The sequence below is a fragment of the Methanobrevibacter sp. genome (genome assembly GCF_017409525.1).
Classification (GTDB): domain Archaea; phylum Methanobacteriota; class Methanobacteria; order Methanobacteriales; family Methanobacteriaceae; genus Methanocatella.
The window spans coordinates 1-56573 of sequence record NZ_JAFQSO010000014.1 but is presented as its reverse complement, the minus strand read 5'-3'; the positions used below and the strand labels follow the sequence as shown (position 1 = coordinate 56573).

Here is a 56573-nt window from a genome sequence, read left to right as displayed (position 1 = left end):
CTTACACTGCAATTATTACCATACAGATTGTAGATAGCACCGCCACTATCATCAACGAAACAGTTTGTAAAATTAGAAAAACTTAAACTACAACCATCACCATAATTGCAGATAGCTCCACCACTACCATCAGCAAAACAGTCTGCAAAATTACAAAAACTTACACTACAACCCTCACCATTATTGTAGATAGCACCACCACCCAATTCAACGGATGAGCAGTTAATAAAAATACAAGAACATACACTACAACCATCACCTGAATTGCCGATAGCACAACCACCCAATTCATCAGCTGAGTAGTTAATAAAAATACAAGAACATACACTGCAACCATCACCAGAATTGTCGATAGCACCACCATAATTTGCTGAGCAGTCAATAAATTCACAAGAACTTATACTGCAATTAGCACCCCCATTATTGTAGATAGCGCCAATATAGTTTGCTGAGCAGTTAATAAACTCACAAGAGCCTACACTACAATTATCACGGCCAAAATTGTAGATAGCACCACCATACTCTGCTGAGCAGTTAATAAAATCACAAGAGCCTACACTACAATTATCACCATAATTGTAGATAACAGCACGATCGCCCGCTGAACAGTTAATAAAATCACAAGAACTTACATTAAAATTAGCGCCACCCGCATTGTAGATAGCAGCACCAGACCAAATAGCTGAGCAGTTAATAAAATCACAAGAACTTATACTGCAATTATCACCACCCTCATTGTAGATAGCACCACCATCAAACCACAAACAGTCTTTGAAGTTTATATTTTTAAGAACAATAATATTGCTTTTCAAAAGGAATATTCTCGAATTTAATTTTCCACCTATAGATTTTCCATCTATAGTATGATTATTCCCATCAATTATCAAAGATTTAGAAATAGCAATTCCAGTATAATTACTGAATCCTTCATCATAGGCATAATCGTTTTCAAGTATTATTGTTGAGCCTTCATCTGCATCATCAATCTTTTTCTGCAAATCTGTGAAAGTCCCATTGTCTTTTTCACTTAAAATATCTTCCTGTGCTGATGAAACAGCACCATCCCCATTTAATCCTATTTCATCTGAAGAAGCATCATGCAATACTTCTGTGGCGTCTGTCAGATTGTCTGCTGCACTGACAGCACCTACTGTTAAAACTGCAAGTAACATCAGCGTTACCAGCATTGCGCATTTTATCTTCATAATATACATCCTTAATACTTATTTCAAGTTTAAAATATCATAAGACGTTGCTTAATATTACGTCTCCTATATAATATAAAAGTCAGGTGTTTCTCACCAGAATCTTGGATAGGTATCCGGTTTCATGAATACTTTAGAGACATTGATGGCAAAACCAGAATCCGCTTCCAAAATCTCATTTGAAGTTAAAAGGCTATGGCCCGCACCGACCAATTCTCCTTTCAATGTTTCAATTGCTACAATGTCATTTTTTTGAATGTTGTCTGCCAATTGAGAAATTCCGCCACATGCAAGGTCCGCACCATGGCAAACCGCATCCACTGCAGAGTCCTTAATAACGATTTTTGGCAAGTAATCTGCAGCCCTCTCCATCGGCATGATAGCCTGACGCAAGAATGATTCATCCCCATCCTCTTTCCAGAAATGATATGCATCAGTTACATCCTGAAGAGTGACTAGATTATTTTTCTCTGTAAACGAACCTACCTGAGTCCTTCTAAGCTCGGCCATATGGGCTCCAACACCTAAAGCCTCACCGATATTGTGGCAATAGGTTCTCACATAGGTTCCTGCTTCACAACCTATTCTGAAAAGCACATCCCTGCCTTCAATTTCATAGATTGTGGAATAATAAATGTTACGTGTCCTCATTTCACGCTTTACGGCAGATTTGACTGGAGGCAATTGGAATATCTTGCCTGTAAACTCAGCAAATACCTCACGAATCCTGTCTTCATCCACATCCTGATGGAAAGTCAAAAGACAAACGTATTCTTTTGGAGCTGTTAAAAGTAGTTGTATTGCACGGGTAGCGTCATCAAGACCTACCGGTAGGATTCCGGTTACCTTCGGATCCAGAGTTCCGCCATGCCCTGATTTTTCTAAATGTAAAATACGTTTAATCCAGGAGTCAATTTCATGAGAAGTTGGGCCTGATGGTTTATCGAGATTGATAACAGCCTTAGAAATGTATTCTTCAATCTCACGGTCTTCAGGTTTACATCCGAATTCAGGATTTGTAAAGCTGCCAGATTTTGTAACCATGTCAAATTTCATGAAAAAAACCTTAAAAAAATATTAAAAAATAGTAAAATAATGAATAAGTTAATTATTCATTTATAAGTCAGCTAAAGCTGCTTTGATAGATTCAATATCGCCTGAAACATCGATTGAATCTTCGGTTGGTTCTAAGTGAGCAATATTACATCTTCTGTTTTTAACTGCTTCACCAACAACTTCCACAAAGTTTTCGTCGATAATTTCAACGATAGCGCATTTTTCGCCTGCTTCTCTACCCGCAATTTTAACACATACTCTACCTACTTCAATTGATGCCATTTATATCACCTTTAATGTTTGAATAATGATTTCTGATATGCTTTGAGGATCAAAACTATCAGTATTTATAATTAAATCATAGATATCCATATTACTGATGTCAATATTATGGATCTCTTTATATCTTAAAGCCTCACTTTGTTCACGAGTTATAATCTCGTTTTTGGCTACATCAACAGATTTTTCTTCCCTTTGAGCAATTCTTTTTGAACGCACATCAAATGGAGTCATTAACCAAAGTTTTAAATCAGCATTATCAACAAAGAATGCTGACAATCTTCCTTCGACAATGAGATTTTCTGCAGATTTGGCCTTTTCGGCTTGTCTTTTGTCAATTTCTTTATCGATATCATCATTACCTTCAGCAAACTCGCTGAATTCAAGAACACTCATTCCATGTTCCGCAGCCATTTCTCTGAAAATGAATCCTGCAGAGATATATGGAATATCCAATTTTTCACTAAGCACTTCTGCTAAAGTGGTTGTTCCTGTTCCAGCTAATCCGCCAATAGTAATTATCATTATTTTCTAGCCTCGTTTTTGAAAAGTTTACGAGCACAACTTGAGCATAAGTACCCACCATATGGACGGTTAGGCCTTTTAGCTGTTTTTGACAATTTTCCAATTTCATATGGACGTCCGCGAGGAACTCCATGCAATACTGCACCACACTCAGCACAAACGTGCTTTGATGGTTTTTTCTTTTTGTATCTTAAAACATTATCTCCGCCAGGAGTGTTTTTATGAACTCTTTTATATGATCTTGATCTAAACCTATTAGCAGGCATTTAATCACCTATAAATTTAATTTAATAAAATATTTAATAATTGTGTAATAGCGTATTCAATATAGAATATTATAATATATTTTTTTCATCATTAATAAATGTATAGTTTTTTGGCTTATTTAGAACCCTTGTTTGAATCCTAAGAATTTTCTTAAGATTTGGCTCATTCCAAAAGTACAAATCATATACCATAATAACCAACCGATACCATATGGAATAGTGGCCTTACCACCATACACCACGCTACCTATAGCATGCCATAAAGGTGTTAAAGTAACCCAATATACGGTTTTCGGCAATATTATTACTAAATCATGAATTGCAGATGCCCTCATCCAGAAAAATATCAAGATAATAGGGACAAATGTTACAATCATCGGCTTGAATTGATTGGTCATCATTGCTGTCTGGTCGCCCATCAACTCAGTCTGTTCAGCCTGAAGTCTAGCAACCTCTTTTCCATCCCCTTTCTTTTGAGCTTCTCTTAATTTCTTATTGAATTCTTTCATTTTAGCTTGTTGTTCATTTAAAGCATCTTGGTCTACCAAATACTTATTAGCAATAGTGGTAATTAATGAAACAATAAATGCAATAATTAAAACTGTTAAAGCTGGATTTGACGGATTAGGATCCATGGAAAGAATTGGATTGAAAACTGTATTCAAAGCATTATAAACCATTCCCATTATATCAAAAGGCATTATATTACCTCACTATAAATTTAATACGTTTACCAATTTTGCAATTGTAGAATTTAAATGATTATCATGGTTTCCTATAATTTTAACAGTAGCTCCAGTTAATGTAGCATAAGCCATGGAGGTAGCTCTGTTCATTTCTTGATGTAATTGAATATCCTTTGCTTTCTGTACATCACGAGAACGTGATTCATCATTTAATCTTCTGTAAATAATTTCATCAGGATTAGCTTCGACTAAAATGAAAAGATCCGGTTGCAATTGTTCTAAAACCCATATTGGGAGACCCGGTAAAAAACCAGATGGAGTATTGATAGTACAATGAGTATCTACGATAACATTGTCCTTTTCAGATCTTTGTTTAATCTCTTTAGCTGCCTTTGCTTGAATTTCTTTTTGTGTTTCAGGTGGTAATTTCCTTAATTCATCTCTATCCTGAACAATATCTTCCTTAATAGCAATTTCAGTCATTATGTCACCATAGTTTAAATGCACATAATCAACTTCATCAAGAGCTTTGTTGAGCACAGTTGTACTTCCAGAACCTGGAATACCAGTTAATACTACTAATTTCATTTTAATCCCTCTAATTTGGAAAAGAATAATAATTAGGAGAATTTAATCTCCTAAGAATTTTCTAAGAAGTGGATTTGAGGACATAAGTTGTTCCTCTGCCATTTCTTCATAAAGTTTATGAATAATACCTACAGTAAGCAATACACCAGTACCTCCACCTAAAGCACCGGTTAAATCTGCAAGGAAAGCAATAAGACCTACATATATACCACTTATAATGGTAAGTGCAGGAATATATTTTTTCAAAATTTTATATAACTGTCGTTTACTACTTCTAAACCCTGGTATTTGAATACCTGAGTTGTAAAGTTGTTCAGAAATCTTTTTAGCATTTAATCCGCTGATTTCTACCCATAAATATGAGAATAACATACAACATACAATAAAGAATACTGCATATACAAGAACATGTATCGGCTCGGTAATAAACATGTTTAAGCTAGGAGTTGACAATAGCCATGCGATTCCATCAACAGCCTTACCATCTTTGATTGTACCTAAGATTGGAATGCCTATCTTTTGGAAAATATTAGCAAAAAGTGTTACGTTTACAAGCAATGCACTTGTTAAAATAACTGGCATGTTACTTGAGTATACAAATTTTAACGGATATTTACCAACAGAACCTCTGATTCTTCCGTGACCTCTTACACTACCGTGGGAAATAGGAATTTCAACCCGCATGGATTCACCATAAAGAACAACTAAAAATACAATAATAGTTGCTATTAATGGAATTAAAATTGAGAAATCATATACTCCCTGTGTTGCTTGTTGAATGAATTTTGGAATAATTCCAGCAAATAAACCATCAGTTCCGCCCAATATACTAAATGAACCAACTACAATAGCTTGACATACACCAGCAGCAATGAATAAACCGATTCCACTACCGAATCCCCATTTGGATACAACTTCATCAAGGTAAATGATAACTAATGCACCAATAACAAGTTGTAAAATTAATATTCCTGTGTAAGAACCATCAATAGGCACTAAATTACCGGTTAATACTAAAACTGAAGCTTCAAATAAAGTAAAAACAATAGATAATACTTTTTGAGTAGCTTGAAAATGAGATTTATCCTTATGAGATGACAAATCTAAATCCAAAAGATTAGAACCTACTAACAATTGCAATACAATTGAAGCAGTAACAATAGGACCAATTCCTAAAGTAAGAATTGAACCAAAACTCCCCGCCATAACAGCTCTTAATTGAGCGAATTGATCTATAGCTCCTGGAGCTAAACCATATAATGGAATTTGAGTTAAGATGTAATATAATACTAAAACCACAGCAGTCCATTTAAGTTTTTCATTGAAATCTTCCCTATGAACTGGAGATTTAACTTCAGGAATAATTCTAAATATTGGCTCTAATACTTCTAGTGATGACATTTTCTTCCTCTAATAATAAATTTTTAAGAAGCTATAATTCTATAGCTTCCCCTCCTAATTCTTCAATTTTTTCAATTGCACCAGCGGAAAATTGAGGTGCGGATATTTTGAAAGTTTTAGTAATATTACCTTTAGCTAAAACTTTATCGTAACCTAATTCGGTTACATCAATAACGATTGCATCTCCATCTTTAGATGCTTTTCCACTTGCAATCAAATTTTCAGCTTGTTCTTCTAAGTAAATTAAATTAACTGAATTGACTTTTTTAATCATTTTTTGAGGTCTTTTGAAACCATGTTTACCAAAGTGGTCAGGGTCGTGGATTACAGTCCAGGTCCAGTGTTGTTTGCCCATACCTGCTTTTCCTTTACCACCTTTGTTACCTGCACCTCTACGTTTTTTAGTACAGCCACCTCCGTTGGATCTAGAACCTCTTTGTTTGTTAATTTTACGTTTTGTTCTAATCATAATACACACCTGAGTTTAAAGCATTCTTTTTGCAAGATCTTTAATTTCTTCTCCCCTGTAACCTAAAGATCCACCTTCTTTTACAGATAAACGGATGTCTTCATATCCTTTTCTTGGAGGGTGTAAACGGAATACAGGTTTAATACCTACATCTGCCAATTTAACATCAGATTTAATTAAAGCTTCAGCTAACTCTTGAATGTTACTGTAATCTGAATTTTCAGCAACGTATTCATCAGTAACTTTAACATTACCTGGAAGTCTACCTCTTTTAGCAATAATAGCTGCTAAAGTTTCAGCATCAATTTCTCCCCAAGTGATGTAATCCTTAGCTTTTTGAAGCATGCCTTCATAACTAGGATTTTCTTCAACTAAAACTGCATGGCTGATTCTGTTAAGTCTTAACATGTCTAAAGTGTCAGCGATATTTTTAATGACACCAGTAGTTCCTCTAACTCTAATAACTAAAAACATATAATCACCATTTAGTAGTTAACTCCCATTTTTTTGAGGTCTTCTTTACTAGCTTTAACATTACTTAATTCTTTTAAAGCATCAAAAACTGCATTTGCAAAGTTAACAGTGGTTTGAGTTTGTCCGAAAGTTTGGGACCATACATCGTGAATACCAGCAAGTTTTAAGATTGTTTTACCAACATCTCCAACTACTAATCCAACACCTGCAGGAGCTGGCATTAATGTAACGCTTACACTACTGGTTTTACCGGTTACTTTGAAAGGTACTGTATGTTCTCTTCCACAAACACAACCCCAATCTCCACAACCTCTTCTTACTTTAATAAGGTTGTATTTAGCATTATCAACAGCTTTTCTAATAGCTGGACCAACTTCTTTAGCTTTACCTTGGCCTAATCCTACATATCCATCTTTGTTACCTACAGCAACAATTACTCTGAAATTAACTTTTCTACCAGATTTGTGCATCCTTTGAACTAAGTTAACATCCATTACTTCTTCTTCTAAATCTGGAATTAAGGCATCAACTATTTCTAATTCCATAATTGGAAGACCTTTTTCAAAGATTTCATCGATATCAGTAATGGTTCCATCTTTAACTAATCTACCCATTTTAGTTTTAGGTTCCCATTCATCAATATTAAAACTCATAGTTATACCTCTGCCTCATCAATATTTTTAATAGTTTCATCAAAGTTTTCAGGTAAATCTGCTGGATTGAGACCTCTTTCCAAATACTTTGAGAATTTTGCTGCAACTTCTTCAGCATCTAAGGATTCAGCATAATTTGCAACATGTTCTCCTCTGATACGTTCATCTTCAGGGAAAATGAAATCACCGTGAGGAACATCTAAACCCGCATCAACAGCACCTTTAAGAGCTGCAAATACTTTAGACCCTTTGATAGGAGATTTTAAACCAATATCTAATATTGCATTTTCAACACCATTAGCTAAAGCTCTTTTAGCGCAAAGGTATCCGGTTAAATAAAATGCAGAGATGTTGTTAGTGTGTCCTTTGTATCCAAATCCAGCTAATTGTTTACTAACTGCAGAAGCAAGAGTGATGTCTCCTTCTGGAGCATAATCAATTACTTGAACAGTTGCATGAGCGTTAGAAACTCTAACAACTAAACGAGATTTTTCATAATCAACTAATTTTAATCTAGCTGCATAATCAGTTTTTCCTTCTCTTCTTCTTCTGAAAGCAACTTTATAGTTAGTTCCTTGTGCCATGTTTAGTCATCTCCTTTAATCAAATCATGGTCACGGGCGTAGTTTCTCATGTAAGATTTACTTCTAAATGCGCCACCCTTAGCCATTTTATATAATTTACGATAGGTAGTTGCATCAATTACTTCTTCTTCACGCATTTCTTTAAGATCTTTTCTTAAAGCTCTGATAGTAGTCATCCATGCTTTTTTCTTAGGTGTACGTGCTTTTTTAGCCCCTTTAATACTACCTCTACCTTTTCTTTTACCTTTTGCTTTTTGTTCTTTAATTTTTTTAGATCTGTAGCTACTATTACCTTTTTTAGGTTTTGCTTTAATAGCTCCATCATTTATTAACTGCTTTACTCCTTCTCTAGTAATCGCCATGGATACTTCTTCTAACCTTTCAGGATCAATCCATACACGATTAAGCCCTACTTTGAGTATACTAGCAGCCAATCTTTTTTGAGTTGTAAGATTCATGTATATAATCCTCCATTTCAGCATAGCTGATAAATTTAGACAATATCTAAATTCCCTTTTTATTTTTAATTTAAATAGTCAAATCAATTCATTAAAAACCCCGGAATTGACCCGACTTATAAATATGAATAATTTATTTGTTTAAAACCTTAATTCCGAGTTCTGATGCTTTTTCTAACATCAAAGCTTTTTTCCTTTTACCGATAGAAGCGCTTATTCTTGCAGCATCAGTTGCTGGGTCTAAGTCTTCTAATTCTTTTAAATTATGAACAAGAACATCGTTGTACCCTGAAGGGTGTAAGTCCCTTATAGCTCTAGGGGTTCTGTAACCAATAGCTGGCATGTCAGGTTTTCCTGCTTCATATCTTCTCATTTTACTGGTTTTACCTCTAGGGCGTCTCCATTTGATTCCTAGTTTTTTATAACGAGCATATTCTTGTCTTTTAAATCTTTTGTTAGCCATTTAAATCACCAAATTTATTCCTTGCTAGTTAAATATATTCCGTCTTGGAATACTCTAGGATCTCTTCCTTTAATTTTAGTCGCTTGTTCTAAGTTAGCCATAGTCTGACCAACATGTTCCTTATTGATACCTGTAATTGTTACCTCATCACCTTTTACTGCCACTTGAGCAGAACCTACTATTTTAGCAGTTCTTGGGTGTCTTTCCCCGAGGAAGTTGTCGATTAAAACAGTATCTTTTTGAACTTTCACATTCATTGGAAAGTGAGCGTATACAATTTTCATATGATATTCAAAACCATCGGTTACACCGGTAATCATATTGTTAATGTGTGCTCTGGTTGTTCCAATCATTGCTTTATCTTTCTTTTTAGGAAATGCAGTTTCTAAAACAACTACATCATTTTCTTCTTTAATACTTACATTAGGATAAGTAAATTTTCTGGAGTCTTCTCCATTAGGTCCTTTTACAGAAACCTCATTATTTTCAATTATAACTTCAACGCCTTCAGGGATTTCGATTTCTTCCCTTATAGCTGCAGCTACTACCATTTTATCACCTAATACATGTAAGCCAACAAACGTCCGCCAATTCCTCTTTCCTTAGCCTCATAGTGAGTCATAATTCCTTCAGGAGTTGTGACAATTAAAATACCAAAGTTTTTTGCTGGCAAATATCTTTTTTCAAATTTCTCAAATTCATCTTTCTTAACAGCATGACGAGGTTTGATTACACCACATTTGTTAATATTACCTATTAACTCAACAGTGAATTTACCTGCTCTGTTGTCATCAATATATTCAAAATTACCAATATAATTCTCTTTTTGCATAGTGCTTAAAACTTGCCCAATTAATTTGGAAGCAGGAGAAATAACACAAGAGTCATTTACTTGTAATTCGTTATTTCTGATATTAGTTAAAGCATCAGCAAGAGGATCCATAAGACTCATATTTAAAACCTCTAATTATATTTTTTAAATCCAATTTTAGGGGCAATTTCCCTAAAACATTGTCTGCATAAGTTTAATCCATATCTACTAATCATAGCAGAATGGTCTCCGCAACGACTACATTTTTTTGCAGCTTTTCCGTATTTTCTTGGCAAAATATCACCTTATTCAGTTACATAATTAACTTTGAAGTTTTCTTCCATAAATTTCATAGTTTCTTCTTTAGAAATTCTATGTTTTTGAGGAACTTTCTTTTGTCTGATTTTTCTTTTAGCAATCCTGTAACCTGGTTTTTCAAAAGTAACAGAAACGTTCATACCGAAGATACCGATATCAGGGTTATATCTCATACCAGGGATATCAATATGTTCTCTGATACCAAAAGAAAGGTTTCCTTGTGCATCAAATTGAGTAGGTCTAATATTTCTACTAATACCTTCTAAAACCATATCAATAGCTTTATCAGCTTTTTCACCACGTAAAGTTAATTTACATGCAATTGGTTGTTTTTTCCTAATACCCCATTCAGGATTAGTTACTTTAGAGAAAGTTTTCACAGGAGTTTGGTCAAACATTTCTTCTAAAAGAGTGATTGCACGGGATAATTTTTCACCAGCTTCACCAACACCAATGCTGATTGTAGCTTTTTCGATACGTACTTCGTTCATTGGGTTCATTTATTAACCTCCAATAAAGATATTGCTGGAGCATCGCTACCAACTACAAATGCATAATCTTTTAAAGTTAAAAATTCATCTTTTGAACTATTTTCAATAATAATAGTATTTGGATTAGAAGATTTATTTTCAATAATTTCACTTACGGTACCTAATTCACCGGTGTGTTTACCACCAGTAACAAGAACAGTAGCTCCTTCTTGTAAAGGATAAACTTCAGCAATTTCTTGTTCAGGCACTTTTAAAGAAATAACATCTCCAACAGAGTAATCGTCTTCATCAAGGATTACGTTTTTACCATCGTGAAGGTTTAATTGAGTTTTTCCACCTTTAATGGTAGATTTATCAACAATTTTGGATAGTTTTGCACTATTATCATCGATTAAATCTAATTGCAATCTGCCTTTTCTATCTAAAAGAACTCTATAAGATTCCTCAGTTTTTGGAATTTCAATAATGTCCATAAAACCAATTGGGAATTTATAATCTTTTACTACTCTTCCATCAACTAAAACATTACCAGAGTTAATGATTCTTTTTGCTTCTCTAGAATTATCAGCTAATTTTAATACATCTCTAATAACTAAAGTTAATGGAATTGAATCATTAATGGAATGAGAACCTGCAGAAGGTTTTACAGTCCAGGTGTCTTCTTTAGGATGAATAGGCCAAGATTTTGGTGCTTTATATCTTTTAAGATGTTTTCTAGATCCCATTTTAGCCATATTAATTGTCTCCTTTATTTTTAATTCTTCTATCGTCTTTTAAATCTGCATCAATAATCACTAAGTTAGATGGGTCAACTGGGAGAAATGTAGCAGTTCCATCAGGTTTTGATAAAGTAACTTCATCAATGGTTACTTTGTAAGAACCATAATCAACAGTAAGAACTTCTCCTTCATGTCCTTTGAAATCTCCACGGACAACTCTAACTTTATCTCCTGTTCTTACAGGCAAAGATCTTTTGCCCACTTTTTCTCTTAAATCTTCACTTAAAGAAGCACTTAGATATTTTCCACGTGCATGAGCAGGAGCATTATAAAGAGCTTTTCTTTGTTTTCTTGGTTGTTTTGACATTTTTTCACCTATACTAAAATACTTGCTGCACTACCAACACTAGGCCATCTGTCAGCTGCTTCTTTAGCAACAGGACCTCTAATTTCGGATCCTTTTAAAATTCCTTCAGGAGTAATAATAACAGCCGCATTATCTTCAAATTTAACACGAAGACCATCAGCACGTCTATATTCCTTTTTTTGTCTAATTACAACTGCGTTTACAACTTCTCTTCTCATATCAGCAGTTCCTTTTTTAACAGAAGCAACAACTAAATCTCCAACACCAGCAACGTCGAGTCTTCTTCTTACACCTTTAAATCCTTTTACGGAAATAATTTCGATTTCACGTGCACCGGTATTGTCTACACATTGGAGGGTTGCTCCAATTGGTAATGCTTTAGATACACTTGAGGTTAATGGTTTCATTTAATTACTCTCCTTTAACTTCTACTAAAACAAAATGTTTAGTTTTACTTAATGGTCTGCATTCTGCAACTTTTACAGAATCACCAACATTCACATTTAAACAATCTGGCTTGTGAACATTGATTTTAGATTTTCTCTTTTCATATCTTTCATATTTTTTAATGAATTTATAGTAACTACGTTCAACAGTAATAGTCCTTTCTGCCTTGTTACTTACAACAACACCTTCAAGAACTTGACCCCTTACAGGTAAAGTTCCATGGAAAGGGCAGTTAGGATCATCACATGTAGTTTCAGGTTCTTGAACATTAAGCCCAACCATATTATCACCATATTTAAATTTTTTTAAATCTTTTTTTTATTCTATCTTCAGGACGAATAGACAAAATATCCCCATTAATTTCAACTTTTTCCCCGTTTGGAAGTTCAAACAAAAACATTGAACCTCTCTTTGGAATAATTTTTTCGCAATTATTCTCATCTTCTATTTTAATGGTATTTTTTGTCTCATCAATGATAGTTCCGTTCAAATTAAGAGACTTATTCTTCACATTAGTAGCATGAACATTCAAACCAATGAATTCATGATGAACTAAATTATTTGAAGTAATCATAATCCCAATCTCTTAACATAACATTTACAATAAATCATGCAGAAAAATTACAAAATTTTATTGAATATATATCGAATAGATGAGTTTATCTCCTTTTTTTATTGTTCTTCTTGGATTCACGAATTTCGATAGTATCAGATGAAAAACCCAATTCGGACAAAACTTCTTTGACCCTTACTTTATGGTCACCTTGAAGTTCTATTTGTCCGTTTTTAGCAGTTCCTCCGCAAGCACATTTTGCTTTAAGAGTTTTTGTGAGTTCTTTGATATCGATATCGTGTTCATCTATACCTTCGATAATAGTCATGAGTTTTCCGAATCTTCTTCTAACTGTAAAAACTTTTAGAGTTTGAACTTCACGTGCAATTTCTTCACAAACACAAAGTTCTTCAGGAAGCCCACATACATCACAGATTTTTGACATTTAATTCTCCTTCTGTTTTTCATTCAATATTGTAAGAACACGAGCAATTGTTCTTTTTAATTCTCTAATTTTTCCAGGGTTTTCAACAACCCCGGCAGCTGCACTTTTAGAAACATTTTTGGATAATTCAGTTCTGAGTTCAACTAATTTATCTTGAATCTCATCAACTTCCATGTCCCAAATTTCTTTACTTCTTAAAATCGCCATTGTTCCAACTCTTTTAGATAATTAAATTTCATATTTAACTATCATCTTCTTCTACTTCTTCAGTAGATTCTTCTTCAACAACTTCTTCTAATTCTTCGAGATCTTCAACTTCCTCGATGATTTCCTCTTCGATGATTTCTTCAGTTTCAACATCGATTTCTTCATCTTCTACAATTTCACCATCTTCTTCAATGGTTACTTTTGGAGGAAGGATTTCGACTGAATCAGGCAATACAGTTTCTGGAGGCATAATTCTTACATAGATACCTAAAACACCAGGTTTTAATTGAACTGTAGCAAATCCTTCTTCTACTAATCTGATTGAAGGTTCACCACATTTTTTAATGTATCCTTCAACGAATTTAGCTACAGCAGATCTAGAACCTCTGATTTTACCAGAAATAGTTACTTCTACACCTTGAGCACCAGCGCCCATAATTCTACGAATAGTGGAATAAGCAACTCTTCTGAAATGCATACCTCTTTGTAACATGTTAGCTATTTTATAAGCCATGATTTTTGGATTAAGTTCAGGAACTTCAACCTCTTTAACTTCAATTTGAGGATTGTCTAAACCAAATTCGTTTTTAAGAGTGTTGGTAATAGTTCTTACGTTTTTTCCACCTCTACCAATAACCATACCAGGTCTTTCTGCATAAACAACGACCATGGTACCTAAAGGTGTAATTTGAACTTCCATACCACCGTATCCAGCTCTTTCGAGTTCTTTTTCTAAATATTCGTCAATTCTGGTTCTTCTAAGGCCCTCTGTGACAAAATCTTTTTCTATCATTAGTTAGCCTCCTGTAATACAATTTGAATATGAGTAGTAGGTGTGTTAAACGGAGTCATTCTACCGAATGCCCTTGGGATGTAACCCGGAATAACAATACCTCTGTGACTTGAAATATGTTCAATGAATAATTTTTCAGTGTCTAATCCTTTGTATTCTGCATTAGCTTCAGCATTTTCTAAAACTTTTAAAATTTGTTCTGCAGCTTTAACAGGATATCTTCCGGAAGGCCATCCTTCTTGTCCTTTTCTGTGACCAACTTTCTTGTTGTGTCTTTTGAAAGGAACAGCTTTTTTCATATCAATAACATCTTCTAAGTAAGCTTTAGCTTTTCCTACTTCCATTCCTCTAATTGCTCTGCAAATCTCAACACTGTGTTTTGGAGAAATCTTAAGAGATTTTGCCATAGCACGTGCAGTTTTTGCTTCATCTACATCATTATTATAAGCATATTTGTTAGCCATGTTCTAATCTCCTTATTTAAGTGGTACAAACATGGATGATCTTGTAGCACCCATACCTGGGTCTCCGTGTTGAACTTTTTTCCTAGTTGGTGCATATTCACCAAAGTAATGACCAATCATTTCTGGTGCAATAGTTACTTCAACAAAGTTTTGACCATCATAAATACCGAAAGTGGTTCCAACCATTTCAGGTATAACAATCATGTCTCTACAATGGGTCCTAATTACAACAGGACGACCATCTTTAGTTCCTTCTTTATTCAATTTTCTCATTTTATCCAAAACAATTTGTTGTCTTGGTAAGAATCCTCTCTTTAAAGATCTTCTTTGTCTTGCAGGGAATAATTCCATTACTTCCTCTAAAGACATTGCTTGTAATTCTTCAAGAGTATAACCTTTATATTTAAATACTTTTCTTGCCAATGAAACACCCTCTATCTATCTTTTTAAACCTGTTCTCTTAGCTGCAATTGAACCAACTTTTCTTCCTGGTGGTGCATGTCTTGAAACAGTGGTTGGACGACCAGGATGTTGTCTGTTACCTCCCCCGTGAGGGTGATCTACAGCGTTCATCGCTACTCCTCTTACAGTCATGAATTTCTTACCTTTAGCTTTATAAGCATGCCATTTTTTACCAGCTTTAAGGAATGGTTTATCTTTTCTTCCTCCACCAGCTACTACACCAATACTAGCACGGCAGTTAGGATTTAAGTATTTTAATTCCCCTGATGGTAATTCAACAACAGTTTGGTTAGCATCATGAGTAACAACATTAGCATAAGTTCCAGAAGATCTTACAAAACGACCTCCATCTCCAGGAGTGTTTTCAATATCATAGATTGGAGTACCTTCAGGAATTTCAGCAAGCGGTAATGTGTTACCGAATTTGATAGGTGCAGAAATACCACATTCAATTTCATCATCAATTTGAATGCTTTCAGGTGCTAAGATAAATTTCTTTTCACCATTTTCGAATTTTACTTCTGCAATAGGAGCGGTTCTTGCTGGGTCATGTACAATGTCAATGACTTTACCTTTAATACTACCTTCTTTTTCTAATGCATCGTAAGATCTGTATCTAATTTTATCTTTAAAACGATGAGAAGCAACACGGTGTGCAGGAGTTCCTCTACCTCTTCTTTGATGAATTAATCGTTTTCCCATTCAAATTCCTCCTTAGAATACTCCTATTCTGACAGCGAGTTCTTCTGCCATTTCTTCTTCGACAAGTTTAATGTATGCTACTTTTTCACCACGAGGAGAAATATGAGTATTGACTTTTGCTACTTTTTCACCATATAAGTCTTCAAAAGCTCTTTTGATTTGAGTTTTGTTAGCTTTACGATTAACGACAAAAGTAATTTCATTATTCAAATCGATTAAATTCATGGTTTTTTCAGTAACATGAGGTTTAATAATAATTGAGTATGAATCCATAATAATCACCTATTTTTCCAAATTATTGGAATAAACCTCCTAACTTTTCAACAGCTGATTTAGTGTAAACAGTGAGTCTTCCTGCATGAGTACCTGGTGCTAATAATTCAGCATTTAAGTTTTCAACAACCACAACATCTACACCAGCGTGGTTTCTTGCACCTAAAGAAATACCCTTATCCTCACCAACTACAACAAGAGGTCCTTTTACTTTTTTGTATTTTCTTCCTCTAGTTTTACCTCTACCAGCTCTGATTCTTTTTCCTTCTTTAGCACGGATGACATCATCATAAACTCCTAAATTCTCAAATATTTCACGAGATTGTTTAGCAGTTTTTACAGCTTCGATTTCATCTTCAACAATAATAGGAACTTGTTCTAAATCGTCCACTATGTGTCCTCTGTTTTCAACAATTTCCTTATTGGTAGTTGCTGCAACAGCAGACCTGATAGCGAATCTCCTTTCTTTTATGTTGATTTTTTCATGATGATTTTTCTCAGCTCTAGTAGGATGTGCTTGTCTACCACCAATAGCCATTGGTACGAAAGCTGCTTTAGAACCATTTTTAATCCTAGGTACTCTTGCAGTACCTCTACCTGAACCCCATCCTTTAGCGGAAGTTCTTTTACCTGCCATCGGGTCGTTACCCCATGGTTGTACTCTAGCGGATTGTGCTGAAAGTACAGCTCTTTTGATTAAATCTGGCCTATATACTTCATCAAAAATAGCTGGAAGTTCAATTTCTTCTTTTACTTCCCCATTAATAGAATAAACGTTTACCTTCATGATTATACCCCTTGTTTAGATTTTGTACTTATGTAATTAATTTGAGGTATATCCTCAGCTTTATTATTAGGTCTGATAGGTTGTCTTAAAATTACTAATCTTTTAGAAGGACCTGGAAGAGAACCTTTCACTAAGACATAATCGTTTTTAACAACACCATATTTTACAAATCCACCATCTGGGTTGATTTGATCAACTTCATCAGCTGATGCAATTTTTAGAATTCTTTTGTTGAATTCAGTTCTTTTATGGTAACCCATTTGACCTGCTTGTGCAACAGTCCACATGGTTCTTCTTGGTGTCCAAGGTCCAATAGAACCTACGTGTCTACCTTTACCTGCTCTAACAGCTTTACCATATTGAATTCTAATTCCCCATCTTTTAACTACACCTTGGAATCCTTTTCCTTTTGTAGTTGCAATAGCATCAACAAATTCTCCTTCATTGAAGATTTCACTAGCTTTTACTTCATTACCTAATAATTCTAATGCGGTATTCAATTTCTCTTCAGGATTTGCTCCTCCAATTCCACATTCAAATATGTCAGGTTTTTTCTTAGGTACGCTAGTTACTTTTGGATTGGTGTGTACTAAAACCCTAATTTCTTCTGTGTTTTCTAATGCACCTTGTATTCTTGCAATAGCTTCAGATTTATTGTATTCTTTAGGAAGGGAAATCTTCCTTGAGAGTTCTTGATCTAAATTGTCTGCAAGTACTTCGGTGATTACTTTCAAACCACGAGAAGTTTTTTCATAAGCTCTAATTCCCATCACTACGACCGGAGGCACTTCCAATACGGTAACTGGAGTGAAAACATCCATACCATTAGTTGGAGAGTTTTTATCATTATCGGTGACTAAAGCATGAGTCATACCGACTTTGTAACCTGCGAGGCCGAGTAATTTTGGTTCATCAATTTGAGGCCAAGATTTTACTCTAGGGGTTTCTTTAGCTGCTCTTTTCCTTGGACTAAAAGCAACAGACCCTTTTCTTGGCTGGTGATGTCTTACCATTTAATTTAACCTCCTTATTAATATTTTTTTCCTTATTTTTTAGTTATATTCAATTTTTTTAATCTAATAGCTAAACAAATAGCTATCATACAAGTTGATAAGAATTATACAAAGCATAATCTCATCGAAATAATAAATAGCTGTAAAAACAATTACAACTAGATAAATATTAAATTTCAATATATCCTATTGAGTTTTTGTCAATTGAAGCACAATAAAGAATATATCCAATGTATAAATCATTCTGCGCTAAGTTTATTTTTAGGTGAGTCCTAAAAACATTAATGTATAAAAAGTTGAGCAAGTTATCTATTAGCGTGATAAGACTAATAAATCAAAGAGAATTAAAATCTCATAAAGTTAAATAAAGAAAGTGTAGCGACAACTGCCTCTTCAGTCCTAACAGTTTCAGTTCCTTGATTTGGAATTGTATTTACTTTAAATAAATCCCAATTCGCATTAGAAACATCTTCTTCGATTGAAGAATAAGGGCCACCAAATAAAATAGCAATACTTTTACATTCATCTACTTTATGTTTTAATTCATCAAAAATAGAATCAATATAATCTCCATATCTTGTAGTTTCAACAACAAGATCAGGTTTAATTAATTTTAAGCTATTTTTAAGACTCTTATTAGAGGACATTACATTATATCCCCAGTAAACGTCATCTGGTTTATCAGGTGTGACTATTACTTCTTTCTTAGCAATCTTAGTTATCTTAAAGTCAAAAATTCTTTTAACAGTAAGTTGCTCTTTACAGAATGCAAGTTTATCCATACCTATATCAACATAAGTCCCTTTCTTATTTCTTTTAACAGTGAATCCTTGCCTATAATCACCGACGTCAGGTTGATCATTGACAGGATGATGAGGAGTCCTAAGTGGTGGAAGAATTCCAACGTGCTTTAATTCCGGCATTATAGGAAATGCTTTCTTCCTCAAATATTGAGGAGTGTTCATATATTCCAAAACTTCAGCAATAAAATCTCCATCAAGTTCTCCATCTTCATTTTTGTCATGATTATCATTATAAATAATCACGTTATCTGCTTGAAAAATAGCTAAAGCTCTTCCTAAAATCCCAACTTTATAAGTACGAATTTTAAGGTCTTTAGACTCAGAAAGAAACGAATTCGGAATAAATATAGATAGCTCATCTTTATACATTACCTTACATTATGTAAACTAAAGTATATAAAGATTACCCTACATTTATATAGCTATCACTAAATAGACTTACACATTTACAAAATATTATATCAGTTATAATATCCGTAGCTCTTTTTATGCTACCAACTTTTTTATACTCAGAGAATATATTAATATAAAATCTGTAATAACCACTATATAAAGGTATTGTTTTATAATATAAAAAAATAAAAAAATAAGATTTATTCAAAATTTAAAAATCTAATAATGCCCTAAACACAATAACATCAACATTTTGAATTTCTTTAGAGTGAAACTCATATATTTTTGGAATTGGAAAATTGTATCTGAAAATATGGGTAATATCCAAACCATTGTCCTTGTAAAAATTAATTAAGAAGTCCTCTGTTGATGCCATATGAAATGAATACAAGACCTTAGGGTCCATTCCAATCGCTTTTGTAACAAAATTCAAGTCTTCACCATGCCTTGCATTTTTTTGAGATCCAAAAGGGGGATTTTGAATAACTGTATCCACATCAAAAGAGTTATCAAATTGATTTATGTCATTTAAACAGAATTTTACATTGGGAAGTTTAAATTCATCTGATGTTTTTTTAGCCAAATCAATAGAATCCCCATCGACATCCACCCCGCAGGATAAATTAGCGCCCATCAATCCACAACCGATTGTAAAAATCCCGCTACCGCAACCCAAATCCAAAATATTCTTATTTTCAATGTCTCCTAATGATGAGGCATTCCAAATCAAATCGGATGCAATATTTGAAGGTGTGGCATACTGTTCAAGACCCACTTTCGGCTTAGGGTGGGGCGGAACAGATTGAAGTCTCATTTCCAAATGTTTTTTCCTTGTAATTTTTTTCATAAAATCAACATATTTAATAATTATCTAAATAAATATAATATTATATATTATAAAAAAATTTACTTTGAGGTTTCACATGTTTGAAAAAGTATTGATTGCAAATAGAGGAGAAATCGCAATAAGAGTCATGCGAGCATGTCGTGAACTTGATATTGAAAGTGTGGCGATTTATTCCGATGCAGATAAAACTTCCCTATATACAAAATATGCTGATGAGAGTTATCCTTTAGGAAATCCATCTCCGGCAAAATCTTATTTGAATATAGAGAAGATAATAGGAATTGCACTCGAATCAGGAGCAGATGCTATACATCCAGGTTATGGATTTTTAGCTGAAAATTCAAAATTTGGAGAAGAATGTGAAAAAAATGGAATAAAACTTATTGGACCTTCTGGAAAAGTAATTAACCAAATGGGAGATAAAATCACTTCAAAAGCTCTCATGAAAAAAGCAGGAGTTCCAGTAATCGAAGGTACACCTGAAGGAGTGACTGATATCGAAGAAGCTAAGGAAATTGCAAACCAAATCGGATATCCTGTGATTGTAAAAGCTTCAGCAGGTGGTGGAGGAATAGGTATGCGTGCAGTTTATGAAGAGGATGAGCTCGTGCGCGCCATTGAATCTACACAATCCGTTGCATCAACCAACTTCGGGGATTCAACCGTTTTCATTGAAAAGTATCTTGAAAAACCACGTCACATTGAATTCCAGCTCTTAGCAGATGAACATGGAAATGTAGTCCATGTTGCAGATAGGGAATGTTCCATTCAAAGGAGACATCAAAAACTTCTTGAAGAGGCTCCTTCTCCAATCATGACTGAGGAACTAAGAGCGGAAATGGGTGGCAGTGCAGTTAAAGCCGCAGAATACATCGGATATACAAGTGCAGGTACTGTAGAGTTCCTATACGACGATGGTAATTACTATTTCCTTGAAATGAATACTCGTATCCAAGTTGAACACCCAATTACAGAACTCATAACCAATACTGATTTGATTAAAGAGCAGATTAAGATAGCTGCAGGTGACGAATTGAGCTATCAACAAAATGATATCCAAGTTTCAGGCCATGCAATCGAATGCCGTATTAATGCTGAAGACCCATTGAATGATTTTGCACCGAATCCTGGAAAAATTACTGGATATAGGTCACCTGGAGGTCCAGGTATACGTTTAGACAGTGGAGTCTATATGAACTATACAATTCCAACCTTCTATGACTCAATGATATCAAAACTGATTACTTACGGCAGAAATAGAAATGATGCAATAAATAGAATGAAAAGGGCATTAAGGGAATATATCATCTTAGGCGTGAAAACAACTATTCCATTCCACAAAGCAATCCTCAGAAATCCGAATTTCATTTCTGGAGATTTGAATACTCATTTTATTGACCAACACAAAAAAGGTATCGATGCTGAAATGGCAAATGTTATTGAAGAAGATGCGGAATACGTAAATAAACTAAAATCAACATTCATGCCAGGAAAGAAAATAGCCGCAATTTCCGCAGCTGTTGGATCATATCAGAATGCTATTAAAAGTCAACAGATGCAAAAATAACTTTTTGGAGATTAATCAATGCAAGATGAAATTGTTAAATTATTAAAAAAAGAAAATAAAATTTCAGATGAAACAATAAATGAAATAAAAAATTTTGATGTAAACGACTTTTCTAATGTTGTAAAGGAACTTGGAAAAGAAGATACTGAGTATATAAAACAATCTGAAATTACAGAAGGCTTGGACACATCTTATATTGGTAAGGAGTTATATATCTACAAGGAGGTTAGTTCAACTAACACCGTAGCCAAATTCTTATCAAGGCATGGCGTTGAAAATGGAACTGTCATTATCTCTGAAAAGCAAACAAAAGCAAAAGGCAGGTCTGGAAAATCATGGGAATCACCATTAGGTGGAGTATGGCTATCCATCATATTGAATCCTAATGTAGACCATTCCAGATTGCCATTAATTACACTATCTACAGGAGTGGCAGTTGCAAAAACACTGGAAAGAATCGGTGTTGATAACCCTGAAATCAAATGGCCTAACGACATAATGATAAACGGCAAAAAAGTTTGCGGAATTCTAACAGAAGCTGTCGCGAAATTCAATACCATCGAAAATGTCATCGTAGGTGTGGGAATTGATGCTAATCTGGAAGTGAATGATTTCCCTAAAGAATTACAGGATGGAACAACAACACTTAAAAAAGAACTCGGAAGGGAGGGCAATGAAAATCTCTTAATTAAAATATTCCTGGAAGAGTTCGAAAAGATTGCTAAGATTTTCTATGAAAAAGATTATGAGCTAATCCTAAAAGAATGGAGAAAACGTTCATATACCATTGGAAAAATTGTAGAAGTTAGAGAACCTTTCAACACATATTACGATGCTTATGTTGTAGGCATCGGTAAAGAAGGGGCTTTAATTGTAGAAAAAATTGATGGAAGCCTAGAAAAAGTTATTTCCGGAGAATGTATTATCAAAAACTAAATACAATCTCCCTACATTTATCTTCATTAATAACTACTTCTTGTAGCTTATTAAATGAAGATTCTATTTTTTTACATAAATCATTTAAATCCATATTAAATGCATCATTGGTGGATAGGTCAAATCTTATTGTTGCTGATGCACCAGGCATTGAAACTGCAGGAATCGTAATAATTCCATACTCTTTTAATAAAATAAATGAGAATACAAAAGCCAAATCATTTTCGGACAGGTTATGATTTAGATTTATTTCATTTGCCAAGCCTTCGGGAGTAATCATGACTCCTGTAGGGGTGGTTTTGAAATTATCAAATTTTGAATTTAACAGTTCAATTAGATCCTCTTTTCTTGAAAAGCTGTTGATTAAATTTTCCTCATTGAAACTTTTAATACCGTTTAGCATTGCAAGAACTAATGGGGGCTGGGCCTCAAGACCAAATTGATTAACTTTTATTTTTATTTTATCAATTAAATCTTCACTCCCTGCCATCAAACCGCCTCTTGGACCCGGCATTAATTTATCAGTGCTTGTAATGGCAATATCCACACCCAAATCACATGCTTTTGGTTGATTGAAAACAACTGTTCTAAGTCTTGCTCCTGATGCGTCATCAACCATGACAGGTATGCCCTTTTCATGAGCCATGTCAATAACCTGCCTAAATTCATCCTCATCAATTACTTTATGATCCATTGTAGAACCTGTCACTATAACCAATGAAGTGTTTTCAGGTATTGAAAACTCTTTAAAAACATCAGTTTCAGAATAATTAGCGCCAACTAACTTGCAACTTCTTGGAATTGATGGATGTGCAGGCAATTGTGCAAGATAATGTACAACATTTGAATCTTTACTAACGAGAGCTAAAATTGTAGCTAATATTCCGGAAGAAGTTCTGTTTAAAGGTAGAATTTTCTCCCCACCCATATGCTGCCTACCAACCTCCTGCAATTCTTCTTCAAAAATAGCTGGACCAACATATGTTTCTAAAAGGCTAATTTCAGAAGGCGATGCAATAAAACCTCCTGACAATCCAGTTAAGTCAAAAAGGGAATTTCTACCACTATCTTCAACTATCTCTTTAATAATTGAAAGAGCATTCTCTCTTTTTTTAACTTCATCTAAGGAATTATTAATAATCATATAATCATTATTCAGAAAATTCGAATTTGAAATCTTCTAAAGATATTAAAATCGCTTTTAAATCTTTTTCAGAAACAGGAATAGAAGTATATTCTTCATTTTCAGGAATCTCATAAGAATATTCAGCATCAATTACTTTTCCTTCAGGAGTTGTCCAAATGATTAAGCTGTCACTGAGCTCTTCAGGTTTTTTATTTGGGAAAAATATTTCGAATGAAGTTCCTAATTGGTCAAAAAATTTCTGTTTTTCAGTTTCGTCTTTATTGCATTTTTTAATTTTTCTGATTCTTGATTTCAATTTTTTTTCTGCTAACTCATTAATATCAGCCATAATTACACTTCCAAAAAAATATTTTTACAATTTATGTATAAATTAAAATATACTATAAATGAAATTATATATAAGCATTAGGTTTTAATTTTAAAATCAGTCATATAAACTATTTCCATGACTGTCCATTGCAACAATGAGAGGGCCGAAATCTTTTACTTTTAAATTCCACATCGCTTCAGGCATTCCCAAGTCTAACCAGGCAACACTTTCAATTTTTTCAACGGCATCGACATATAATGCGGCGCATCCTCCAGTAGCCACTACATAAATTGCCTCGTTTCGAACCAATGCTTCGCGAACACTATCGTCCATTCCACCTTTTCCAATGACGATTTTAGGACCCATATCCAAAACATCACTTTGATAAGGATTCATTCTCATGGATGTTGTAGGACCTACAGCCACCATTTCATATTCCTCATCATTTTTAGAGATAATTGGTCCGGCATGGAATAAAACAGCCCCATCAATATCTAAAGGAGCACCCTCTTCAAGCAATCGTTTATGAGCCTGATCTCTAGCAGTGATGATGTTTCCAGTTAAATAAACCACATCACCAGCATTTAGCTCACATAAATTTTCGTCTTTAATCGGAACATTCAATTTTCTTTCCATTTCCCCACCTTAATTTATCATGATTAAAAAAAATAATATCTAACAATATATAAAATTTTTTGATTAAATAAAGTTAATGGCTAAAAATATATTGGGAAAAAATTGCTCAATAATCTGAGAACATCCCAACAATCTATTATTTTTCAAAATTCGTATGCGGCCAATTTGATAGCAAAAATTAGATTTAAAAAAAAAAATAAAATATTATAGAGAATTTAAAAAGATTCCCTATATTATTTTTAGTTTTTTAGCTGTGCTTTCATCTACTTTTCCAGTTACTTTCAATCCCTTATCTTTTTGGAATTGCTTTACTGCCTTTTCTGTTAATTTTTCATAGACACCATCAATCTTTAAGTAGCTACCTTTATAGATGCGGGAATAGCCATTCTTTTTTAGAGCTACTTGTATTTTTTTAACCATAGCCTTATCCTTACTGCCTTTGGAAACTGTTTTGAATTTAACTGTAACTTTAGCACTCACCTGAGATTTTTGATATACCTTATCTCCATCGAACGAGATTCTTACATTGTAATTGCCCACTTTATTGTTTATAGCAAAAGTAGCTATTCCGTTACTATTAGTTGTACAATAGTAGTTTTTGCCTGTGATAGTGAGTTTAACCTTTTTAGAGGCTAATGGTTTTTTATTATTGTCTATCAATTTTACAGTTAATTTCTTGCCGTCATTATAGAATTTTACAAGATCTTTTGCAAATATAGATGTATTGTTTTTTAGAATGTTTACATTAATATCTTTAATTTGATTTTTGTAATCCTCATCAATGAAACTTATTTCAGCATTATAGGTTCCAGGATATGAATCAATTGCAAAATTCGCTATTCCGGATTGATTTGTCCTTGCACTATAAGTTTTTCCGGATATTGTTAAATTAACGGTTTTGTTGAAAAGGCCATTATCATCAGCATCTGTCAATTTCACTTCTAACTTTTCGTTTGATTTATAGTAACCTGTGAAATCATTAACTGTGATTTTAGAGTCATTTTTAGATTTTACTGGAATTTCCAAAATTTGATTGTTTAATTGAGCGTAAACGGCCCTTACATTTGGCTCTGGAGAATAACTAATTGTAGCAGTTCCATTATTGAGTACGACATTCTTTATTGTTTTTCCAGTGCCTGTATAAAATTTAACAGTCAAAGGCAAGTTAATATACGTATCATAATCATATATCTCTTTTGTTTCATTATCAAAGTATTGATGCAAGCTGACAGTTAATATGTTGTTTTCGTGTTGATACACTATTCCATTATCTGATGTGAAAGTCATTATTAGCCATCTTGATGCATTTATTTTCCATGGTTCAATATCACCGCTATGTGGGGAATAATAATTGCCCACCTCATTTTTGCCCCACCAGCAATATAATACGGAAGCATTGTCATCCAATGCAATATCTCCATATGCAGGGCCACTCTTAAGAAGGATGTAATTATCAACAATAGCGCAGTTTTCCATTTTAAGTTCAGTGTCTTTGAAGTTGTTGGATACTGCTGCATGATTTGTCACATAGTTTCCTTCAATAATGGTATTGTATACTTCAGTCACAACATGCTGCCCACTTGGAGGTGCGAGAATTGCAGCCGCATAATATCTTGCATATCCACCAATAAATTGACTGTTATTGATTATTAAGTGATTATGATTGCTGATTGCTCCTGCAGTATAATTAGTATATTGATTGATAAAACTACAATTATTAATTGTCGCATTTGCTAAATTAAGTATTGCTCCCGCAGAGTATATCGCATAATTCTTTAAGAACAAATTATTGTTAAAAGATGCAGTCCCTCCACATGCAATAGCTCCCCCAACTCCTTCCATATATAGAACGTGATTTTCTGTAAAGAATGAGTTTTCGATTTTTGTAATGCCTAAGGAATATATGGCCCCTCCATATTTAGATGCGGAGTTATTAATGATATTTGAGTTTATTATGGTTAATGCTCCTTTATCATTGTATATTGCACCCCCATTAAGGCCAGCATTAGAGTCCTTTATTGTACAATCTATTAAAGTAAGTTCCCCTCCATTATTATAAATGGTTCCTCCGATGCCGTTTTTTCCTCCATCATACCCATTAATTAAAGTCAGTCCAATTAATGTTAATTTTACGCCGGAACCCATTTGAAATATTCTGGATATCTTTTTTCCATCTACAACAGTCTTGTCCTTTACCCCTACAATAGTCAAATCTTTATCAACAGTGAGGTTAAATTCATCGAATGTTCCCTCTGACAAATAGATAGTTGATCCTTCATCACTGTTATTTATTCCTTTATTAATTGTTTTATATGGATTATTTTTGCTTCCATCCGCAATTGAATCATTACCATCTGTAGAAACATAAATCATACCTGAATTTTCTTCCACTTCAGTTTCTTCAATCATTCCTAAATAATCAGTCGAATCATCGTTTGAATTTTCAGCATATGCATTTTGATTACCATATTCGATATTATCAGTTATATTATCCCCAATATTTTGACCCATATCACTCTCAGAGAGTTCTACTGCACTTGAAGAACTTATAAAACAAAATATTATCGCTATTAGTAGAAATAAACTTAAAATGTTTATTATATTCTTATTTTTGCTAATATTTTAGCCCCCCATTTTATAAATTTTTAATCAAAAATAAATTATATTCATTTCGTAATATTAATTTTAAAAATTAGATATTATATATTTTTTCTTTATGGTTTTGTTTAAAACATTATTTTTCAGATGATATCGTAGGATAGAAATTAATTAATTATTAATCACATGCGCCAAGTTGATAAGTGAAATACATTATTTGATAAATTTAATATATTTGTTATGACCAATTTATATATGAGTATTTAATAAAAAATAGTAGGATAAAATCATATGTCAAGCATGAGTAGTGTTGCAGGACTATCAAAGTTTATTACAACTTTGCCAAAAACCAGATATTCTGCAATGGGAATTATAATTCTAAGCTTTTTATTGGGAAGCACCATTTTTTTAATTGATTTGACACCCAACCAATGGATTGTAGAAGAATTAATTTACGGAGGATTATATGGAATATTAGTTTTCGGAATCACCTCCATGATGAGTGGTTTTCTTAATCAACAAATTATCAGCATGCTTCATGGAATAAACCTGAAAATCAAACATTCAATGTTCTTATCATGTCTTTCCATGACCTTTTTAGGCATAGTCATAATTTTAGGATGCATTGTATCATGGTTAATTAACACAGACATATTTTTAAATTCCATGCTATTCGGTTGTGTTTTAATATATGGATTCAATACATTAGTATTCTGGGCAACATCCAAAGTTCGCTTTACAGTAGCCGCAATAACCGGCTTGATTCAACCTATACTTATACTTACAATGTATACTTTAATCACATTCTTGTTTATTGACACTAGCTTCATAGGCCCAGTTATTTTACAAATCACTATTAAAGCAATTGTTGCAGCAATAATCTTTGTTTTAGCCATTTATGCATTCATCACAATTATTGCATCACCATTTCAAAAGAATTTGGGCATTGGAGTTTTGGATTTATTAAGTTTATTCATTGCCCATATGAACGAAGGATCAAATTCCCTTGAAGGCCTATTTGAAACAATGGGCGAAGCTATTGATACCGTAGTTACTTTCGTTAGTTTTAAAAATGAAAATGGAATAAAAGCATTATTCATCTCCCCATCAGTTCATCCAGGACCATTGGGTGATTTGGGAGGGTCCAATATGCCAACACTCCTTGCAAACAAGTTCGACCATTTCACAATGGTTGCACATGGCCCTTCAACACATGATTTTAATCCAATTGCAGTTTCTGAAATCGATAAAATCGAAAACACTGTAAAAGAAGGTTTAAAAAAGGTCGAATATTCACCAAATGCAAGCAAATTTGTAAGGTACAATGCTGAAAAGGCCAATATTGGAGTTCAATTCTTCAATGAAGGAATGGTAATCTTATCAACTTTTGCTCCGGAAGCGGTTGACGATATTGAATTTGGTGTTGGGCTTACAATGATGGCCCAAAGTAGAAGCAAATGTAACGTTGAAGATTCAATCATTGTCGATTGCCATAATTCATTCGAACCCGAAAGTGGCGAAGTCCTTCCTGGAAATTCAGAAGTGTTCCATCTAATTGAAGTCATTGAAAAAATTGATGCCAACCAGGATAAGGAATCAATCAAAATAGGTTGCTACGAAAATTCCATGGAGACCATGGACAAGCAGGAGGGAATAGGTGAAAGTGGAATTAAGACAATGGTAATTGAAGTCGATGGTCAAAGGACTGCATACGTTTTATTTGATTCAAACAACATGGAAATTGGATTCAGGCAGGAAATCATAGATGCTGTGAAAGATTTAGAAATAGATGAAATTGAAGTAATGACAACAGATACTCATACAGTAAATACGCTTTCCAGAGGATATAATCCAATTGGAATTGCAAAAAGACCCGAAATAATTGAATATGTGAAAACAAGTATTGTTGAAGCGATAAAAGATTTAGAAAAAGTAGAAGTTGGAACTGGAACTGAAAAAATCAAGAATTTGAAAACTTTCGGACCAAAAAATTCAACAGAATTAATATCAACAATTAGTTCTGTTGTAGCCGTCAGCAAAATCATAGCTCCAGTCTTACTGATTACAGCATTATTAATAGTATTTATATGGATTTTCTTTGGTGGATTATAAATACATTACAAATAAAGTGTATGAAATAACCCAAGTGAAGAAAAACGGTGCGATTCCATCCCATAACCATTGGGAAAATCCGGAAATCTCATCTTCAAACTTCTTTTGACAGAATTGGCCTACGAAATATAAGATGATTAATGCAACGAAACCTGCAAAAAGATCATTTTTAAATCCGACCCAACCTACAGTCAAAGCGGTTGAAATTAAAGCTGCAATAAGTGCAAAAATAATATGAATACTTGTAACTTTAATAGTTGTGTCCATTGATATCCTCCATAATTAAATATATTAATATAATTTTAGTGATTATAATATATTAAGGTATTGATTAAACAAGGTGGTTTTATGAAATCCATGTCAAATGTGGATATATATACAATAAGTGATGAATTGAATAAATTATTAAGTGGTGCAAGAGTAGACAAATCATTCCAGCCAACCTCAGATATAGTGATAATAAGATTTCATGTTCCTGGAACCGGCAGGGTTGATTTAGTGATGCAATGTGGCTCTAGAATACACACAAGCCAATATCCTCTTGAAAATCCAACCACACCACCGACCTTTCCTATGCTTTTGAGAAAAAGAATTAAAGGCGCACATGTTGAAAGCATTAAACAACACAACTTTGACCGTGTGGTCGAAATAAAAGTGAAAAAAGATAAATATTATACAATCATCGTGGAATTATTCGATAAAGGAAACATCATTCTTTTAGATGATGAAAACAATATCATTTTACCTCTTAAAAGAAAACTGATGAGCGATAGAGACATAAGCTCAAAAAGAGAATATAAATTCCCTGAAGAAAGGGGAATTAATCCAATCACAGCAACAGAAGAGGAATTTAAAGAAATATTTAAAAAGAACAGTGATGTTGTAAGAACACTTGCAAGAAATGGTCTTGGCAGCCTCTATGCAGAGGAAGTCATACAAAGGACAAATGAAACCATTGAACTTGACAAAAACACATCCAATAGTGAACTTAGCGAAGAACAGTTAAACGTATTGTTTGAGAGCTTTAAAAATTTATTTGATAATTTGAAAAATGAATCAACCAAACCGCAAATTGTGAAAAGCGAAACCAGCGAGGACGTCGTCCCGCTTGATTTAGTCAAATATGATGATTTCAAAAAAACATACTACAGCAATTTCAACGAAGCATGCGATGAATTCTACTCCAAAAAAATAAATTCCGCAATAAAAGATGTGAAAGAGGCTGCCTGGAATAAGAAAGTAAACAAATATGAAAAAAGATTACGTTTACAGCAAGAAACACTTGATAATTTTAATACAACTATCGAAGAAAGCCAACATAAGGGAGAGGTAATCTACTCTAATTACACAAGCATTGAAAATATTGTAAATGTTGTAAACTCAGCAAGGGATAAAGACTACTCCTTTAAAGAAATTGGAAAAACACTGAAAAAAGCAAAAAAAGATGGGATGGATGAAGCTCAAATATATGAATCTATCGACAAGCTAGGCGTTTTAACCTTGGATATTGACAACACTAAAATAAATATCGATCCAAAGCTAACAATTCCTGAAAATGCAGAGATTTATTATGAAAAAGCTAAAAAGGCAAAACGTAAAACTAAAGGTGCCCTCATAGCTATAGAAAATACTAAAAAACAACTTGAAAAAGTTAAAGCTAAAAAAGACGTAGCCATGGAACACATATCCACACCTAAAAAAAGAGTCAAGAAAAACCTCAAATGGTATGAGAAACTGAGATGGTTCTTAAGCTCTGAGGGGATTCTGGTTGTCGGCGGCCGTGATGCGAATACAAATGAGAATATCGTGAAGAAATATTTAGAGCCAAATGACATTTATTTGCATGCAGATATACATGGTGCATCATCACTAGCAATAAAATTAAATGGTGCTGAATTAAATGACAATATCCTTAAAGAATCTGGGGAGTTTGCAGCATCATTTTCATCTGCTTGGTCGAAAGGTTTCACATCCCAAGACGTGTTTTGGGTCCATCCAGACCAAGTTTCAAAAACACCTGAAGCGGGGGAATTTTTAGCTAAAGGGTCATTTGTAATAAGAGGCCACCGCAATTATATACGAGGTGCAAGAGTAAAGATAGCTATTGGAATCGTCGATTATGAAGGAAAAAGAATAATGGTCGGTCCAATCGATGCCCTGGAAGCGCATTGTGAAAATTTTGTTGTTTTAAAACCGGGATTTACTAAAAAAGAAGCAATTGCCAAAAAAATAATTCATAAGATAAATGAAGATGATTTGCTTACCCTTGATGATATCATAAGGGTGCTGCCTTCAGGAAAATGTGACATTGACGAGGAATATCATCAAAGAAAAAAATATGAAAAAAAATATGAAAGTTAATCCCGATTATTCTTCAGGATTATACTCAAAATATTCATCAGGATTCATAACCACTACATCAATGTTTGGGTTAAACTGATTTACAAAATTAGCAAAGATTGCCGGATCCTGCTCTATAGGCGGGAAAGTATTATAATGCATAGGTATTACCACTTTTGGATTTAACCACATTGAAGCAAGGGCTGCCTCGAATGGACCCATCGTAAATTTATCACCTATTGGAATTAATACAATATCCGGCTTGTATATTTCACCTATAATCTCTTTCATATCACCGAATAAACCAGTGTCGCCAGCATGGAAAACCTTAGTTCCATCTTCGAATGTTATTAAAAAACTGGCTGCACTACCGCCGGGAACGGTTTCCTCAACAATGTCAATGTCTGAGGAATGTTTAGCATCGAGCATGGTAAATTTGATATTTCTAAATATAAATGATCCACCTATATTAACACTAATATTTCTTATTCCCTGTTTAGCTAAAAAGAGTGAAATTTCATGTATGCAAGCTATTGGGGCATTGGTGCTGTTGGAGATTTCCAATGCATCTCCAAAATGATCAGAGTGACCATGAGTGAGCAAAATTATATCAGGGTTTAATTCCTCAACCGGAACTTGGCATGAAGGGTTATTGCTAATAAAGGGATCAATTAAAATTTTTACATCATCATCGCTAATGATTTCAAATGCAGAATGACCTAACCATCTAATTTCCATTATGCAGTCCCTCCCATCGCAGAAATAATGGCATTTTCATCCAAATTTGATGCAATATCCCAAGTTTTTTCAAAGTCAGCCCTAATATTTGAAATGGAGTTCCTATCTTCATAAATTGCTCCATATTCAAAATCATTTTGACCTTCAGAAATAATCATCGCATGGGAATCATCAGTAATCAAGTTAACTGTATGAACTTTAGGAACTGTCCTAATGTGAACCCCTTGTTTAATTAAAGATGAAATTAAAAACATGTAAGACATGTCGGATACATCAAACTCATCAATGATTACTCTGGAATAAATGGTTGGAACATGTGACAAAAACCTGTCTGACAAATCATTCAATGAAGGGATTTCCAACATTATCTCCTTATTGACATTAATTGCCAGTTGATCAAAAGCTTCCTGAGAAGTTACAAGGCCATTATCAGAAATTACATAACTTTTAAGTAATTTTGGAACAGGCAAACTTTCAGGATTGTTAATGTCAATTTTAATATCTCTAGCTTCTGCAACTTCCGGAGCGACTTGAGTTTGAGTGTCAACAGGAGGAATGATTTCCTCTATTGGTTGTTCCTCTGATAACATGCGAATAATTTCATCAGATTTATCATTTTCCATTACAAATTCAGGGATTTCTTCTTCAAAATAATCAGCTTCACGTCTTTTAGGAGCTCTAGTGACTTTTAATGGTTTTTCATAATGAGGAGTGAAATTTAGTTGTTTATTAAAATCAAAATCAGTCTCTTCTTGAGGAACTACATTTAAAACCGCTTTTGGATTTTCTTCATATCCTCCATCTAAAAATGGACTTGAATCATACTCTTCATAATCATCCAATACCAAATCTTGATAATCCTCATCACCATAGTCATTAAAATCAGGCCTAACCCTTAAAGGACCGTTATTATTACTTGATTTCTTATCAAATGAACGATTATTAACTTCATTTGAACTTAAAAATTCTTTAATCTTATTTGTAGTCCTATCAGAATTATATTCAACGAAATAACCAATAATCAATATTATTCCAACAATAGAAATGATAATTCCTACTATCAATAAAATATCCAATAAATTATATACACTTGTCTCATATGTTATGAGAATACCAATTACAAATAAAATAAAACCGGAAACTAATTTTATTGTATTCCCCATGATTTCACCCTTACTATTTATTAATCACTCTATATTTTAACTAATATAGAATATCTACAACACCATTAATAAATTTAATGGAAAAAAGCACTAAAAAAACGAGAAAAAAAATAATGAGTAATACTTTTTTATAAAATAGTAATATTAATATAGAAAAAAATTCAATATTAAACTGGTGAAAACTATGAAAAAAATGAAAGCATTAATCAATGAAAATTCGGGGCAAGGGGCAGCAGAATACATTCTCCTTTTTGGAGGAGTAATCGTTATTGCATTACTTGCACTAACAATATATAGAACATATATGGAAACAAGTGACACAAGTTTAAAAGCAAAAGACGACATTATAGATGTTAGGAACACAATTCTTGACAACAGGACCCATGTATAACTTAAAACTAGACAATAAAGGACAGGGAAGTGCTGAATTAATCTTAATAGTCGGAGGGCTATTAGTAATAGTGCTTTTTGTCGGAAGCTACATGTCCAACATTACACAAAACACACAGGAAAATATAAATAGCTTGCTAAAAAAAGAACGAGATAACTTAATAAATAAAATTTGAAAATAGAGATTAATTCTCTATTTTCCACCTAAAAGTGAGTTTAAAATTTCATCCCATGATTCAGAGTTAATATTATCTAATTTCATAGCAGTTCTGTTTAATACTCTAATATTTTGTGGACAAGCTGTTATGCAAGCACCACATAAGTTACAGAAATCTAAATTAGTAACTGCTTTTCCATCAACAATCTCAACTGCATTACATGGACATACATCTTGACATGCGTGGCATGCATCGCCTTTACAGACCTTTTCATCTGCCTCGTTTTCAACAACTTCCAAAGTACCGTCAAACGGTTTTGTAATAGTAATTGCATCAACAGGGCAAATTTCAGAACACCAGCTACAATTTACACAAGATCCTTTTGAAATAAATGTATCACCGACAATTTCTGGAACTTTAATTTCATCTTGCAACATACAAGTTGAACAAATTTCCTTAATTGCATCTTGAGGGCAAACTCTTTTACATACGCCACAAAATACACATTTGTCAAGGTCGACTTCAATAGAATTATTGATTACATCAACGCTAGAAGTAGGAACATTAGTTACTGTAATAGCTTCAGCAGGACATAAGTCTGCACAGAATGAACAGTAGATACATTCATCCTTATCAATTGAAATTTCCCCTCTCACCAGATCTTTTCTTTCAGGAAGAGTCCTTTCAAATATAATTGCATCACGAGGGCAAACTTTATAACATCTGCCACAGTATATACATTCTTCTTCATCGACAACACATTCTGTTTCCCAACTAGGATAGTTGCCCATTTCTTTGATGTCTTCACCATCAATAGACAATGATAATGCATCAAATGGACAAGCTACAGAACATAATCCGCATAGAACGCATGAATCTGCATTACATGAAATCAAATCCAGTTCAATCAAACCACGTGCTATTGGTACGATTGGACCTAGCCTTAAAGAAGAAGTAGGACAAACATCAGTACAAATACCACATCCTACACATTTATCATCTTTATAGACCAACTTACGGGCTTCATTTCCGCTCCTTTCAACATTAAACATGTAAATCCCTCATGCTTTGGAAATAGCTTGATTAGGACAATTTTGGATACAAAGATCGCAGTCATCACATTTTTCAGGGACAATTTTTACATCACCGTCTTCCTCGACGAGTGCTCCTTGTTCGCAAATTTTTACACATAAACCTTGTACAGGACAATTTTCGATGTGTCCACACTTTTCTGAGTCAATATTTACTGCCATATAACCACCTCAAAAAACATATAATCTAATTAAAAAAATAACAAATATGTTATGTTAATGTATTTATCGAAATGTACATATAAACATATCGATTATTTTTTAACTAATATACAATTTCCCCATTTTTATTAATTTCGCCACGCCTAATTCTAGTGGATGAAATAGGAATGCCATCATATGCTAAAACAAAACTAACTACAACAATATCAAGAGGATTCATGCCTTTGGAAATTCTAATCTCATTAATTTCGATTGCTGTAGGTTCTGTTTCTTCACTAACAACAATCGCATCAAAACTACCATCATAAATTGTAGTTCCATAAGGGTCATCCAACGGGACGATAATAAAATTAGACCTATCCTTAAAAAATGATTTAAGATTGCCCATCCTAATTTCACAAGAATCAATATCACCTTTTAAACCACCAAATTCATCTGAAGTAACTCCAATTTCCAGATTTTCAGCAATTTCAAAAGCCGTGGATAATAACTTTTTATGACCGTCATGAAATTTATCAAAAGTTCCGCCAACAGCCACTTTATTATATTTCCTAGAATCCATAATATTGTCCTAAATTAATTTCTAATTAAATTTATATTAGAACTATTATAAATTATTAGCTATTTAAAAAAAAGAAAAAAGAAAAAATAAAAAATGAAATTAGAATGAAATACTTGGGAAATAACCTTTTAAGGTATATGAATTAGCATTCCAATTCGCAACATTTCCAAATGAGTTTCTAGCACTAGTTGCATCTGTAACTATCCAAGTGTCTCCAATCAATACTTGTGTCCATACATGACCATAGGTACCGCTTGAGAATGAACAAACACCATGCACATATCTGGCAGGTATTCCAGCAGTTCTATACATAGCTACAAGCAAGTGTGAATGATCTACACAATTACCTTTTTTAGCGTTTAGAGTACCGACAGCACCATATTTCGTATCATAATAAAAACTATATGATATTGTATCACGTACATAGTTAAATATTGCTGTTGCTTTAGCTTTATCGGAAGTCAGGCCTTCTGTCAACTTATCAACCAATTGTTTGATTTTTGTGTTATTCACTTGGCAATTTGTAGAAGCGGCCAAGTAAGCAGTTAAGTTGGTTATAGTGTTTTTAGTGTTTAAACTTGAAGTTGAACTTGAACTACTTAAAGTTCTGATTACCACATATGCAGGCATTGCATTTTTATCTCCATAAAATGCAACGACACGCGCAAATGCATAAACAAGACCCTTATAACCGATAGTGCCGACAGTGGAATTTACAGAATCAGGCGCTTGTCCTTTTGAATCTGTAGTTTTTATCAAATTTTTTGCAACTGAAACATAACTATATAAATTACCTTGATTAGATGCAGATCCCGGATTTGATGGGTTTTTAACATCTTTTATTGAAATATCTGCTTTATTACTTGAATTTAAATTTACAATAGCTTTAGAAGCTAAATATAAATACTCAGCAGTGGTGAAAGTCAAGCTTCCAATTTTAACTGTTGATGGTAACTTCTCATTTTTCTCTATGTAACTTTTTACATTTTTAGATGCCGCAATGATCTGGCTTAAAGTAACTTTATTGATTACCTTAATTTTTGATGCGCCGTAAGTTGAATCATGCTTGAATTTTATAGTATGATTACCATTGGACAGTTTGCCCAAATAGACTTTTGCAACACCATTTGAATCAGTCTTTTTAGTGTAAGTCTTTCCGCCAATTGTGAATTTGACGACAGCATTCTTTACGGAATTGTTCTTGCCGTCTACAAGTTTAACTGAATAACTTACTGAAGAACCTGATGCAACATACATAGGAGAAGCAACAAATTTTGTTCCGTTTACCAGAATATGTTTAGATACTGTGTTAGAAACATAATATGAATCAGACACGCAAGTTGATATGGAATAATAACCTACAGGCAAAGTAATTTTTAACTTGGCAACCCCTTTCGCGTCAGTTCTCTGACTATAAGTTTTACCATTGAGCGTAAACTTAACTACAGCATTTTTAAGAAGTTTACCTGAGCTATCTTTTACGTATGCCTTGTATAATGAACCGTCCTTATAGTTCATTACTAAATTCCATGCATTGAGTTTGACACTTGCTCTGAATATGGTAATATTTTTATAACCATAATTGTAATCGGCTGAACCTCTGGTGGAGTACATATATTTAATTTGATATGTTCCTGGCTTTAAATCACCAATATCTAATTGAGCAATGCCTTTTGAATTGGTTTTATTGGTATAATACTTATTATTCAAATAAAACTTAATTTGTTTGTTTGCTAAAGCTTTGCCAGAAGTATCTGTAAATTTTACAGTGAATTTAGATCCGTCATTATACTTCATTTTTAAATCTGAAGCAGTGAATTTGCTGGTTGCATTCTTAATACATATTTTTCCAGAGAAAGATGATGAGTAATAATATTCGCTTCCTTTGAATTCGCAGGTAATATTGTAAGCACCTTCCTTAAGAAGGGGAATAACTGTTGAAGCTTTCCCTTTCGAATCGGTTTTTGCAGATACTGTGGTATTTGCATAAGTGAAGAATACTTTACTGTCAGCTACTGGAACTCCATGTGCGGAAGTCAACACAACACTATAAGTGTAATAATTATTTGGAAGAATATATACTCTTGAAGTGCCGTTTAACACTGAACTATCCTTTTTGACAAGGATGCTGTTTGTTATTTTTTCATTTGTTGCAGGATTAGTCGCACTAACAACATATTTTCCAGGACTTAAATCCACTTTAGCCACTGCAACACCATTCTTGTCAGTGGTGAATACATACTTTTTACCATCAATATTAAATGTTACATTAGTATTAGCCAAATATGCTGTTCCTTTCCAGAAAGTCGCAGAATAATACTCGTCAACACCATAATATTTTGTTAAATTTTTTCCACTTACTGAAGATAACACTTTAACTTTCTTTGAAAGTGATGAAGCGGAATAGTTTGAGTTACCGGCATAGTTAACTGATACTGTATAGGTGCCCACAGACAAAGCAGTGGTTTTAACATAAGCTGCACCATTGCTATTGGTATATCCGTAATATGTTTTACCATCCACATTCAAAGATAATTTGCATTTTGTTAAAGCCTTACCGTTTGCATCTTGCAAAGTTACTTTGAATTGGGCTGCTTTACTATCATAATGTGTATTAGACACATCCAAAGTAGTTGTCACTTTATCTGATGATTTGAGTGAAGAACTAGTGGAATAACTACCTAAAACAGCATTATCACTTGAAACAGTTACACAATCGCCAATATCACTATTTGCAAGACCTAATTTTTGATCCCCATTATCCTCATAATAAGACGCTGCACTACCTAAAGCAGAGCCTCCAGGATAATCATTTAAATTATCATCATGAGAATTAACTATATTAGTTTCTGAGATAGAATTGTCGCTAGAAACTTCTAATTTTTCTTGAGATAATGCGTTCACATTATCACTAGTTAAATTTGAATCTTCTGTATTTGAAGCACTAATATCAACTGCACAGGCAGTTCCCAGTAAAACAAAGAACATGAGTGCAAAAGATATGATTAATGCCTTATTTTTTATCGAAATTTTTCCACCTCTTGGTTCTCATTACGAAAATTTTATAGTAAAATATGATTATACTAAAATATAGTATTTCATAATGAGTGGATAAAGATTTATTTTAATATTATATAAATGTTTTTACAAGTTTAAAAATTAAAAAACACATTAAAATCCAATAAATTAGCAAAAAAAGCTTAAAATTATATATAAAATTAAAATAAAAGAATAGTTATATTGAAATAAACTAAGATAAGATTAAATAACTTAAATTTAAGTTAAAAATTTTAATGAATGATGAAAAATAAAATTTTAATGTAATGAGCTTTTACAAGAAAAACAATCAAATTTTCATATTTTATAACAAAATTAAACCAATTATTGTATTGAATAGGAAAAATAAATTAATTGAAAAGAATAATAGAGAGAATAAACTATTTAAATTAAAAAAATAAAAAATAGTGAAAATCACGAAATTAGTTGATTATATGTTATATGAAAAAAATTTATTTATGAAAAACCACAAACAGGTCGATATTCGCTTTGGATTGGCATATCCAAATATCTATCGAACAGCAATGTCATCATTAGGGTTCAATATACTATATAATCAAATCAATGAACGGGAAAATATCTGGTGTGAAAGAATCATTTACCCGAATACGAAATCCATTGAATCAAACACCCCCAGCAGATACTTTGATATAATCAGTTTCACATTACAATTTGAAGAAGACTACTTCAACGTATTGGAAATGCTTAAAAATGCTGAAATTCCACTGAAAAGAGAAAATCGGACTAAAGAAGATCCTTTAATAATTGCAGGAGGCCCCTGTGCAACGGCAAATCCCCTGCCCCTATCAGACTATATCGACATTTTTGTCATAGGGGAGGGAGAAAAAACCATTGAAAAACTGTTAAACAGATATATTGAGACAGATGGTCGTGATTTAAAAAATTACTTGGATATTGAAGGGCTTTACATTTCTGAATTTAACAATAAAGCAAAAATAGCTCTCGTGGATGATATGAATGAAGCATACCATATTACGGAACCGATACTAAGCAAAAGTGATGATGAGGACTACCAGACTATTTTTAACAATTCCATAATGTTGAATGTTTCAAGGGGGTGTACACGAGGCTGCAGATTCTGCATGGCAAGCTATCTCTATCGTCCGATGAGAGAAACTGATTATGATAAGTTGATTGAAGTTGCAATTGAAAACAGAAAAAATACCGGATTAAACAAGGTCACATTAATAGGTGCCGCCGTTTCCGATTACGGCGAACTAACAAATCTAACGGAAGGCCTTGAAAGGGAAGGCTTTCAGATTTCAACACCTTCACTTAGAATCGAATCGATAACAAAAGAAACATTAGAAACCTTAAAACGAAGCGGCTTGAAAACCATCACACTTGCACCAGAATCAATTGAAAAACTTAGAAAAGCAATAAACAAAGATATTTCAGATGAAAAAATTTTCACCGTGATAAAAGATGCAGTTGACCTGAACTTTAAAATCAAATTATATTTTTTAGTTGGAATTCCCGGTGAAAGTGATGAAGATATCGAAAAGTTAGTGGAGTATATGAAAAGAATAGCTAATATGCACACCAGCATAAGAAATGTGAAATTCAGTGTAAATCCACTTATTCCAAAACCCCACACTCCACTACAATGGGAAACTTATAATTTTAAAGATGTTAAGAATAAGATTCGTTACATAAAACGAGAAATGAAGAAATATAACATAAAGTTCGAAAGTCCTAAAAAAGGACTTGTCCAATATATACTCTCTTGTGGAAATAGTGATGTTGGTGCAATAATTGAAAAATCCTTGACAAAAAAACCTACATTAAAGGAATGGAAAGAACTAATCCCGAATTACAATGTTGGTGATGAATTGCCTTGGAGCAATATTGATGTTGGCGTGAATGAAAGATTTCTAAAAATAGAAAATAGACGATTGAAAAATTTAAAGCAAACCCCTTGGTGTGAAACATCACCATGCTATAATTGCGGATCCTGTGAAAAAGGCAATTACTAGAAAAAATAATTTTTACTATAATAATATATAATATATAATAAGTGAGGTAAATTATGATAAATCCTGCAAGTAGAACCAAAACAATCGAATTATCACAAATAAGAAAAATGTTTGAAGTGACAAATCCTGATGCAATAAACTTAGGCATTGGCGAACCTGACTTTGATGTGCCGAAAAACATTAAAAATGCAATGAAGAAATCCCTTGATGAAAATGACACTCATTACACTTCAAATAAAGGAATCATTGAACTAAGAGAGGAAATAGTTAAAAAATTTAAAAATGAAAATGGAATCAATACAAATCCCGAAAACATCATAGTCACTGCAGGAGCAAGTGAAGCGCTATTTATGTGTGCCCAGGCATTCATTGAAAAAGGCGATGAGGTAATCCTTCCAAATCCGAGTTTTCTATCTTATGAAGCATGCATAAATATAGCTGATGGAACTATAGTGCCTGTTGATTGCACAATGGAAAACGAATTTAAACTAAAATCAGATGATGTTTTAGATAAGATAAGCAAAAATACTAAAGCAATAATGCTGAATTCACCATCAAATCCAACCGGAGCAGTAATGGATAAAGAGGATATCAAAGCGATTGCCGATTTATCAATGGACCATGATTTTTTAATTGTTTCTGATGAAATTTATGAAAAGATTATCTATGACAAAAAACATTATTCTCCAGCAAAATATAGTGAAAACGTGATCACTTTAAACGGATTTTCAAAAACTTACGCAATGACCGGACTTAGAATAGGCTATCTGACTGCCAATGAAAATCTTACAGAAGAATTGCTTAAAATACATCAGTACAACATAGCCTGCGCAAGTACAACCTCTCAGAGAGGGGCATATGAAGCATTAACCGGACCGCAGAATGAAGTAGAAAAAATGGTTAATGAATTTAAAAACAGAAGAGACTTGATTGTCACAAGATTAAACGAAATGGGATACGAAACCGTTAATGCAGAAGGGGCATTTTACGTATTTCCAAAAATTGAAGATGAAGACTTCGTGATTAAAGCCGCAAATGCTGGAGTAATCACCGTTCCTGGAGCAGCATTTGGTTCAAACGGGAAAGGGCATGTTCGCATGTCTTATGCGAATTCATATGAAAATATTAAAAAAGCTATGGACATATTAGAAGAGCGTGTTGTTAATGGATGAATTTCGCCAAAAAGGTGGCAAAAAAGCAGCGACAATAGCCATAACTGCAAATTGTTTTTTAACAGCCTTAAACATCATTGTTGGAACACTTTGCGGAAGTTATGCATTAGTTTCCGAAGGGGCACACACCCTATCAGATGTTGTAACCTCCATTATTGCTTATGTCGGCTTTTATATCGGTCAAAAGCCTGCCGATGAAGAACATCCAATCGGACATGGTCGTGCTGAAGCAATAAGCGGATTAATAATCGTGATATTTCTAGCCATTGTCGGATGGGAAATCTTTCAAGGTTCAATTGAAAGGATTCTGAACCCATCATTAATTACAGTCCCTGAAACTCCAGTGGCCCTCATGGCTGTTCTTGGAATAATCATTAATTTATCTGTAAGCAGATACATAATCCGAATAGGCAAAGAAATTAAAAGTCCCGCAATTGTTGCTGACGGAAAACATCAAAGAACAGATATATTCTCATCAATAGCAATATTGATTGGAGTTGTTGTTTCAAATTTGGGTTTCCCCATATTGGATCCCATCATTGCATTAGTAATCGGTTTGTTGATTTTTAAAACAGGATGGGACATCGGAAAAGAAAATATTAACAACATCATGGGAAAAGTTCCTTCAAAAGAGTTCATTGATAGGATAAAAAGAGTTGCAGACAATACTCCAAATGCTCAAAATGCGCATAATATTAAAGTAGATTACTTCGGCTCTTATGCAACCGTAACATTACATGTCCAACTTGATGGAAATCTAACATTGGACGAATCCCATAAAATTGTCCATACCGTTCAAGACAATATAACTAATGAAATTCCTGAAATAAAATATGTGATGGTGCACGCATGCCCACTTGGTTTATCATATGACCATGACCAAAAAATAGATAATTGAAATTAAAAACGCCGGGACCGGGATTTGAACCCGGGTGGTCATAAGACCATCGGATTAGCAGTCCGACGCCGTACCAGGCTGGGCCATCCCGACATGTTAAAAAACAGTATATTAAATTATCTGTAAATACTTATTTATAAACTTAATTATTATTATAAATGGCATGTTCAAAAGTGGACTAATCTCAAAAATATAAGTGATCTAAAAAAGCCAACTCCACCCCGGGATTCTACAAGCATTGAAATGTTAATAGTAAAGCTGCTCCCTTCCGGGCCTGACCCGTTCCTATACTAAAGATGACTAATTTTTACCCTCCAGTAAAAACTTCACCACCACCAATCCTGTAGGACGAGGTTTCTATGTTGTTTTTCTAGGCTTATATTCTCTCAAAAAGCCGCCTTTTGAACTTCGACCGCACCAAAGGGGGTGTGTGCTTACAGAGGACCCCTAACCCTCCAGTCTAGCCACTAATAATATATGATTTTAATCTTATATAAATGTTAGCAAAAAGGCATTACTGGAAAAAGATTTAATTACAGTAATTGAAAAAATAATCAAAAAATTCGATTTTCTAGAAAAAATCAAAATTATAGTAACTTTATAAAAATAGCTAAAAAATAAAAATAGAAAATAGTAATGAGTAAATTTAAAATATTTCTTGAATGATATCTCCATCTGAAATAATACCCATTAATTTTCCATCTTCAACAACAGGGAGTTGATTCAATATGCTTGAAGAAGAATTACCTTCTTTCATGACTTTAATTGCTGTTTCGATACTATCTTCAGGAGAAATAGTAATTACAGATTTTATCATTATTTCATCAACAGTTGTTCCCAATTCATATTTATCCAAAATCAAATTATGACCTACATCGGTTGCAGTTATAATGCCAACTAGTTTATCATCTTCAACAACTGGAAGAGAACTAATCTTATGTTTCATCAATTTTTCAAATGCATATACAACATCAATGTCTGAAGTGGTTGTAATTACATCAGTGGTCATGATTTCCTTAACTTTTTTGTTCAACATTCTCTGTTCCTCCAAATTCTTCAAGAATATCATCAACCATAATATCTATGGTCTTATTAATATCCACATTGTTAATTATGCGAGAATCATGAATTTTTGCTTGTTCAACCAAAAATTGTTGTGTCTTTCGAATTGCTTCAAAATTTTCCATATATCTATCAAGGGACCTTTTTACCCAAGGCTGCCTACATCTTGCATAGAATCTTTGCTTGTGGGATTCTTCGTCATCGACAGTTATCGTGAAAATTATGATATTATTATCGTCCATTAAATCTTTCCTAATGAACCCTGGGACAACATGAACCCCTTCAATGATAGTGCTGATGCCCTCTTTAACAGATCTCTCGATAATAGCTTCAATGCCGACATTTACAACATCAACATGACTAACAAAACCTTCGATAACAGAATCTATCCTAATTGATGGTGTCCTGATACTCTCATAGGCATCGAAACTGGACTTGTGAATGACCGGGCTTAAATCTTTTGAAACGATTTTGCGCATCACTTCACGAATCATGTCCGTACTTATGAGATTCTTTAATCTTAAACGGCTAGCAAGTTCAAAAGCCATTGAAGATGTTCCAACACCAGAAGCGCCTCCAATTAAAATGATAAGAGGCTTTTTAGAATTTCTAAGTAATCTCCAATTTTGATATTTTTTAGCTATATTGGAATCTACACTTTCCAAATGATTTAAAACTACATTGGCCAATTGCGAATTGGAAATTTCACTGACATCATTTCTAATCAACTCATCTTCAATATCACTAGCTATTTCATGAGCTCTTAGAAAACCAATATCTGCAACATTCAGTGAACGAGCAAGAATTCCTTTAGAAAAAGGTTCCTTATACAATTTACCATCCACATCACCAGTAACCCAAATCATATTAAGACTCCATGCAGTTTACATTTACGATACAATATTTATAAGTTAATATTAAATAAAAGTTGTTATTTGATTTTGGGTAAAAAAAAGAAGATTAAGATGAATATCTATTCATCTAAAGAAACTAAGCTTATATCATAATTAGAACCATCTTTAATGTCAATTAAGACAGCTCCATTATCCTTAAGCATTCCAGGATTTGCTACATCTGTAGTTATTCCAATTTTACTAACGGATTTTGCTTCATGAATATGGCCACATACATTAATTTCAGGTTCGAATTCATGAATTGACTTCAAAATTCCTTGACTGCCAACATGTTCCCCATTATCCATCTTATCAGCTTCAGTATTGAAAGGTGGAGCATGTGTAACCAATATTCTCACTTTAGGGACCTTATCATTGTAAACATAGTCATAGTTTGCCAACAATTCAAAGACATCCCCGTAAATCTTGTTGTCCTGGATTTCACCGGGAGTGTTGAATGGAGTTTCATTAGACCCGCCATATCCAAACAGTATCGCATCGCCGTAAGCAATGATATTGTTATGCAAACAGAAAGACACTTCATTAATGGCATTGCAGATACCTTTCGGGTCACAGTTACCTGGAATGGCTATAACATCAACACCACAATCAGCCACCTTTTCTAAAAATGTGGTAGCGAAGTCCAATGGTCCGAAGTCAGTGATATCTCCCAATACCAGAACCAAATCAATGTCATTATTATTTAGATAAGAATATAAATTTTCGTTTTCTTCACCGTGAACATCACTTATTGCTAAAATTTTAGTCATATTATCATCCTTGTTGTTCTAAAAAGAAAGATCCCATCTCCCTTAAGCCTACCTTAAGGTCAGGTTTATCTCCATGCAATTGAATTGTAGTATCATCTTCAAATTCAATGATGAGACCGTTCCATTCCGCTATTTCTTGAACTCTTTCTTCAGCCAATGGGTCAGCCAATGTTATTCTGCCAGTGATTAAGCCAGGAGGAGTGTTGGCTAGGAACTTTGAACGGGATTTAGCGAATTCGAATACTTCTTCACCTTTCATGACCCTTTTCAATAAATCAAGCCAGTGATCAACATATTCATCCCCTTCCTCTTCGGCTATTGTTAAAAGAGTTCCTTGAATATTGTTTAAAGACATTTCAGCTTTAGCCAACTCATTAATCAATTCTGGATGGGAAGGGTCTCTTTTATAAGAACTTATGGACGATCTTATCAATCCCATCTCAGGGTTAATTCCACTAGGAACATCATATCCTTTTTTATTCAAATCAGTAATGAGATGATTGAGAACTAACCAATTCTGTTCTGAGGGCAAGCTCATAAATGTCCACCTATGATTTTTAAGGTAGTGTGATTGATTTTTGCATCTGCGTCTTTTAACTCTTTTTCAATTTCACTAGTATTTTGATATGAATCTAAGAATAAAACATGATGAGTTGAAGTACCTGCAATATTTAAAATTGCAATTTCATCGCTTGGTTTAAGTTCTCTTTTATCAATAGTTGCTTTAAATTGTACATATGGCTCATATTCTTCTGGAAGGTCAGAATATTTGAAAATACCATCTAATGTTGCTACAAACATAATTACACCTCATAGTATGTTAATAGTTTATCTTTTCTTATTAATGATATATAAATGTAATTGCCATTTGTTCGTAAAGATTGAAACTAAAAAAAATAAGATAAAAAAAAGGTTATCATTAGATGATAACTATCCAAAATGTCTTTTCAATGCCTAAAAAATAAAAAATAAAAGGATTAGAAATCCTTAAATTTATTCACCTAATGCTTTTTTGATTGCAGGAGTTGCATCAATTCTTTGAGCATCGAAGGTTAACTCTTCAGCTGATAATCCCATAGCTAATCCATATAATTGAGCTAAGTGGAATACAGGTAATGCAAAGTCTGTTCCGTATTTTTCATTTACTTCAACTTGACCTTGGTCAAATTGTAAGTGACAGAATGGACATACGTTAACGATTGCATCTACACCAGCTTCGGTCATGTGATCGAGTTTTTCTTTAGTGAAGCTAGTAGTTACATCAAGGTCTCTGGATCTTAAACCTCCACCTGCACCGCAGCACATCATTTTGTCTTTGTAGTCAACTGATTTAGCACCAGTGATTTCTACAAGATCATCTAAGATAGCTGGGTTTTCAGCGTTATCTTCAATGCCGATAGTTGCAGTAGGTTTCAAGAAGTGGCAACCGTAGTGAACAGCAACGTTTAAGTCTAAAGGTTTTTCGATTAAGGATGCTAATTTTTCAAATCCTACATCGTCTCTTAAGATTTGAGCGAAGTGTTTTACTTCAACAGTTCCTTTGTATTCTCTGCCGATTTCAGCTAAGTTAGCGTTAATTTCAGCTTTTTTCTCTTCACTTTCTTTCAACATGTGGTTACATTCGAACAATGAACCGAAACATCCGTTACATTCGGTCATGATGTCAGCGCCGATGTCTTCAGCAAGAGTTAAGTTACGAGCTGCAATAGTAGCCCAGGTTTCTTCATCAAAAGAACCGAATACACCAGGAGCAGGACAACAAGATGCTCCTTCCATGTCTTTTAATTCAATATCTAATGCTTCAAATAATTTTCTGGTAGCTTTTTCAACACCAGGATAACGGTTGTTCATAATACAACCTAAGAAGTATGCAATTTCCATATTATAACTCTCCTCATAAATCTATTCTTTTAATCCGCCGGTTGCTTCATCGTAACCGATTAAATCATCGAATCCAGTGATCTTACAGATTTTTTGTACTTCAGCTAATGCTTCTGGATAAGCATGAGTTGTTGGTGGAATTTCTGGAAGGCCAATTTTAGTTCTTAATGCTTTGGTAGCATCGTTGATTGGTACACCATGTCCAGTGTTCATTACAAATACTCCAGTCATTTTGTGAGGTTTTGCCATGTATCCTGCATGAGCTGCAATGTTACGTGCTTTTTTGATAATTTCTACAATTTTAACACTTCTAAGACATCTTTCTTGGCAAGTGTAACAAGTAGTACACATCCATAAAGCATCGTCAGTGATTACTTCTTCTTTTAAACCGAGTAAACATTTTCTGACAATTTGTCTTACTTTGTACGGAGTTCTTCTTCCAGATGGACAACTACCACTGCATGTACCACATTGGAAACAGTGTTTTACAGTTTCAATACCTGCGTCAATGAATTCAGCAGTGAAATCTGGATCACGATTACTATCAGTTAATAATTCTTTATCAGTCAATAAAGTCATAGTATCTCTCTTTGTATCTTTTTTATTTGTATCTTCTTTAACTTCTTCGACATTTTCTTCAGAAGCCTCTTCAACCTCTTCAGGAGCTTCTTCAACAGAAGTTTCTTCAACTTCTTCCACAATTTCTTCAGGAGCTTCTTTAGGAGCTTCTTCTTCTAAAGTTTCGATGTCACTTTTAAAAGTTAAATCTTTATCGCCTTCTGGTTCAGCTGCTGTTTCTCTAGGAACAGTAGTTTTAGTACCAGAAACGATGTCATCTTGTACAGTTTGTGAAGATGTAACTTGGACATCATCAGATGTGTTTGATACATCATTACTGATGTCTTTTTCTTCCTTATCCTTTTCTCCAGTAAATAGAGATTTTAGACGATTTATAATAGACATTGAAAACACACCTCGGAAAATCATCGGATTATTTCCTCAAATCCATAATAATATTCTATTAAAAGACTATATATAAAGGTTACTAAATTTTTCGTAGGTGTAATCTAAAAGATTACATGAAAAAAATAATTTATATTAACCTAAAAATTTAATATTTAACCAACAACAGATAGGAAAGAGAAAATGATTAGAAAATTCGAAATCAAATCACATGACGGACCTGGAAGAATAGGTAAAATTGATGGGAAAACCACACCAAAAATATTCCATAAAAATGAAATGAAAATAGCTCCAAGTGAAGGATCCTCCTATAACATTGACCGTGAAATAGCAGAATTCAACGTTAAAGAAACACTGAAACTTGCAAAAGAAAACGTCGATGAATGCGACATTGCCATCATCCAAGGGTCCAAATACATCGATTTGAGAATCGATTGCTTAAAACGGCTTGAGGAAATCGGATACAACGGATTCATAATAGCCAACGGAGATGCACTCCTGACCAATCCAAGAGAACTTGTTGATGTAATCATATCCCTAAAAAAGGAAGCCAAAAAAAGCAGCTACTTTATCTTTCCATTTGCTGAACTCTCATTCATGCCGATATTAGCGTATATGGGAATTGATGGATTTTTAGCAGATTCTGCAAATTACTACAGTCATCTAAACATACTGCAAACCCCAACAAAGGCATATGAATTGGATACATACCCCATCTATGAGGACATATCTCAAAAGGAGCTGGAAGAAAAGAATCTTGAAAATATGGAATTCGTCATTAAAGAGATCCGTGCACACATGAAAAACAGGTCATTGAGAAACCTTGTTGAGGAGAGGTCCGGAACCACACCCCAAAACATCTCAACCTTAAAGTTCCTTGACAGAACTTCAATGGACTATCTGCTTGAGTTTACGCAATTATTTTAAAAGTATCAATCATGTTCCTGAATTCCCTTTCCGATTCGCCTGAAACGTCAAGGGTCCTAAGCTCAAAAATGTAAATGTCATTATTTTCAATGAAGACATATGTATGAATATCAAAATTAATTTCGGGAGTGTCCATGTTTGCATGAAGCTTAATTGCATCCTTTCCAGCAATCTGTACAAAATCAGAAGCGATAATCACCCCACCATCATCTGAGATTGCATCCTCCATGAAAATCTTGTAGTCATCAAGATTGGTATGGGTCGGAAACATTACCGCATTAATCAGGTTATCCTGGCCTTTGGACAATGTTGCAATGCAGTCAGGGTTGGATAGGATATCCGCTTTCTCCACTTCCCACACGTCAGGATATTCAAATGTGACTTTGCCTGTATTGAACGTTCTCATTGGCTATTCCTCATTTTTAGATGAAACATCGATGGTTTCAGGGGCTTCCTCTAAAGTGTCAATATATTTGGAAAATGGTTCTGGAAGTTTTGGCATTACTTCCTTTAGGATTTCGGAAGCGTCAAGCTCCAATGCCTGTCCTGAAAGCAGCTGCTCCACATCAAAGTCAAAGTCAAAAGGCTTGAGCAAATCGTCAGTCGGTACCCTCAAGTTGATGTTCTTCTTGTTGAGTATCATTTTAAGGGTGCTTGTATTTCTGATCTGCTCATTCATGTCAGCGACAGTTGTCTTTATATCATACGCTATGGCTTTATTCTTTTCGTTTACCTCATGCTTGGATTTTTCAATTGACCTTTCCAAATCTTCAACAAGCATGGCATTCCTTCTGTTGATGTTGTCCCTGGCCTCATCGATTACCACATTAATGGCATTCAAAATGGATTTGTTGAGTTCAACGTTGTAAGCCAGAATCATCTTGTTTTTATAGTCAAGTTCCTTAAAAATAGCTACCCTTTCATCATCGATTTTGGTAATCTTCTTGTTGAGCTCATGAATCTCATCCTTAGCCTTGATTAGCTCTTCCTTATCTGAAATCTGCTCTTTAAGAGAATCGACATCATCGAAAAATGAAGCCTTGAGAGTCTGAATCTGCTCCTGCAAATTGGCAATTTCGCCATCCTTTTTCTGGATTATCTGGTCGAATTCCTCAAGTTTTTCTTCAGAAAATTGGTTTCCCACCAAATTTTCATACTCTTCTTGTGCTAAAACCTTAACCAATTCATTATCTTCAAATGGATCTTCTTTTTTAAGACTGACCTGTTTTTGTTGAGATTCCTTTTCAACCTTATTGCCGTCTTTGTCTTTACTGCTGTATTTTTTAGTATAAACTCTAACAGTTCTAAATTCATCACTTTCCATTATTAACACCCACTCTATATTAATAAATAGTCAAGTTTTATTTAAATAGTTAATGTAAAAAAAGAAAAAAAGAGAAAAAAATTTTACCGATTCTCTTTTTCAATCCATAACAACATCGCCTCTTCAATTGCCTTTGAATACCATCCAGTCTTGAAGAGCATCTTGCTGGAGGCAATCTTTCTAAAATTCAAGTCAATGTCATTATTGATGCTGATTGTAACACGCTTGTTTTTAGACATACAATAAGATTGTACATGCTAGTTAATAAACATTCTAGTGTCTAATTGGGGCATTTTAGGATGAATAAATGAATATTGAAGTTTTTTTGTAGAATGGGAAAAATGAAAAGGTTAATCTGACATGATTTTTCAACAAATCAACAAAATTAGTTCTATTGTAGCAAAATCTTGCGAATGTGAATTTTGCCACTTAAATGTCGTAAAATTGCCTTCCTAGTGTTTTGGTTGGGGGAGGCAAACTTGCTGAATTAGACAGTTTATAATATGCATACAAATAATAATTAACGATTGAAAAAATTATCATCAGATTTTATTTTACCTTCTCTAATCCTATTTCTAATGCGATACAATTTATCTTTAGCATTAGGAGATAGTGCATTCTCGTTTTGGACACGACAAAACCACCATGCTTGGTCATTTTCAGGTAATTGAATGATGATTTTATTGAGCAATTTTGGATTTTCAATTTTTTCAATTGCAGCACTACGCGCAAAATCGTCTTTAGCCCTTATGGCAATATTGAATAAAACAGACTCATCAGAAATCTTATAAACAACACTCTTCGATACAGCACCATAATTACCATTTCTTACACAATTAATTAATACTGATTCATCATTAATCCTTTCCATAGCATCTTTACGAACAATATTCATTTTAGCATTTTTAGCAACATCCGCTAAAACAGACTCATCACTAATTTTTATAACAGCCATTTCACAAACGGAATAATCCTCATCATTCTTAGCAACATCTACTAAAAAAGATTCATCACTAATTTTTCTAACAGCTTCAAAACGAACATACTCATAAGAGTCATTTTTAGCAATAGATTTTAAAACAGATTCATCACTAATTTTTTCAACAGCTTCCCTACGAACATGTTTATCAGAATCATTTTTAGCAATAGATTTTAAAACAGATTCATCACTAACCCCTCTAATGGCTTTTTCACGAATAGTGCTATCTTTAGCATTTTTAGCAACATCTGCTAAAACAGACTCATCACTAATCTTCTCAAGAGCAATAATCTTAATATCATAGTAAAATGCATTTTTAGCAACATCCGCTAAAACAGACTCATCACTAATCTTTTCAATAGCTATTTTTCGAACATCATTGTCACGGCCATTACTAGCAATGTCTGCTAAAATATATTCATCACTAATTTTTTTAACAGCTGCCCTACAAACAATTTTATCCTTAGCGTTTATAGATATGTCTTTCAATAAAGATTCATCATCAATTTCACGTAAATCATTTTTAGTTATCAAGTTAACAGATTTAGGATTTAATTGCTTAAGCCTATTTTTAGCTTCTCTGCAAATATCTTTATCATGGTCCTTTTCAAGAATACGATTCAAATAATACTCATCATTAATCTTTTTAATAGCTTCAATACGTGCCTTCTTATCCTTGCATAAAGTGGTTATGAGTTTTCTGGCTGTTGCAACTTCCGATAAAAAAGATTCATCATTTATTCTTTTAATCGCATCAACACGAACACTACTATAAGAGGTACGTCGTGCGGCAGATATTAACATTGATTCATCACTAATCTTTTTAACTGCTTCAAGACTTGAATCCTCATGTGATTTTTCACAAACAATATCCAGCAAAGCGGATTCATCATCAATCTTTTTAACCGCTTTAATACGAATATTATGGTCACTAAACTTTTTAGCAAGTTCCATTAAAATAAATTCCTCATCAACATCATCAATTCCAATAGCTCCTATTCTTTGTATTGCTTTTGAACGAACGACACGATTCTCATCATTTTTTGCAATTTCCACCAATATTTTGGAATCATCCAATACTTTTACTGCATCACATCTTTTAAGCCAATCACTGTTTTTGTATTTAGGTCTGAATAAATCACCAAGTCCCATCCTAAATCACCTTAGTTATAAAAAAAGTTATCTTTTCCTATGCATAAATAACTACCTATTTAACTGTGCAGTTTAAGTCGCCACTACTTAAAATTTTTATCGTAATTGCCTTGCTGCATACATCTTCCATCATGATTAGTTGCTTTTGTAGCTGCGATTGCAGATTCTGAAGGTCAGCCCCCATCATCTTAATTGCAATCATCAACTATTCATTTAAACAGGACCTTCTTTCAATATTATTGCACCTGATGACAGGTCATTACAACCTTCTGGCAGGAATTGCAACAGACCAGTGATAACGTTCAATTGTAGCGAAACAAAATCTTGCGGAATGGGCTTTTGGTGCTTAAGAGTCGGAGATATCCTCCCAACTATTTGGTTGGGGGAAGGTAACTTCAGAAATGAAATTTGGCCGTTAGGATTTTAATCTTATATTAGGTTTATTGAATAATAATAATGGGCAATTGCAACAGAAGGGAATGAATGACTGCAAGCCGACACGAAACTGGGGAGTTTTGGGATTGCATAGTTAAGATAGAATGTTTTCAATGCAAATATTAACAACAGGAGGCATTAATGTGAATGTGGTATTCTTAAAATGAAAATAATATAATAGGAGGAGTAAATTTAATCTTCTTCCCAACAATATTCCCAATATTTGCCACCTAATTTTTCATTAGCTGCTTTTCGAACAGGATACACTTTTTTATAAGTACTGAAATCATATGAATTTCTTTCTTCAACCCTCTCATGATAAGAATCATGTTTTACAATATACAACAAAGCATCTCTATTTTTTAAACGAGTATTTTTAACGGCCGCCTCACGAACCTTATAATCACTATCGTTTTTAGCAATATCAATTAAAACCTTTTCATCCCTAATTTTTTTGACAGCTGCTTCACGAACCTGCCAATAATCATCATTTTTAGCAATATCTGCTAAAACAGATTCATCATTAATCTTTTTAACCACAGCTTCGCGAACACTAACAGAATGAACATTTTTAGCAATATCAATTAATGTGGATTCATCATCCATGTTTCTAATTAAAATTTTAATCTTCTTTATAGCCTCATCACGAACATATCTGTCAGAATCATTTTCAGCAACATACTCTAAAACAGACTTATCATTAACCTTTTTAACCGCTGCCTTACGAACATCACTAACAGAATCATTCTTAGCAACATAACCTAAAACAGACTCATCCCTAACCTTCTTAACTGCCTCCAAACGAATATTACTATTCGAATCATTTTTAGCCAAATCTATTAAAAATGTATCTTCATTAATTTTTCTAAAGTTAATTCTTTTAATCGCTTTTAAACGAACATCTCCATCACTATCATGCTTAGCTATATCTAATAAAACTGAATCATCATTAATTTTTTCAACAGCACCGGCTCTGACATCACTATTTGAATCATTTTTAGCAAAGTCGATTAAAATAGAAGTGTCATTAATCTTCTCAACAGCTGCAGTCCGGACATCACTATTTGAATCATTTTTAGCAATATCCTCTAAAACAAAATTCTCATCAATCTTTTTAATTCTGATTTTTTTAACTGCATTCAAACGAACATCATCATCTACTGCATTTTTTGCAATATCCATTAAAATAGACCTATCACTAGGGTTATTACCAATATTACTGAGAATATTTAAACCAACAGATGCATTATGAGTGTTCTTAGCGATATCGATTAAAACAGATTCATCACTAATCTTATTACATGCTTTCAAAGCAACATCATCTACAGCGTTTTTGGCAATATCAACTAGAGCAGACTCATCATTGATACGTTTGAAAGCATATTCACGAGTATCTCCATCATGAGCATTCTTAGCAATATCCGCTAAAATAGACTGATTATTAATTTTATTTATTGCTGTTAAACAAATAGATTTCGATTCATCATTACATGCAATATCTCTCAAAATGTATTCATCATTAATTTTATTTATTGCCATTAAACGAATAGATTTCGATTCATCATTACATGCAATATCTCTCAAAATGTATTCATCATTAATCTTTTTAATTGCTTCCTCACGAACATGTGCACAAGAATCATTTTTAGCTATTTCTACCAATATGCCCATTTCATATAATTCTTTAACTGCATCACGCCTTACTTTCCAATCTTTATTTTGCCATTTTGGTGTTTTAAATCTACCAAATAAACCTTTAGAATTCTTCTGTTGAACATTATAGGCAGGTTTTGATTGTGTGGCATTATAAGCATTGAATTGGGACTGGTCTAATTTATTTCCACAGTTTACACAAAAAATAGTGCTCGAAATATTTTGATGCCCGCAATTCGGGCAAAATTTCACTGATTTATTCATGACATTTTTCAAGCTGCTTCCGCAGTTGACACAAAACTTATTATCATCAGAGTTACTTTTTCCACAAGAAGGACATGTAATCATAAAAAACACACCTAAATATTATTCTTGTTACTATGTCTGCCTCCACTACTTAAAATTTTTATCGTAAATGCATTGTTGCATATATACGTGGAAGCATGAATGCAACCATCCACGATTTTGCCTTCGCAAGATTGCAGGAGGCATGAGCATTCGGGGCAGGAGTTAAAAGAATCGATTATTTAAACCGTTACATGCTTTAAATTTATAAAAAAAGTTCCTATCCACACCAATAATTAACGCACAAAAATATTGAAAACCAACCAAAATTAGTAATAATAACTATAAAAAAATGTATTACAATTTTAGATAGTGGTAGGTTTCAAGATAGAATACCATCCAGTCTTGAAGAGCATCTTGCTGGAGGCTATTCTTCTAAAATTCAAGTCAATGTCATTATTGATGCTTATTGTAACACGCTTGTTTTTAGACATACAAATAGATTGTACACACTAGTTAATAAACGTTCTAGTGTCTTTACAGGTCATTTTTATATGTTAAAATGCATTTTAGTGTGATATTTAATAAATTTAAAACAAATATCATATTCGCATATGCATTTTCCGTTAGATGTTAGATGTGAAAGATCAATTTTTAACCTTCCAACAGCGGGCCTACTTTTTCAATTCCTCACAAAGACATGACAATATACTGTTTATCTTGTGCCGAAATTTCAGCCAAAAAGATATTACCTCCTTCTGAATTAGCGCATGATATATGATGGCTTGTAATTGGCGGCAGTTGCAGCTGATGTCGCAGATACTGAAGGTCTTGTATCGTTAGGTTGAATGTAACGCGGAAAATATCATTTTAAATATGCAATGTTTTTAGAAAAGTAGGTTTTGAATAGGTGATGGCTGGCGTAAATGTATTAATGAGTTTAAAATTTTTTTGCACCCAAAATTCTATCACTATATATTTATGTATGCTTTGATAAAATTTTAATTATAGTTTTTCTCGAAAAGTTTATACCATATGAAATACAAAGTTATATTCATGGTTGAACGAAGCAAAAAAAATTGCAGGACATCTTGAATTGGATGAAATTAAAGATGTAATGAAAGAATACAAAGATTCTTATGACATGTATCGTAAATTGCTTGTCATAAGTATGGTATATCAAGGTGAAACGATTTCTCAGGCTTCTGATTAT

69 protein-coding genes, 1 tRNA gene and 1 other RNA gene (1 of these 71 running past the window's edge) are annotated in these 56573 nt (G+C 33.5%); 10 read left to right on the top strand and 61 right to left on the bottom strand.

The genetic code is table 11. The features are described 5' to 3' along the window. From IJE64_RS08510 to IJE64_RS08345, 34 genes are all read right to left on the bottom strand, one after another. Positions 1-1205, bottom strand: the 5' portion of a protein-coding gene (locus tag IJE64_RS08510) for a hypothetical protein (RefSeq protein ID WP_292784752.1). The gene continues 922 nt to the left of window position 1, outside the view; 1205 of the gene's 2127 nt are visible here — the first part of the coding sequence; its start codon is at positions 1203-1205; the stop codon falls past the left edge of the window. Between the two features lie 93 nt (positions 1206-1298). After that, entirely contained in the window at positions 1299-2261 is a 963-nt protein-coding gene (locus IJE64_RS08505; RefSeq protein WP_292784750.1) for an RNA-guided pseudouridylation complex pseudouridine synthase subunit Cbf5, read from the bottom strand. Positions 2262-2321: 60 nt separating this feature from the next. Further along, complete coding sequence (locus IJE64_RS08500) at positions 2322-2543, bottom strand: 50S ribosomal protein L14e (RefSeq protein WP_292784747.1); 222 nt, start codon at positions 2541-2543, stop codon at positions 2322-2324. Continuing rightward, positions 2544-3065, bottom strand: coding sequence for a (d)CMP kinase (cmk, locus tag IJE64_RS08495; protein ID WP_292784744.1), 522 nt, complete (start codon positions 3063-3065; stop codon positions 2544-2546). Beyond that, a complete protein-coding gene (locus tag IJE64_RS08490) occupies positions 3065-3331 on the bottom strand; it encodes a 50S ribosomal protein L34e (RefSeq protein WP_292784741.1) in 267 nt (88 codons plus the stop codon). The genes cmk and IJE64_RS08490 overlap by 1 nt, the downstream gene beginning before the upstream one ends. Before the next feature lie 119 nt (positions 3332-3450). Then, the gene (locus IJE64_RS08485; RefSeq protein ID WP_292784738.1) at positions 3451-4032 is read right to left on the bottom strand and encodes a DUF106 domain-containing protein; all 582 of its coding nucleotides are present in this window, start codon (positions 4030-4032) and stop codon (positions 3451-3453) included. A gap of 12 nt (positions 4033-4044) precedes the next feature. Next, the gene (locus IJE64_RS08480) at positions 4045-4605 is read right to left on the bottom strand and encodes an adenylate kinase (RefSeq protein WP_292784735.1); all 561 of its coding nucleotides are present in this window, start codon (positions 4603-4605) and stop codon (positions 4045-4047) included. Between the two features lie 42 nt (positions 4606-4647). Further along, positions 4648-6006, bottom strand: a complete 1359-nt coding sequence (gene secY, locus IJE64_RS08475) for a preprotein translocase subunit SecY (protein ID WP_292784733.1) — start codon at positions 6004-6006, stop codon at positions 4648-4650. A gap of 31 nt (positions 6007-6037) precedes the next feature. Then, positions 6038-6475 carry an uL15m family ribosomal protein gene (locus tag IJE64_RS08470; protein WP_292784730.1) on the bottom strand — a complete coding sequence of 146 codons (438 nt, stop codon included), beginning with the start codon at positions 6473-6475 and terminating at the stop codon, positions 6038-6040. Between the two features lie 15 nt (positions 6476-6490). Further along, complete coding sequence (locus IJE64_RS08465) at positions 6491-6949, bottom strand: 50S ribosomal protein L30 (protein ID WP_292784727.1); 459 nt, start codon at positions 6947-6949, stop codon at positions 6491-6493. A gap of 11 nt (positions 6950-6960) precedes the next feature. Continuing rightward, complete coding sequence (gene rpsE / locus IJE64_RS08460) at positions 6961-7602, bottom strand: 30S ribosomal protein S5 (RefSeq protein ID WP_292784724.1); 642 nt, start codon at positions 7600-7602, stop codon at positions 6961-6963. Between the two features lie 2 nt (positions 7603-7604). After that, positions 7605-8186 (bottom strand): 50S ribosomal protein L18, encoded by a 582-nt coding sequence (locus tag IJE64_RS08455; protein ID WP_292784721.1) that lies wholly within the window; start codon positions 8184-8186, stop codon positions 7605-7607. Positions 8187-8188: 2 nt separating this feature from the next. Beyond that, positions 8189-8644: a 50S ribosomal protein L19e gene (locus IJE64_RS08450; RefSeq protein ID WP_292784718.1), complete on the bottom strand. Its 456-nt coding sequence runs from the start codon at positions 8642-8644 to the stop codon at positions 8189-8191. Positions 8645-8777: 133 nt separating this feature from the next. Then, entirely contained in the window at positions 8778-9107 is a 330-nt protein-coding gene (locus tag IJE64_RS08445; RefSeq protein ID WP_292784715.1) for a 50S ribosomal protein L32e, read from the bottom strand. 14 nt (positions 9108-9121) lie between these two features. Next, complete coding sequence (locus IJE64_RS08440) at positions 9122-9658, bottom strand: 50S ribosomal protein L6 (protein WP_292784713.1); 537 nt, start codon at positions 9656-9658, stop codon at positions 9122-9124. An 8-nt stretch (positions 9659-9666) separates the two neighbouring features. After that, the gene (locus tag IJE64_RS08435; RefSeq protein ID WP_292784711.1) at positions 9667-10059 is read right to left on the bottom strand and encodes a 30S ribosomal protein S8; all 393 of its coding nucleotides are present in this window, start codon (positions 10057-10059) and stop codon (positions 9667-9669) included. 11 nt (positions 10060-10070) lie between these two features. Beyond that, positions 10071-10214, bottom strand: coding sequence for a 30S ribosomal protein S14 (locus IJE64_RS08430; protein WP_069574686.1), 144 nt, complete (start codon positions 10212-10214; stop codon positions 10071-10073). Between the two features lie 9 nt (positions 10215-10223). Further along, the gene (locus IJE64_RS08425; protein ID WP_292784709.1) at positions 10224-10736 is read right to left on the bottom strand and encodes a 50S ribosomal protein L5; all 513 of its coding nucleotides are present in this window, start codon (positions 10734-10736) and stop codon (positions 10224-10226) included. Then, complete coding sequence (locus IJE64_RS08420) at positions 10733-11461, bottom strand: 30S ribosomal protein S4e (RefSeq protein WP_292784707.1); 729 nt, start codon at positions 11459-11461, stop codon at positions 10733-10735. Before IJE64_RS08420 ends, IJE64_RS08425 begins: the two co-directional genes overlap by 4 nt. Before the next feature lies 1 nt (position 11462). Further along, positions 11463-11813: a 50S ribosomal protein L24 gene (rplX, locus tag IJE64_RS08415; RefSeq protein ID WP_292784705.1), complete on the bottom strand. Its 351-nt coding sequence runs from the start codon at positions 11811-11813 to the stop codon at positions 11463-11465. 8 nt (positions 11814-11821) lie between these two features. Next, positions 11822-12220: a 50S ribosomal protein L14 gene (locus tag IJE64_RS08410; protein ID WP_292746869.1), complete on the bottom strand. Its 399-nt coding sequence runs from the start codon at positions 12218-12220 to the stop codon at positions 11822-11824. Positions 12221-12224: 4 nt separating this feature from the next. Beyond that, positions 12225-12542 (bottom strand): 30S ribosomal protein S17, encoded by a 318-nt coding sequence (locus IJE64_RS08405; RefSeq protein ID WP_292784702.1) that lies wholly within the window; start codon positions 12540-12542, stop codon positions 12225-12227. Between the two features lie 13 nt (positions 12543-12555). After that, positions 12556-12834: a ribonuclease P protein component 1 gene (gene rnp1, locus IJE64_RS08400; protein ID WP_292784699.1), complete on the bottom strand. Its 279-nt coding sequence runs from the start codon at positions 12832-12834 to the stop codon at positions 12556-12558. Positions 12835-12919: 85 nt separating this feature from the next. Beyond that, a complete protein-coding gene (gene yciH / locus IJE64_RS08395; RefSeq protein WP_292746878.1) occupies positions 12920-13258 on the bottom strand; it encodes a stress response translation initiation inhibitor YciH in 339 nt (112 codons plus the stop codon). Continuing rightward, positions 13259-13465 (bottom strand): 50S ribosomal protein L29, encoded by a 207-nt coding sequence (gene rpmC, locus IJE64_RS08390; protein ID WP_116591334.1) that lies wholly within the window; start codon positions 13463-13465, stop codon positions 13259-13261. A gap of 34 nt (positions 13466-13499) precedes the next feature. Beyond that, the gene (locus IJE64_RS08385) at positions 13500-14258 is read right to left on the bottom strand and encodes a 30S ribosomal protein S3 (RefSeq protein WP_292784696.1); all 759 of its coding nucleotides are present in this window, start codon (positions 14256-14258) and stop codon (positions 13500-13502) included. Continuing rightward, positions 14258-14722 carry a 50S ribosomal protein L22 gene (locus IJE64_RS08380; protein WP_292784693.1) on the bottom strand — a complete coding sequence of 155 codons (465 nt, stop codon included), beginning with the start codon at positions 14720-14722 and terminating at the stop codon, positions 14258-14260. Before IJE64_RS08380 ends, IJE64_RS08385 begins: the two co-directional genes overlap by 1 nt. 12 nt (positions 14723-14734) lie before the next feature. Then, on the bottom strand, positions 14735-15145 hold the full coding sequence (rpsS, locus tag IJE64_RS08375) for a 30S ribosomal protein S19 (protein WP_292784690.1): 411 nt from the start codon (positions 15143-15145) through the stop codon (positions 14735-14737). Between the two features lie 15 nt (positions 15146-15160). Next, complete coding sequence (locus IJE64_RS08370; RefSeq protein WP_292740357.1) at positions 15161-15886, bottom strand: 50S ribosomal protein L2; 726 nt, start codon at positions 15884-15886, stop codon at positions 15161-15163. Positions 15887-15898: 12 nt separating this feature from the next. Continuing rightward, positions 15899-16159, bottom strand: a complete 261-nt coding sequence (locus IJE64_RS08365; protein ID WP_292784687.1) for a 50S ribosomal protein L23 — start codon at positions 16157-16159, stop codon at positions 15899-15901. 22 nt (positions 16160-16181) lie between these two features. Beyond that, positions 16182-16946: a 50S ribosomal protein L4 gene (gene rpl4p, locus IJE64_RS08360; RefSeq protein ID WP_292784684.1), complete on the bottom strand. Its 765-nt coding sequence runs from the start codon at positions 16944-16946 to the stop codon at positions 16182-16184. Between the two features lie 2 nt (positions 16947-16948). After that, positions 16949-17959: a 50S ribosomal protein L3 gene (rpl3p, locus tag IJE64_RS08355; RefSeq protein ID WP_292784681.1), complete on the bottom strand. Its 1011-nt coding sequence runs from the start codon at positions 17957-17959 to the stop codon at positions 16949-16951. A gap of 344 nt (positions 17960-18303) precedes the next feature. Further along, positions 18304-19131 carry a putative RNA uridine N3 methyltransferase gene (locus IJE64_RS08350; protein ID WP_292784678.1) on the bottom strand — a complete coding sequence of 276 codons (828 nt, stop codon included), beginning with the start codon at positions 19129-19131 and terminating at the stop codon, positions 18304-18306. A gap of 235 nt (positions 19132-19366) precedes the next feature. Continuing rightward, positions 19367-20002, bottom strand: a complete 636-nt coding sequence (locus IJE64_RS08345) for an METTL5 family protein (RefSeq protein ID WP_292784675.1) — start codon at positions 20000-20002, stop codon at positions 19367-19369. Between the two features lie 76 nt (positions 20003-20078). On the opposite strand from IJE64_RS08345, the gene IJE64_RS08340 reads away from it, so the two are divergent. Continuing rightward, positions 20079-21569: an acetyl-CoA carboxylase biotin carboxylase subunit gene (locus tag IJE64_RS08340; RefSeq protein ID WP_292784672.1), complete on the top strand. Its 1491-nt coding sequence runs from the start codon at positions 20079-20081 to the stop codon at positions 21567-21569. 18 nt (positions 21570-21587) lie between these two features. Beyond that, complete coding sequence (locus IJE64_RS08335) at positions 21588-22505, top strand: biotin--[acetyl-CoA-carboxylase] ligase (RefSeq protein ID WP_292784670.1); 918 nt, start codon at positions 21588-21590, stop codon at positions 22503-22505. On the opposite strand, the gene IJE64_RS08330 is transcribed toward IJE64_RS08335, so the two are convergent. The 4 genes from IJE64_RS08330 to IJE64_RS08315 form a co-directional block, all read right to left on the bottom strand. Next, positions 22495-23649: a TIGR03576 family pyridoxal phosphate-dependent enzyme gene (locus IJE64_RS08330; RefSeq protein WP_292784667.1), complete on the bottom strand. Its 1155-nt coding sequence runs from the start codon at positions 23647-23649 to the stop codon at positions 22495-22497. The two genes, IJE64_RS08335 and IJE64_RS08330, sit on opposite strands and share 11 nt — an antisense overlap. Before the next feature lie 7 nt (positions 23650-23656). Then, positions 23657-23980: a hypothetical protein gene (locus tag IJE64_RS08325; protein ID WP_292784665.1), complete on the bottom strand. Its 324-nt coding sequence runs from the start codon at positions 23978-23980 to the stop codon at positions 23657-23659. Positions 23981-24076: 96 nt separating this feature from the next. Continuing rightward, positions 24077-24598, bottom strand: coding sequence for a FumA C-terminus/TtdB family hydratase beta subunit (locus tag IJE64_RS08320; RefSeq protein WP_292784663.1), 522 nt, complete (start codon positions 24596-24598; stop codon positions 24077-24079). Positions 24599-24826: 228 nt separating this feature from the next. Continuing rightward, entirely contained in the window at positions 24827-27109 is a 2283-nt protein-coding gene (locus IJE64_RS08315) for a peptidoglycan-binding protein (protein ID WP_292784660.1), read from the bottom strand. A 378-nt stretch (positions 27110-27487) separates the two neighbouring features. Here IJE64_RS08315 and IJE64_RS08310 point away from each other — a divergent pair, with 378 nt between their 5' ends. After that, positions 27488-29308: a DUF2070 family protein gene (locus IJE64_RS08310; RefSeq protein WP_292784658.1), complete on the top strand. Its 1821-nt coding sequence runs from the start codon at positions 27488-27490 to the stop codon at positions 29306-29308. On the opposite strand, the gene IJE64_RS08305 is transcribed toward IJE64_RS08310, so the two are convergent. After that, a complete protein-coding gene (locus IJE64_RS08305; protein ID WP_292784655.1) occupies positions 29303-29575 on the bottom strand; it encodes a hypothetical protein in 273 nt (90 codons plus the stop codon). The two genes, IJE64_RS08310 and IJE64_RS08305, sit on opposite strands and share 6 nt — an antisense overlap. Before the next feature lie 81 nt (positions 29576-29656). On the opposite strand from IJE64_RS08305, the gene rqcH reads away from it, so the two are divergent. After that, complete coding sequence (gene rqcH, locus IJE64_RS08300; protein WP_292784653.1) at positions 29657-31669, top strand: ribosome rescue protein RqcH; 2013 nt, start codon at positions 29657-29659, stop codon at positions 31667-31669. A gap of 6 nt (positions 31670-31675) precedes the next feature. On the opposite strand, the gene IJE64_RS08295 is transcribed toward rqcH, so the two are convergent. Continuing rightward, a complete protein-coding gene (locus IJE64_RS08295; protein ID WP_292784651.1) occupies positions 31676-32386 on the bottom strand; it encodes a metal-dependent hydrolase in 711 nt (236 codons plus the stop codon). Further along, on the bottom strand, positions 32386-33549 hold the full coding sequence (locus IJE64_RS08290; RefSeq protein WP_292784648.1) for a hypothetical protein: 1164 nt from the start codon (positions 33547-33549) through the stop codon (positions 32386-32388). The genes IJE64_RS08295 and IJE64_RS08290 overlap by 1 nt, the downstream gene beginning before the upstream one ends. Before the next feature lie 184 nt (positions 33550-33733). Here IJE64_RS08290 and IJE64_RS08285 point away from each other — a divergent pair, with 184 nt between their 5' ends. After that, the gene (locus tag IJE64_RS08285; RefSeq protein WP_292784645.1) at positions 33734-33940 is read left to right on the top strand and encodes a class III signal peptide-containing protein; all 207 of its coding nucleotides are present in this window, start codon (positions 33734-33736) and stop codon (positions 33938-33940) included. Further along, positions 33900-34115 carry a class III signal peptide-containing protein gene (locus IJE64_RS08280; protein ID WP_342765002.1) on the top strand — a complete coding sequence of 72 codons (216 nt, stop codon included), beginning with the start codon at positions 33900-33902 and terminating at the stop codon, positions 34113-34115. Before IJE64_RS08285 ends, IJE64_RS08280 begins: the two co-directional genes overlap by 41 nt. Positions 34116-34132: 17 nt before the next feature. Here the strand turns inward: IJE64_RS08280 and fwdF are convergent, their stop codons facing one another. From fwdF to IJE64_RS08260, 4 genes are all read right to left on the bottom strand, one after another. Then, positions 34133-35149 carry a tungsten-dependent formylmethanofuran dehydrogenase subunit FwdF gene (gene fwdF, locus IJE64_RS08275; RefSeq protein WP_292784643.1) on the bottom strand — a complete coding sequence of 339 codons (1017 nt, stop codon included), beginning with the start codon at positions 35147-35149 and terminating at the stop codon, positions 34133-34135. 9 nt (positions 35150-35158) lie between these two features. Then, positions 35159-35350 (bottom strand): 4Fe-4S binding protein, encoded by a 192-nt coding sequence (locus IJE64_RS08270; RefSeq protein ID WP_292784640.1) that lies wholly within the window; start codon positions 35348-35350, stop codon positions 35159-35161. 103 nt (positions 35351-35453) lie between these two features. Beyond that, a complete protein-coding gene (locus IJE64_RS08265) occupies positions 35454-35912 on the bottom strand; it encodes a phosphopantetheine adenylyltransferase (RefSeq protein ID WP_292784638.1) in 459 nt (152 codons plus the stop codon). A 99-nt stretch (positions 35913-36011) separates the two neighbouring features. After that, positions 36012-38900, bottom strand: a complete 2889-nt coding sequence (locus IJE64_RS08260; protein ID WP_292784635.1) for a transglutaminase domain-containing protein — start codon at positions 38898-38900, stop codon at positions 36012-36014. Between the two features lie 503 nt (positions 38901-39403). Between IJE64_RS08260 and IJE64_RS08255 the strand changes: the two genes are divergently transcribed. The 3 genes from IJE64_RS08255 to IJE64_RS08245 are packed head-to-tail and all read left to right on the top strand — an operon-like array spanning position 39404 to position 43036. Further along, positions 39404-40966, top strand: a complete 1563-nt coding sequence (locus IJE64_RS08255) for a radical SAM protein (RefSeq protein WP_342765001.1) — start codon at positions 39404-39406, stop codon at positions 40964-40966. Positions 40967-41019: 53 nt separating this feature from the next. Then, positions 41020-42138 (top strand): pyridoxal phosphate-dependent aminotransferase, encoded by a 1119-nt coding sequence (locus IJE64_RS08250; protein ID WP_292784629.1) that lies wholly within the window; start codon positions 41020-41022, stop codon positions 42136-42138. Beyond that, positions 42131-43036 (top strand): cation diffusion facilitator family transporter, encoded by a 906-nt coding sequence (locus IJE64_RS08245; RefSeq protein WP_292784627.1) that lies wholly within the window; start codon positions 42131-42133, stop codon positions 43034-43036. Before IJE64_RS08250 ends, IJE64_RS08245 begins: the two co-directional genes overlap by 8 nt. Positions 43037-43045: 9 nt before the next feature. Here IJE64_RS08245 and IJE64_RS08240 read toward each other — a convergent pair. The 9 genes from IJE64_RS08240 to hdrC form a co-directional block, all read right to left on the bottom strand. Further along, positions 43046-43129, bottom strand: a tRNA-Ser gene (locus IJE64_RS08240). 62 nt (positions 43130-43191) lie between these two features. Beyond that, positions 43192-43507: signal recognition particle sRNA (gene ffs / locus IJE64_RS08235), an RNA gene on the bottom strand. A 175-nt stretch (positions 43508-43682) separates the two neighbouring features. Next, on the bottom strand, positions 43683-44072 hold the full coding sequence (locus tag IJE64_RS08230; protein ID WP_292784624.1) for a CBS domain-containing protein: 390 nt from the start codon (positions 44070-44072) through the stop codon (positions 43683-43685). After that, a complete protein-coding gene (locus IJE64_RS08225) occupies positions 44053-44964 on the bottom strand; it encodes a 2-phosphoglycerate kinase (RefSeq protein ID WP_292784620.1) in 912 nt (303 codons plus the stop codon). Before IJE64_RS08225 ends, IJE64_RS08230 begins: the two co-directional genes overlap by 20 nt. Before the next feature lie 107 nt (positions 44965-45071). Further along, positions 45072-45761: a metallophosphoesterase gene (locus IJE64_RS08220; protein WP_292784618.1), complete on the bottom strand. Its 690-nt coding sequence runs from the start codon at positions 45759-45761 to the stop codon at positions 45072-45074. A gap of 4 nt (positions 45762-45765) precedes the next feature. Then, a complete protein-coding gene (locus IJE64_RS08215; RefSeq protein ID WP_292784615.1) occupies positions 45766-46299 on the bottom strand; it encodes a DUF2096 domain-containing protein in 534 nt (177 codons plus the stop codon). Further along, positions 46296-46562, bottom strand: coding sequence for a DUF749 domain-containing protein (locus IJE64_RS08210; protein ID WP_292784613.1), 267 nt, complete (start codon positions 46560-46562; stop codon positions 46296-46298). The genes IJE64_RS08215 and IJE64_RS08210 overlap by 4 nt, the downstream gene beginning before the upstream one ends. 192 nt (positions 46563-46754) lie before the next feature. After that, entirely contained in the window at positions 46755-47642 is an 888-nt protein-coding gene (gene hdrB / locus IJE64_RS08205) for a CoB--CoM heterodisulfide reductase subunit B (protein WP_292784611.1), read from the bottom strand. Positions 47643-47663: 21 nt separating this feature from the next. Beyond that, positions 47664-48605: a CoB--CoM heterodisulfide reductase subunit C gene (hdrC, locus tag IJE64_RS08200; RefSeq protein WP_292784608.1), complete on the bottom strand. Its 942-nt coding sequence runs from the start codon at positions 48603-48605 to the stop codon at positions 47664-47666. A gap of 183 nt (positions 48606-48788) precedes the next feature. Here hdrC and IJE64_RS08195 point away from each other — a divergent pair, with 183 nt between their 5' ends. After that, a complete protein-coding gene (locus IJE64_RS08195; RefSeq protein ID WP_292784605.1) occupies positions 48789-49532 on the top strand; it encodes an archaeosine tRNA-ribosyltransferase in 744 nt (247 codons plus the stop codon). Here IJE64_RS08195 and IJE64_RS08190 read toward each other — a convergent pair. From IJE64_RS08190 to IJE64_RS08160, 7 genes are all read right to left on the bottom strand, one after another. After that, on the bottom strand, positions 49516-49938 hold the full coding sequence (locus IJE64_RS08190; protein WP_292784603.1) for a hypothetical protein: 423 nt from the start codon (positions 49936-49938) through the stop codon (positions 49516-49518). The two genes, IJE64_RS08195 and IJE64_RS08190, sit on opposite strands and share 17 nt — an antisense overlap. A 3-nt stretch (positions 49939-49941) precedes the next feature. Next, entirely contained in the window at positions 49942-50856 is a 915-nt protein-coding gene (locus tag IJE64_RS08185; RefSeq protein WP_292784601.1) for a hypothetical protein, read from the bottom strand. Positions 50857-50939: 83 nt separating this feature from the next. After that, a complete protein-coding gene (locus IJE64_RS08180) occupies positions 50940-51095 on the bottom strand; it encodes a hypothetical protein (protein ID WP_292784599.1) in 156 nt (51 codons plus the stop codon). Between the two features lie 281 nt (positions 51096-51376). Then, positions 51377-52987, bottom strand: a complete 1611-nt coding sequence (locus IJE64_RS08175; RefSeq protein WP_292784596.1) for a HEAT repeat domain-containing protein — start codon at positions 52985-52987, stop codon at positions 51377-51379. A 55-nt stretch (positions 52988-53042) separates the two neighbouring features. After that, positions 53043-53189: a hypothetical protein gene (locus IJE64_RS08170; RefSeq protein WP_292784593.1), complete on the bottom strand. Its 147-nt coding sequence runs from the start codon at positions 53187-53189 to the stop codon at positions 53043-53045. Positions 53190-53614: 425 nt separating this feature from the next. Then, positions 53615-55423: a zinc-ribbon domain-containing protein gene (locus IJE64_RS08165; protein WP_292784591.1), complete on the bottom strand. Its 1809-nt coding sequence runs from the start codon at positions 55421-55423 to the stop codon at positions 53615-53617. Positions 55424-55725: 302 nt separating this feature from the next. After that, the gene (locus tag IJE64_RS08160) at positions 55726-55854 is read right to left on the bottom strand and encodes a hypothetical protein (protein WP_292784589.1); all 129 of its coding nucleotides are present in this window, start codon (positions 55852-55854) and stop codon (positions 55726-55728) included. Positions 55855-56573 lie beyond the last annotated feature (719 nt).

Excerpts from the sequence above, each read along its gene's own strand:
- IJE64_RS08505 (WP_292784750.1), bottom strand. The coding sequence starts at position 2,261 with ATGAAATTTGACATGGTTACAAAATCTGGCAGCTTTACAAATCCTGAA.
- IJE64_RS08500 (WP_292784747.1), bottom strand. The coding sequence starts at position 2,543 with ATGGCATCAATTGAAGTAGGTAGAGTATGTGTTAAAATTGCGGGTAGA.
- cmk (WP_292784744.1), bottom strand. The coding sequence starts at position 3,065 with ATGATAATTACTATTGGCGGATTAGCTGGAACAGGAACAACCACTTTA.
- IJE64_RS08490 (WP_292784741.1), bottom strand. The coding sequence starts at position 3,331 with ATGCCTGCTAATAGGTTTAGATCAAGATCATATAAAAGAGTTCATAAA.
- IJE64_RS08485 (WP_292784738.1), bottom strand. The coding sequence starts at position 4,032 with ATGCCTTTTGATATAATGGGAATGGTTTATAATGCTTTGAATACAGTT.
- IJE64_RS08480 (WP_292784735.1), bottom strand. The coding sequence starts at position 4,605 with ATGAAATTAGTAGTATTAACTGGTATTCCAGGTTCTGGAAGTACAACT.
- secY (WP_292784733.1), bottom strand. The coding sequence starts at position 6,006 with ATGTCATCACTAGAAGTATTAGAGCCAATATTTAGAATTATTCCTGAA.
- IJE64_RS08470 (WP_292784730.1), bottom strand. The coding sequence starts at position 6,475 with ATGATTAGAACAAAACGTAAAATTAACAAACAAAGAGGTTCTAGATCC.
- IJE64_RS08465 (WP_292784727.1), bottom strand. The coding sequence starts at position 6,949 with ATGTTTTTAGTTATTAGAGTTAGAGGAACTACTGGTGTCATTAAAAAT.
- rpsE (WP_292784724.1), bottom strand. The coding sequence starts at position 7,602 with ATGAGTTTTAATATTGATGAATGGGAACCTAAAACTAAAATGGGTAGA.
- IJE64_RS08455 (WP_292784721.1), bottom strand. The coding sequence starts at position 8,186 with ATGGCACAAGGAACTAACTATAAAGTTGCTTTCAGAAGAAGAAGAGAA.
- IJE64_RS08450 (WP_292784718.1), bottom strand. The coding sequence starts at position 8,644 with ATGAATCTTACAACTCAAAAAAGATTGGCTGCTAGTATACTCAAAGTA.
- IJE64_RS08445 (WP_292784715.1), bottom strand. The coding sequence starts at position 9,107 with ATGGCTAACAAAAGATTTAAAAGACAAGAATATGCTCGTTATAAAAAA.
- IJE64_RS08440 (WP_292784713.1), bottom strand. The coding sequence starts at position 9,658 with ATGGTAGTAGCTGCAGCTATAAGGGAAGAAATCGAAATCCCTGAAGGC.
- IJE64_RS08435 (WP_292784711.1), bottom strand. The coding sequence starts at position 10,059 with ATGAGTCTTATGGATCCTCTTGCTGATGCTTTAACTAATATCAGAAAT.
- IJE64_RS08425 (WP_292784709.1), bottom strand. The coding sequence starts at position 10,736 with ATGAACCCAATGAACGAAGTACGTATCGAAAAAGCTACAATCAGCATT.
- IJE64_RS08420 (WP_292784707.1), bottom strand. The coding sequence starts at position 11,461 with ATGGCTAAAATGGGATCTAGAAAACATCTTAAAAGATATAAAGCACCA.
- rplX (WP_292784705.1), bottom strand. The coding sequence starts at position 11,813 with ATGTCAAAACAACCAAGAAAACAAAGAAAAGCTCTTTATAATGCTCCT.
- IJE64_RS08410 (WP_292746869.1), bottom strand. The coding sequence starts at position 12,220 with ATGAAACCATTAACCTCAAGTGTATCTAAAGCATTACCAATTGGAGCA.
- IJE64_RS08405 (WP_292784702.1), bottom strand. The coding sequence starts at position 12,542 with ATGGTTGGGCTTAATGTTCAAGAACCTGAAACTACATGTGATGATCCT.
- rnp1 (WP_292784699.1), bottom strand. The coding sequence starts at position 12,834 with ATGATTACTTCAAATAATTTAGTTCATCATGAATTCATTGGTTTGAAT.
- yciH (WP_292746878.1), bottom strand. The coding sequence starts at position 13,258 with ATGTCAAAAATCTGTGATGTATGTGGGCTTCCTGAAGAACTTTGTGTT.
- rpmC (WP_116591334.1), bottom strand. The coding sequence starts at position 13,465 with ATGGCGATTTTAAGAAGTAAAGAAATTTGGGACATGGAAGTTGATGAG.
- IJE64_RS08385 (WP_292784696.1), bottom strand. The coding sequence starts at position 14,258 with ATGATAGAAAAAGATTTTGTCACAGAGGGCCTTAGAAGAACCAGAATT.
- IJE64_RS08380 (WP_292784693.1), bottom strand. The coding sequence starts at position 14,722 with ATGGCTAACAAATATGCTTATAATAATGATGTAGATGAAGCAAAAACT.
- IJE64_RS08370 (WP_292740357.1), bottom strand. The coding sequence starts at position 15,886 with ATGGGAAAACGATTAATTCATCAAAGAAGAGGTAGAGGAACTCCTGCA.
- IJE64_RS08365 (WP_292784687.1), bottom strand. The coding sequence starts at position 16,159 with ATGGATTCATACTCAATTATTATTAAACCTCATGTTACTGAAAAAACC.
- rpl4p (WP_292784684.1), bottom strand. The coding sequence starts at position 16,946 with ATGAAGGTAAACGTTTATTCTATTAATGGGGAAGTAAAAGAAGAAATT.
- rpl3p (WP_292784681.1), bottom strand. The coding sequence starts at position 17,959 with ATGGTAAGACATCACCAGCCAAGAAAAGGGTCTGTTGCTTTTAGTCCA.
- IJE64_RS08350 (WP_292784678.1), bottom strand. The coding sequence starts at position 19,131 with ATGTATAAAGATGAGCTATCTATATTTATTCCGAATTCGTTTCTTTCT.
- IJE64_RS08345 (WP_292784675.1), bottom strand. The coding sequence starts at position 20,002 with ATGAAAAAAATTACAAGGAAAAAACATTTGGAAATGAGACTTCAATCT.
- IJE64_RS08340 (WP_292784672.1), top strand. The coding sequence starts at position 20,079 with ATGTTTGAAAAAGTATTGATTGCAAATAGAGGAGAAATCGCAATAAGA.
- IJE64_RS08335 (WP_292784670.1), top strand. The coding sequence starts at position 21,588 with ATGCAAGATGAAATTGTTAAATTATTAAAAAAAGAAAATAAAATTTCA.
- IJE64_RS08330 (WP_292784667.1), bottom strand. The coding sequence starts at position 23,649 with ATGATTATTAATAATTCCTTAGATGAAGTTAAAAAAAGAGAGAATGCT.
- IJE64_RS08325 (WP_292784665.1), bottom strand. The coding sequence starts at position 23,980 with ATGGCTGATATTAATGAGTTAGCAGAAAAAAAATTGAAATCAAGAATC.
- IJE64_RS08320 (WP_292784663.1), bottom strand. The coding sequence starts at position 24,598 with ATGGAAAGAAAATTGAATGTTCCGATTAAAGACGAAAATTTATGTGAG.
- IJE64_RS08315 (WP_292784660.1), bottom strand. The coding sequence starts at position 27,109 with ATGGGTCAAAATATTGGGGATAATATAACTGATAATATCGAATATGGT.
- IJE64_RS08310 (WP_292784658.1), top strand. The coding sequence starts at position 27,488 with ATGTCAAGCATGAGTAGTGTTGCAGGACTATCAAAGTTTATTACAACT.
- IJE64_RS08305 (WP_292784655.1), bottom strand. The coding sequence starts at position 29,575 with ATGGACACAACTATTAAAGTTACAAGTATTCATATTATTTTTGCACTT.
- rqcH (WP_292784653.1), top strand. The coding sequence starts at position 29,657 with ATGAAATCCATGTCAAATGTGGATATATATACAATAAGTGATGAATTG.
- IJE64_RS08295 (WP_292784651.1), bottom strand. The coding sequence starts at position 32,386 with ATGGAAATTAGATGGTTAGGTCATTCTGCATTTGAAATCATTAGCGAT.
- IJE64_RS08290 (WP_292784648.1), bottom strand. The coding sequence starts at position 33,549 with ATGGGGAATACAATAAAATTAGTTTCCGGTTTTATTTTATTTGTAATT.
- IJE64_RS08285 (WP_292784645.1), top strand. The coding sequence starts at position 33,734 with ATGAAAAAAATGAAAGCATTAATCAATGAAAATTCGGGGCAAGGGGCA.
- IJE64_RS08280 (WP_342765002.1), top strand. The coding sequence starts at position 33,900 with ATGTTAGGAACACAATTCTTGACAACAGGACCCATGTATAACTTAAAA.
- fwdF (WP_292784643.1), bottom strand. The coding sequence starts at position 35,149 with ATGTTTAATGTTGAAAGGAGCGGAAATGAAGCCCGTAAGTTGGTCTAT.
- IJE64_RS08270 (WP_292784640.1), bottom strand. The coding sequence starts at position 35,350 with ATGGCAGTAAATATTGACTCAGAAAAGTGTGGACACATCGAAAATTGT.
- IJE64_RS08265 (WP_292784638.1), bottom strand. The coding sequence starts at position 35,912 with ATGGATTCTAGGAAATATAATAAAGTGGCTGTTGGCGGAACTTTTGAT.
- IJE64_RS08260 (WP_292784635.1), bottom strand. The coding sequence starts at position 38,900 with ATGTTCTTTGTTTTACTGGGAACTGCCTGTGCAGTTGATATTAGTGCT.
- IJE64_RS08255 (WP_342765001.1), top strand. The coding sequence starts at position 39,404 with ATGTTATATGAAAAAAATTTATTTATGAAAAACCACAAACAGGTCGAT.
- IJE64_RS08250 (WP_292784629.1), top strand. The coding sequence starts at position 41,020 with ATGATAAATCCTGCAAGTAGAACCAAAACAATCGAATTATCACAAATA.
- IJE64_RS08245 (WP_292784627.1), top strand. The coding sequence starts at position 42,131 with ATGGATGAATTTCGCCAAAAAGGTGGCAAAAAAGCAGCGACAATAGCC.
- IJE64_RS08230 (WP_292784624.1), bottom strand. The coding sequence starts at position 44,072 with ATGTTGAACAAAAAAGTTAAGGAAATCATGACCACTGATGTAATTACA.
- IJE64_RS08225 (WP_292784620.1), bottom strand. The coding sequence starts at position 44,964 with ATGATTTGGGTTACTGGTGATGTGGATGGTAAATTGTATAAGGAACCT.
- IJE64_RS08220 (WP_292784618.1), bottom strand. The coding sequence starts at position 45,761 with ATGACTAAAATTTTAGCAATAAGTGATGTTCACGGTGAAGAAAACGAA.
- IJE64_RS08215 (WP_292784615.1), bottom strand. The coding sequence starts at position 46,299 with ATGAGCTTGCCCTCAGAACAGAATTGGTTAGTTCTCAATCATCTCATT.
- IJE64_RS08210 (WP_292784613.1), bottom strand. The coding sequence starts at position 46,562 with ATGTTTGTAGCAACATTAGATGGTATTTTCAAATATTCTGACCTTCCA.
- hdrB (WP_292784611.1), bottom strand. The coding sequence starts at position 47,642 with ATGGAAATTGCATACTTCTTAGGTTGTATTATGAACAACCGTTATCCT.
- hdrC (WP_292784608.1), bottom strand. The coding sequence starts at position 48,605 with ATGTCTATTATAAATCGTCTAAAATCTCTATTTACTGGAGAAAAGGAT.
- IJE64_RS08195 (WP_292784605.1), top strand. The coding sequence starts at position 48,789 with ATGATTAGAAAATTCGAAATCAAATCACATGACGGACCTGGAAGAATA.
- IJE64_RS08190 (WP_292784603.1), bottom strand. The coding sequence starts at position 49,938 with ATGAGAACGTTCAATACAGGCAAAGTCACATTTGAATATCCTGACGTG.
- IJE64_RS08185 (WP_292784601.1), bottom strand. The coding sequence starts at position 50,856 with ATGGAAAGTGATGAATTTAGAACTGTTAGAGTTTATACTAAAAAATAC.
- IJE64_RS08180 (WP_292784599.1), bottom strand. The coding sequence starts at position 51,095 with ATGTCTAAAAACAAGCGTGTTACAATCAGCATCAATAATGACATTGAC.
- IJE64_RS08175 (WP_292784596.1), bottom strand. The coding sequence starts at position 52,987 with ATGGGACTTGGTGATTTATTCAGACCTAAATACAAAAACAGTGATTGG.
- IJE64_RS08170 (WP_292784593.1), bottom strand. The coding sequence starts at position 53,189 with ATGATTGCAATTAAGATGATGGGGGCTGACCTTCAGAATCTGCAATCG.
- IJE64_RS08165 (WP_292784591.1), bottom strand. The coding sequence starts at position 55,423 with ATGATTACATGTCCTTCTTGTGGAAAAAGTAACTCTGATGATAATAAG.
- IJE64_RS08160 (WP_292784589.1), bottom strand. The coding sequence starts at position 55,854 with ATGTCTAAAAACAAGCGTGTTACAATAAGCATCAATAATGACATTGAC.